The organism is Paenibacillus sp. GSMTC-2017 (assembly GCF_016019935.1).
Classification (GTDB): Bacteria; Bacillota; Bacilli; order Paenibacillales; family Paenibacillaceae; genus Pristimantibacillus.
Genome location: NZ_JAECMT010000001.1, coordinates 1 through 57,671, shown reverse-complemented (window position 1 = coordinate 57,671; position 57,671 = coordinate 1). Strand labels below are relative to the sequence as shown.

General features: G+C 38.5%; 56 protein-coding genes and 1 pseudogene (1 of these 57 running past the window's edge). 8 read left to right on the top strand and 49 right to left on the bottom strand.

The window, feature by feature from the left end; all coding sequences use genetic code 11:
- Positions 1-330: the final stretch of a copper resistance D family protein gene (locus I6N90_RS24565; RefSeq protein ID WP_197933532.1), read on the top strand. The gene continues 744 nt to the left of window position 1, outside the view; only the last 330 of its 1,074 coding nucleotides appear in the window; its start codon lies off the left edge, out of view; its stop codon occupies positions 328-330.
- A 153-nt stretch (positions 331-483) separates the two neighbouring features.
- Here the strand turns inward: I6N90_RS24565 and I6N90_RS00275 are convergent, their stop codons facing one another.
- The 10 genes from I6N90_RS00275 to I6N90_RS00230 all read right to left on the bottom strand — a co-directional run bounded on the left by I6N90_RS00275 (position 484) and on the right by I6N90_RS00230 (position 9,813).
- Positions 484-1,677 (bottom strand): hypothetical protein, encoded by a 1,194-nt coding sequence (locus I6N90_RS00275; RefSeq protein WP_197933531.1) that lies wholly within the window; start codon positions 1,675-1,677, stop codon positions 484-486.
- A gap of 187 nt (positions 1,678-1,864) precedes the next feature.
- On the bottom strand, positions 1,865-2,755 hold the full coding sequence (locus tag I6N90_RS00270) for an alpha/beta fold hydrolase (RefSeq protein ID WP_197933530.1): 891 nt from the start codon (positions 2,753-2,755) through the stop codon (positions 1,865-1,867).
- A gap of 192 nt (positions 2,756-2,947) precedes the next feature.
- Positions 2,948-3,832, bottom strand: a complete 885-nt coding sequence (sdaAA, locus tag I6N90_RS00265) for an L-serine ammonia-lyase, iron-sulfur-dependent, subunit alpha (protein ID WP_197933529.1) — start codon at positions 3,830-3,832, stop codon at positions 2,948-2,950.
- A 3-nt stretch (positions 3,833-3,835) separates the two neighbouring features.
- Positions 3,836-4,510 (bottom strand): L-serine ammonia-lyase, iron-sulfur-dependent subunit beta, encoded by a 675-nt coding sequence (gene sdaAB, locus I6N90_RS00260; protein WP_197933528.1) that lies wholly within the window; start codon positions 4,508-4,510, stop codon positions 3,836-3,838.
- Positions 4,511-4,820: 310 nt separating this feature from the next.
- Positions 4,821-5,270: a hypothetical protein gene (locus I6N90_RS00255; RefSeq protein ID WP_197933527.1), complete on the bottom strand. Its 450-nt coding sequence runs from the start codon at positions 5,268-5,270 to the stop codon at positions 4,821-4,823.
- A gap of 67 nt (positions 5,271-5,337) precedes the next feature.
- Complete coding sequence (locus tag I6N90_RS00250) at positions 5,338-5,760, bottom strand: hypothetical protein (protein WP_197933526.1); 423 nt, start codon at positions 5,758-5,760, stop codon at positions 5,338-5,340.
- 38 nt (positions 5,761-5,798) lie between these two features.
- Complete coding sequence (locus tag I6N90_RS00245; RefSeq protein WP_197933525.1) at positions 5,799-6,575, bottom strand: SDR family NAD(P)-dependent oxidoreductase; 777 nt, start codon at positions 6,573-6,575, stop codon at positions 5,799-5,801.
- A gap of 41 nt (positions 6,576-6,616) precedes the next feature.
- Positions 6,617-7,054 (bottom strand): MarR family winged helix-turn-helix transcriptional regulator, encoded by a 438-nt coding sequence (locus tag I6N90_RS00240; RefSeq protein WP_197933524.1) that lies wholly within the window; start codon positions 7,052-7,054, stop codon positions 6,617-6,619.
- 191 nt (positions 7,055-7,245) lie between these two features.
- A complete protein-coding gene (locus I6N90_RS00235) occupies positions 7,246-8,961 on the bottom strand; it encodes a proline--tRNA ligase (protein ID WP_197933523.1) in 1,716 nt (571 codons plus the stop codon).
- A 324-nt stretch (positions 8,962-9,285) separates the two neighbouring features.
- Complete coding sequence (locus I6N90_RS00230) at positions 9,286-9,813, bottom strand: adenylosuccinate synthetase (protein WP_197934734.1); 528 nt, start codon at positions 9,811-9,813, stop codon at positions 9,286-9,288.
- Positions 9,814-9,869: 56 nt separating this feature from the next.
- Here I6N90_RS00230 and I6N90_RS00225 point away from each other — a divergent pair, with 56 nt between their 5' ends.
- Complete coding sequence (locus I6N90_RS00225; RefSeq protein ID WP_197933522.1) at positions 9,870-10,499, top strand: LysR family transcriptional regulator substrate-binding protein; 630 nt, start codon at positions 9,870-9,872, stop codon at positions 10,497-10,499.
- 10 nt (positions 10,500-10,509) lie between these two features.
- Here the strand turns inward: I6N90_RS00225 and I6N90_RS00220 are convergent, their stop codons facing one another.
- From I6N90_RS00220 to I6N90_RS00185, 8 genes are all read right to left on the bottom strand, one after another.
- Positions 10,510-10,764 carry a hypothetical protein gene (locus tag I6N90_RS00220; protein WP_197933521.1) on the bottom strand — a complete coding sequence of 85 codons (255 nt, stop codon included), beginning with the start codon at positions 10,762-10,764 and terminating at the stop codon, positions 10,510-10,512.
- 174 nt (positions 10,765-10,938) lie between these two features.
- Positions 10,939-11,763: a GNAT family N-acetyltransferase gene (locus I6N90_RS00215; RefSeq protein WP_197933520.1), complete on the bottom strand. Its 825-nt coding sequence runs from the start codon at positions 11,761-11,763 to the stop codon at positions 10,939-10,941.
- 54 nt (positions 11,764-11,817) lie between these two features.
- The gene (locus I6N90_RS00210; protein WP_197933519.1) at positions 11,818-12,600 is read right to left on the bottom strand and encodes an alpha/beta fold hydrolase; all 783 of its coding nucleotides are present in this window, start codon (positions 12,598-12,600) and stop codon (positions 11,818-11,820) included.
- Positions 12,601-12,810: 210 nt separating this feature from the next.
- Positions 12,811-14,175, bottom strand: coding sequence for a lytic polysaccharide monooxygenase (locus I6N90_RS00205; protein ID WP_197933518.1), 1,365 nt, complete (start codon positions 14,173-14,175; stop codon positions 12,811-12,813).
- 647 nt (positions 14,176-14,822) lie between these two features.
- Positions 14,823-15,896: a sensor histidine kinase gene (locus I6N90_RS00200; protein WP_197933517.1), complete on the bottom strand. Its 1,074-nt coding sequence runs from the start codon at positions 15,894-15,896 to the stop codon at positions 14,823-14,825.
- The gene (locus I6N90_RS00195; RefSeq protein WP_197933516.1) at positions 15,889-16,572 is read right to left on the bottom strand and encodes a response regulator transcription factor; all 684 of its coding nucleotides are present in this window, start codon (positions 16,570-16,572) and stop codon (positions 15,889-15,891) included. The genes I6N90_RS00200 and I6N90_RS00195 overlap by 8 nt, the downstream gene beginning before the upstream one ends.
- A 52-nt stretch (positions 16,573-16,624) precedes the next feature.
- On the bottom strand, positions 16,625-18,376 hold the full coding sequence (locus I6N90_RS00190) for an ABC transporter ATP-binding protein (RefSeq protein WP_197933515.1): 1,752 nt from the start codon (positions 18,374-18,376) through the stop codon (positions 16,625-16,627).
- 154 nt (positions 18,377-18,530) lie between these two features.
- Positions 18,531-18,971, bottom strand: coding sequence for a CBS domain-containing protein (locus I6N90_RS00185; RefSeq protein WP_197933514.1), 441 nt, complete (start codon positions 18,969-18,971; stop codon positions 18,531-18,533).
- 199 nt (positions 18,972-19,170) lie between these two features.
- On the opposite strand from I6N90_RS00185, the gene I6N90_RS00180 reads away from it, so the two are divergent.
- Positions 19,171-19,416: a hypothetical protein gene (locus I6N90_RS00180; RefSeq protein ID WP_197933513.1), complete on the top strand. Its 246-nt coding sequence runs from the start codon at positions 19,171-19,173 to the stop codon at positions 19,414-19,416.
- A gap of 81 nt (positions 19,417-19,497) precedes the next feature.
- Here I6N90_RS00180 and I6N90_RS00175 read toward each other — a convergent pair whose 3' ends face one another.
- From I6N90_RS00175 to I6N90_RS00135, 10 genes are all read right to left on the bottom strand, one after another.
- A complete protein-coding gene (locus I6N90_RS00175; protein WP_197933512.1) occupies positions 19,498-20,388 on the bottom strand; it encodes an aminoglycoside phosphotransferase family protein in 891 nt (296 codons plus the stop codon).
- A 174-nt stretch (positions 20,389-20,562) separates the two neighbouring features.
- Complete coding sequence (locus I6N90_RS00170; RefSeq protein WP_197933511.1) at positions 20,563-20,931, bottom strand: glyoxalase superfamily protein; 369 nt, start codon at positions 20,929-20,931, stop codon at positions 20,563-20,565.
- An 18-nt stretch (positions 20,932-20,949) separates the two neighbouring features.
- Positions 20,950-21,129: a hypothetical protein gene (locus I6N90_RS00165; protein WP_197933510.1), complete on the bottom strand. Its 180-nt coding sequence runs from the start codon at positions 21,127-21,129 to the stop codon at positions 20,950-20,952.
- 12 nt (positions 21,130-21,141) lie between these two features.
- Complete coding sequence (locus I6N90_RS24990; protein ID WP_269669411.1) at positions 21,142-21,267, bottom strand: hypothetical protein; 126 nt, start codon at positions 21,265-21,267, stop codon at positions 21,142-21,144.
- A gap of 92 nt (positions 21,268-21,359) precedes the next feature.
- Complete coding sequence (locus I6N90_RS00160) at positions 21,360-22,712, bottom strand: lytic polysaccharide monooxygenase (RefSeq protein WP_197933509.1); 1,353 nt, start codon at positions 22,710-22,712, stop codon at positions 21,360-21,362.
- Between the two features lie 515 nt (positions 22,713-23,227).
- Positions 23,228-25,609 (bottom strand): polyprenyl synthetase family protein, encoded by a 2,382-nt coding sequence (locus I6N90_RS00155; protein WP_197933508.1) that lies wholly within the window; start codon positions 25,607-25,609, stop codon positions 23,228-23,230.
- A gap of 382 nt (positions 25,610-25,991) precedes the next feature.
- Positions 25,992-26,396: a hypothetical protein gene (locus I6N90_RS00150; RefSeq protein WP_232242447.1), complete on the bottom strand. Its 405-nt coding sequence runs from the start codon at positions 26,394-26,396 to the stop codon at positions 25,992-25,994.
- A gap of 103 nt (positions 26,397-26,499) precedes the next feature.
- Positions 26,500-27,156: a response regulator transcription factor gene (locus tag I6N90_RS00145; protein WP_197933506.1), complete on the bottom strand. Its 657-nt coding sequence runs from the start codon at positions 27,154-27,156 to the stop codon at positions 26,500-26,502.
- On the bottom strand, positions 27,149-28,321 hold the full coding sequence (locus I6N90_RS00140; protein ID WP_197933505.1) for a sensor histidine kinase: 1,173 nt from the start codon (positions 28,319-28,321) through the stop codon (positions 27,149-27,151). The genes I6N90_RS00145 and I6N90_RS00140 overlap by 8 nt, the downstream gene beginning before the upstream one ends.
- A 30-nt stretch (positions 28,322-28,351) precedes the next feature.
- The gene (locus tag I6N90_RS00135) at positions 28,352-29,128 is read right to left on the bottom strand and encodes a CPBP family intramembrane glutamic endopeptidase (RefSeq protein WP_197933504.1); all 777 of its coding nucleotides are present in this window, start codon (positions 29,126-29,128) and stop codon (positions 28,352-28,354) included.
- Positions 29,129-29,404: 276 nt separating this feature from the next.
- Between I6N90_RS00135 and I6N90_RS00130 the strand changes: the two genes are divergently transcribed.
- Entirely contained in the window at positions 29,405-31,003 is a 1,599-nt protein-coding gene (locus I6N90_RS00130; protein WP_197933503.1) for a basic secretory protein-like protein, read from the top strand.
- Between the two features lie 84 nt (positions 31,004-31,087).
- Here I6N90_RS00130 and I6N90_RS00125 read toward each other — a convergent pair whose 3' ends face one another.
- From I6N90_RS00125 to I6N90_RS00115, 3 genes are all read right to left on the bottom strand, one after another.
- Positions 31,088-31,720: a LysE family transporter gene (locus I6N90_RS00125; RefSeq protein WP_197933502.1), complete on the bottom strand. Its 633-nt coding sequence runs from the start codon at positions 31,718-31,720 to the stop codon at positions 31,088-31,090.
- Between the two features lie 47 nt (positions 31,721-31,767).
- A complete protein-coding gene (locus I6N90_RS00120) occupies positions 31,768-32,586 on the bottom strand; it encodes a helix-turn-helix domain-containing protein (protein ID WP_197933501.1) in 819 nt (272 codons plus the stop codon).
- A 202-nt stretch (positions 32,587-32,788) separates the two neighbouring features.
- Positions 32,789-34,021: an aminopeptidase gene (locus I6N90_RS00115; protein ID WP_197933500.1), complete on the bottom strand. Its 1,233-nt coding sequence runs from the start codon at positions 34,019-34,021 to the stop codon at positions 32,789-32,791.
- Between the two features lie 287 nt (positions 34,022-34,308).
- Between I6N90_RS00115 and trhO the strand changes: the two genes are divergently transcribed.
- Entirely contained in the window at positions 34,309-35,211 is a 903-nt protein-coding gene (trhO, locus tag I6N90_RS00110) for an oxygen-dependent tRNA uridine(34) hydroxylase TrhO (protein WP_197933499.1), read from the top strand.
- Positions 35,212-35,604: 393 nt separating this feature from the next.
- Entirely contained in the window at positions 35,605-36,399 is a 795-nt protein-coding gene (locus tag I6N90_RS00105) for a Cof-type HAD-IIB family hydrolase (protein WP_197933498.1), read from the top strand.
- 19 nt (positions 36,400-36,418) lie between these two features.
- On the opposite strand, the gene I6N90_RS00100 is transcribed toward I6N90_RS00105, so the two are convergent.
- The 7 genes from I6N90_RS00100 to I6N90_RS00070 form a co-directional block, all read right to left on the bottom strand.
- Complete coding sequence (locus I6N90_RS00100) at positions 36,419-37,351, bottom strand: serine hydrolase domain-containing protein (protein WP_232242446.1); 933 nt, start codon at positions 37,349-37,351, stop codon at positions 36,419-36,421.
- A gap of 42 nt (positions 37,352-37,393) precedes the next feature.
- On the bottom strand, positions 37,394-37,927 hold the full coding sequence (locus I6N90_RS00095) for a GNAT family N-acetyltransferase (protein WP_197933496.1): 534 nt from the start codon (positions 37,925-37,927) through the stop codon (positions 37,394-37,396).
- 99 nt (positions 37,928-38,026) lie between these two features.
- Positions 38,027-39,655 (bottom strand): helix-turn-helix domain-containing protein, encoded by a 1,629-nt coding sequence (locus I6N90_RS00090; RefSeq protein ID WP_232242445.1) that lies wholly within the window; start codon positions 39,653-39,655, stop codon positions 38,027-38,029.
- A 130-nt stretch (positions 39,656-39,785) separates the two neighbouring features.
- Positions 39,786-40,820 (bottom strand): ABC transporter substrate-binding protein, encoded by a 1,035-nt coding sequence (locus tag I6N90_RS24560; protein WP_332262370.1) that lies wholly within the window; start codon positions 40,818-40,820, stop codon positions 39,786-39,788.
- Between the two features lie 211 nt (positions 40,821-41,031).
- The gene (locus I6N90_RS00080; protein ID WP_197933495.1) at positions 41,032-41,955 is read right to left on the bottom strand and encodes an ABC transporter permease; all 924 of its coding nucleotides are present in this window, start codon (positions 41,953-41,955) and stop codon (positions 41,032-41,034) included.
- Positions 41,952-42,836 carry an ABC transporter permease subunit gene (locus I6N90_RS00075; protein ID WP_197933494.1) on the bottom strand — a complete coding sequence of 295 codons (885 nt, stop codon included), beginning with the start codon at positions 42,834-42,836 and terminating at the stop codon, positions 41,952-41,954. The genes I6N90_RS00080 and I6N90_RS00075 overlap by 4 nt, the downstream gene beginning before the upstream one ends.
- 147 nt (positions 42,837-42,983) lie before the next feature.
- On the bottom strand, positions 42,984-43,961 hold the full coding sequence (locus I6N90_RS00070) for an aldo/keto reductase (RefSeq protein WP_197933493.1): 978 nt from the start codon (positions 43,959-43,961) through the stop codon (positions 42,984-42,986).
- Positions 43,962-43,983: 22 nt separating this feature from the next.
- Here I6N90_RS00070 and pdxR point away from each other — a divergent pair, with 22 nt between their 5' ends.
- Complete coding sequence (pdxR, locus tag I6N90_RS00065; protein WP_232242444.1) at positions 43,984-45,495, top strand: MocR-like pyridoxine biosynthesis transcription factor PdxR; 1,512 nt, start codon at positions 43,984-43,986, stop codon at positions 45,493-45,495.
- A gap of 32 nt (positions 45,496-45,527) precedes the next feature.
- Here the strand turns inward: pdxR and I6N90_RS00060 are convergent, their stop codons facing one another.
- The 6 genes from I6N90_RS00060 to I6N90_RS00035 all read right to left on the bottom strand — a co-directional run bounded on the left by I6N90_RS00060 (position 45,528) and on the right by I6N90_RS00035 (position 51,346).
- Complete coding sequence (locus I6N90_RS00060; protein WP_197933492.1) at positions 45,528-46,931, bottom strand: ABC transporter substrate-binding protein; 1,404 nt, start codon at positions 46,929-46,931, stop codon at positions 45,528-45,530.
- 32 nt (positions 46,932-46,963) lie between these two features.
- Positions 46,964-48,124, bottom strand: a complete 1,161-nt coding sequence (locus I6N90_RS00055; RefSeq protein WP_197933491.1) for an efflux RND transporter periplasmic adaptor subunit — start codon at positions 48,122-48,124, stop codon at positions 46,964-46,966.
- Between the two features lie 35 nt (positions 48,125-48,159).
- Positions 48,160-49,038, bottom strand: a complete 879-nt coding sequence (locus I6N90_RS00050; protein WP_197934730.1) for a carbohydrate ABC transporter permease — start codon at positions 49,036-49,038, stop codon at positions 48,160-48,162.
- A 13-nt stretch (positions 49,039-49,051) separates the two neighbouring features.
- Positions 49,052-49,924 carry a carbohydrate ABC transporter permease gene (locus tag I6N90_RS00045; protein WP_197933490.1) on the bottom strand — a complete coding sequence of 291 codons (873 nt, stop codon included), beginning with the start codon at positions 49,922-49,924 and terminating at the stop codon, positions 49,052-49,054.
- 177 nt (positions 49,925-50,101) lie between these two features.
- Positions 50,102-50,758: a formylglycine-generating enzyme family protein gene (locus tag I6N90_RS00040; RefSeq protein WP_197933489.1), complete on the bottom strand. Its 657-nt coding sequence runs from the start codon at positions 50,756-50,758 to the stop codon at positions 50,102-50,104.
- 48 nt (positions 50,759-50,806) lie between these two features.
- Complete coding sequence (locus tag I6N90_RS00035; protein WP_232242443.1) at positions 50,807-51,346, bottom strand: GNAT family N-acetyltransferase; 540 nt, start codon at positions 51,344-51,346, stop codon at positions 50,807-50,809.
- 203 nt (positions 51,347-51,549) lie between these two features.
- On the opposite strand from I6N90_RS00035, the gene I6N90_RS00030 reads away from it, so the two are divergent.
- A complete protein-coding gene (locus I6N90_RS00030; protein WP_197933487.1) occupies positions 51,550-52,392 on the top strand; it encodes a chemotaxis protein in 843 nt (280 codons plus the stop codon).
- Positions 52,393-52,438: 46 nt separating this feature from the next.
- On the opposite strand, the gene I6N90_RS00025 is transcribed toward I6N90_RS00030, so the two are convergent.
- The 5 genes and pseudogenes from I6N90_RS00025 to I6N90_RS00005 form a co-directional block, all read right to left on the bottom strand.
- A complete protein-coding gene (locus tag I6N90_RS00025; RefSeq protein WP_197933486.1) occupies positions 52,439-53,026 on the bottom strand; it encodes a hypothetical protein in 588 nt (195 codons plus the stop codon).
- Positions 53,027-53,062: 36 nt separating this feature from the next.
- On the bottom strand, positions 53,063-53,902 hold the full coding sequence (locus I6N90_RS00020; protein WP_197933485.1) for a hypothetical protein: 840 nt from the start codon (positions 53,900-53,902) through the stop codon (positions 53,063-53,065).
- Positions 53,903-54,054: 152 nt separating this feature from the next.
- Positions 54,055-56,343, bottom strand: coding sequence for a 5-methyltetrahydropteroyltriglutamate--homocysteine S-methyltransferase (metE, locus tag I6N90_RS00015; RefSeq protein WP_197933484.1), 2,289 nt, complete (start codon positions 56,341-56,343; stop codon positions 54,055-54,057).
- A gap of 110 nt (positions 56,344-56,453) precedes the next feature.
- Entirely contained in the window at positions 56,454-57,356 is a 903-nt protein-coding gene (locus I6N90_RS00010; RefSeq protein WP_197933483.1) for a LysR family transcriptional regulator, read from the bottom strand.
- A gap of 95 nt (positions 57,357-57,451) precedes the next feature.
- Positions 57,452-57,671 (bottom strand): annotated as a pseudogene (locus tag I6N90_RS00005) (5'-deoxyadenosine deaminase); the annotation flags it as partial.

Genomic DNA, 57,671 nt, shown 5'->3' with positions numbered 1-57,671 from the left:
AAACTTCAATGGTGGCTTAGAGTGGAAACGGTTATCGCATTATTGATGCTGATGATTACAGCTTATTTGGGTGTTCAAGAGCCACCTCATGAAGGAGAATTTGAAGATCCTAAAGCAAGTAGCTTATTCAAATTATTGAATGGAAACATTACGGATATGTCACTACAGTGGCATTGGAATTTGCCTTCGCTAGCTTTGATTTTATTAGGATTAGTTTCATTAGCTATGTTAATGATGAGTTATAAACGCGAAAAAAGAGGGTTGTTTATTTTACTAACAAGTTTCGCTATTGTTTTTCCATTCCTCGGATTACTATTGGCTGTTCAATAATTAACAAGTAAATACATGAATTCATTTAACAGTCTTTCAGGATCAATTATCCTGATTGGCTGTTTTTATTATGTGAATGTTATAAAAAACAACGACCTTTCGGCAGTACAATACCGAAAGATCGTCGAATTTTTTTTTTGGAATATAGAAATGTTATCCGATTTTAAGCACAGAAACGTTAGTTCCGTTAAAAGTCACCGATTGACCACTAGTATTAACCAACTGTAACACACTTGGATTAGGAGCAGCTGGAGTGTTAAATATAGATTGCGAATTGATGGTTTGAGTTCCTGTTAATCCTTGAAACGATGTTTGCGTTCCTGGAACCAATGCCCCGTTCAAGTTAAATTGTACCGTTAACGTTGGAACAGTTTCAGAGTTCAAGATTTGGGTTTCATAAAGAGCTAGATAAGTTTGGTTTGGAGAAAGATTAATGTTTGTTGAACCAGGCGCATGTGTAATTGCGGTACCATTTAATGTTGCATTATTTGCTAAAGCGACTGGAGTAGTATCTCCAACAATTTGTGCTCCAGGGTTCACGAAGTTACCGTTGTTAGCGGTAATCGTTGGTGCAGTAGATCCCGTAACACCAGTGGCACCCGTAGCTCCAGTAACGCCAGGATCTCCCGTTGCCCCAGTCGCACCCGTAGCTCCGGTAACTCCATTAGCTCCAGTAGCGCCAGTTACACCCGTAGCACCCGTAGCTCCGGTTGCTCCGGTTGCGCCTGTTGCACCAGTAGCACCGGTTGCGCCTGTTGCACCAGTAGCACCGGTTGCGCCTGTTGCGCCTGTTGCGCCTGTTGCACCAGTAGCTCCGGTTGCGCCTGTTGCGCCTGTTGCACCAGTAGCACCAGTAGCGCCAGGATCTCCTGTTGCACCAGTCGCACCCGTAGCTCCAGTAGCACCAGTAGCACCGGTTGCGCCTGTTGCGCCTGTTACACCAGTAGCGCCAGGATCTCCTGTTGCACCAGTCGCACCCGTAGCTCCAGTAGGTCCTTCCGCAGGTCCAGTTGGACCAGTTACTCCTGTTGGTCCTGTAGGTCCAATAGCAATGGGTGTAGTTAGGATGTTATTGAGTTTGCTATCCAGCAAGTACTCCTTCTTAGTTAGAGCTTGAACCGTATTGAGCACACTTTCGTTAACAGTCAGTATGTCGCTTATCGTAGCCCCTGGTGAAGTTACTCCTGGGAGAGTCCCAAGAACATATTGAAGTTTTTCACCTTCAGCGTTTAAGATATGACTTATCCCAAGCTCTTCAAGTGCGATTGAAGAAAGTAACAAATTAATAGCATCGTCTCTAGTTAGTGTTATTTGCGGAGTAATATTAGGTATGTTTGATTGTGACATTATCTATCTCCTTTCTCACTTGTAATTAATTTATTATTCATTTCGTACATACTATGGAAAAAACGATAGTTTGAACTGGACGAAAGTGAGAATAATTTAAGAGCAAGCGATATTACTGAAGACCTATTTGGATAAGACAAAAAAGAACTGCTCCTGGCAGTCCTTTATTTTAAGATCGTCTTTAACTTCAAAGTTTTAACTTATCATTCTTTTTATTAATAAACACAAGCGCCACTTCACCAACTATAGTTGGAAGTTGCATCCACACATAAGCGTGAATAGAATTTTCAATTCGTTCAATTTCGTAGTCCTCTACTAAACTAGCAAATGAATGTAAACTTTTATTAATTATTTCGTCTTCCCACTCGTCGACGCTTGGAAGAAATAGTACCGGACAACGAACCTTTTTGTAATAATCCTCGAACTTCAAATCCCAATATTTTTGGATGTATTCTATTCTAACGCGGTTTAGATATCGATATGTATAGTTACTGTCAGGCAACTGAACTACATTATTTTCAAAAAAAGCTTGAAAATACTCATTCCATATCCCTTGCTCTGTTAAATATTTTTGTACTTCCTCAATGTACTCTTCTTTAGTTGTAAAAACACGTTCGATTCTTTCATTTAATTGAATCTGTTTCAGTTCTTTTTTTTGCTCTATCTCTTCTGTTGTTCCATTAAATAAACCAAATTCACCAAACTCATTAAATAAAGCACCTTCACAAATTAGTGAAAGGACAAGCTCAGGATGTGAAGCGGCCAAACTAAGACCAACCTCTGCTCCCATTGAGCTACCAACGATATGACATTGTTTTACGTCTAATTTTTGCAACAATAAATAGATATCATTAGCCATATCATCGATGTGATACCCTATTTCAGGTTTATCTGATTTGCCATGTCCTCGGATATCTGGAGCGATGATACTATAGTGCTCCTCAAATTGCGGTATAATTCCATCCCACATATTTAAATTGCCACCACTGAAGTGAATAAATAAAACGACTGCTGATTTATCTAATGAATACTTCACATTCATTTTTATGTTCTCTAACTGGATTATTTTTTCTATCATTTTACTTAACCCCCTCAAGCAATAATTTAATATAAAGTCGTAACCTACAACATATTAACACTAAATCTTTCACTAGGTTACTTATCAAAAGTTTATAAATAAAGTTTACCAAACAACAAAAGGATCTACCGCTCGGCATATGCCAACGACAGATCCTTTTTGATTAGTGGGTATCCAAAGTGGGATGAGTAACTATCTCTTTTTCCCTAAATTAAGTTCTTTCATAATTTGTTGACCTGTTGGCGTTTGAGCTAAGCCACCTCTAGCTGTTTCACGGTGTTTCTCCGGCATAGCCGTTCCCACCTCATACATGACTTGAACAACTTCATCAGAAGGAATGACCGATCTGACGCCGGCCAATGCCATATCTGCTGCTGCCATTGCATTGACCGCACCAAATCCGTTGCGAACGATACAAGGAATTTCGACCAATCCACCAACGGGGTCGCATATGAGTCCCAATGTGTTCTTTAATGCAAGCCCAACCGCATGCATCGCTTGTTCCGGAGTTCCGCCACGAAGCTCAACTAGTGCTCCAGCAGCCATCCCAATGGCAGAGCCGACTTCAGCTTGACAGCCTCCTTCTGCTCCAGATACGAATGAATTGTTTGCAATGACATAACCTATCGCACCGGCACTTAATAAACCTCTTACCATATGGTCGTCATCCCAGCCAAATCGTTGTTGGCTACTAATGAAAACGCCGGGAATAATTCCGCAGGAACCAGCAGTTGGTGTAGCGATGATCCGACCCATGGAAGCGTTTACTTCAGAAACAGCAAGCGCATAAGCCATTGCTTTACAAGCATCTTCTCCCAAAGATGCTTCGGTTGTAGCCATATAGCTTGCGACACGTTGAGCATCTTTGCCTGTCAGTCCACTTCGGGAGGTCGTATCGTCTGTCAACCCTTTGGAGACAGCCTCTTTCATGATTTGATAATACTCTCGCATCTTTTCAAATACATATTGAGGCGATTTTCCTGATTCTTGGCTCTGATCGGCGAGCATAATATCTGCAATCGTTGCACCCTCAGATGTACATACTTCAGTTAGCTGTTTTAATGTTCGGAATCGCATATATTAGCTCCTTTCTGCGAGGTCTACTCTTTTGATATCAAAAATCATGCTTAAGTTTTTCATTTCCTCAAAAAGTGAATCAGGAACAGCAACATCTGTTTCAATTACAGTCATCGCCTCTTGATCGCGACCTTTTCGATCCAAGTCCATAAAACCAATATTGATTTGGCTACGCCCTAATAAAGTGGTAATATCCGCAATCATACCCGGACGATCATGATGTGAAATAACGAGTGTTGGGTAAATTGCCGTAAATTTCACGTCGAATTGATTCACATTTATAATTTCTACATTGCCACCGCCAATGGAGGCTCCGGTCATAGTCACTTCTCGATTATCGGATGAAAGAATGATCCGAACAGTGTTCGGATGATCTGCTTTATCTTTACTTGTCAGGAATACGATTTTTAATCCAAGTGATTCCGCCACTTCTGCAGCATCCGGAATACGCGGATCATCAGTTTCAAAATCTAGTATTCCACCAATGAGTGCTAAATCAGTCCCATGTCCTTGATAAGTGTCTGCGAATGATCCATACAACGTTATTTCGGCCGTATTTGGCACTTCGTCAAGCAATTTTCTTGCGACCCGACCTAATCGAACAGCACCTGCTGTATGTGAACTTGAAGGACCGATCATAGAAGGTCCAATAATAGAAAAAACATCTTTAAAACGCATCTTGTAGCGCTCCGTTCTTTTTATGTTAATGCTTACAGTTCCATTGTATGAAGCGTTTACCGTAAAGACAAATTTTAAAGTAATTAGTCCATTCTCATACAAAAAAAACACCATTTTCACATATCGTAGAATACGCACATGAAAAAGGTGTTTCATAATACGAAGAATGTTATTTCTATTGAAATACGCTTACATACGTCTTTTGCTACTACCTTCAGTTTAGCTCAAAATAATAAGATTAGCTACTAGTATACTTATAATTTGGTGAAAATTCGACATATGCTTAATAATGAATTAACTTAATGGTATCTTAAGGCAAATTCCAAGGTGCACCTGAATGATAGCGGTCTATCTTCCATTCCCCACTCTTTTTCACAAGAATGAGGGTATCTTTATATTGTTTAACCTCATAGTTTCCCATGTCTATGTCTATGTCTATGTTTATTTTTATGGTTGCCTTTCTAACTTCAAAACCTTTCCAATTTGTTGTTGTATGCTTATATCCCGTAATTTTTCCATACCAATTCCGTTCATTTATTAATGATTGCGCTACAGAACCTTGCCTTGTAAGGATTTCTGCTGGATCAGTCGTTGGCTCAAAATTGTAAAGTTTATAGGTATTCGGATAATCTCGATTAATGAAATCACTATAAAATTGGTCAAGTAATGGCGTAAACTCTTTTGCGTCACTTTTCATTTTCCAAAAATATGCACCCAATAATAGTAGTGCAACAATCAATAATAGTAAGTACTTTCTCATTTCTACAAAAACCTCAATTCCATGTGCAAGAGTTTTCAGAGTTATATGATTACAGTTTCAGACGGTTCTACTTTGTATGGACGAAAAATTGCGAATCTGCTTCTTCCCAATTAATGGTCGGATCTTGTGCTTGTAGATGTCGGTATGCCGAATCAAGATTGTCTACATATTTCAATACCATATTACCATTCTTCTGTTCAGGGATATCTTCAGCTGTACCTTCTAGTGTAACGGGGAGAATAATCACTATCGTTAGAAGCAGTGGATGATTCAGAATAGGCATAACCTGCAATATATTGTCCAAAGATACAAGTGATGTGTCAGCAATGATTCGATCGTCGATCAGTAGGTGAAATGGTCCAGTTACTTCATTGACAAGGGTATTCGTAATTGTCGCGATTTCCATAAAAATCTGCGGGCTTACAACAGTTTCAAAATGGGTAAGTGCTAATACTTTCCCTTGAATAAGCCAGCCAGCATTATATTCCATAATCATGCCTCCCTTATTACACTTGAATATTTAACTCATTAATCATTGTTAGGGACAATGTTGTTTAGAGTATCTTTACTGTATGCCCATAGAGAGTCTACAGCTTCCTCTGAAAGTGGATTGTAAATGTTCATCGGTGTATCCAACTTCCAATGGACTTCTTGATGTTCCTCCGTTACAAGGCGAGTTATATAGGAGCTCCCCTTTTCCACTGGCTTGCTGAGTAGCCAAGTGACAAGTCGGATTGGTGCGGCAGCATCATGCATCAGATTAGTACGAACCATTCCTGGGTAACAAGTATGAACTCGTATTTCTTTATTTAGTTTCGCAAACCGGGCGGCAAAAGAATCGACAGCTAGCGCTGATTTAAACGCGGCTTTGAAGCTTGGATGAGGAGTGTTCCAATCGCTTGGAGCATTTGAATATTTGCCATTACCACCAACCATTACGATGCAGCCGTTTGGGTTTATTCGGGAATGCAACCATTCAGATAAGGCAAATTTGCTTAAATAATTACTGGCGAAAGTTGTTTCTAAACCTTCAGTAGTTAATATCGGTTTTGAATGAAAGGATACTCCTCCTGCACACAAAATAAGCGCATCTAATGGCTCTTCAACTAAAAGGGACAGTCTATTCACTTCTGACATCAATGAGAGATCTGCCCCAATAAACTTGCCTCCAATTGCATCCGCGATAGAGGTACCACGCTTCACATTTCGACCAACAAGAGTTACCTTCCATCCTTGTTCTGCTAGTTGATGCGCAACGCCATTTCCGATTCCGCTTGTGCCTCCTGTAACTAATGCATGTTTCATAAATGGCCTCCTTTCGCTAGGTAGCTAACGAAATGTTTAGACTATTCTGAACCGTAGATCCAATCATCTCCCATATTTTTGGCTATCCTTTGCAGCCAATCAGCAAGGAGTGCTCGTTCTGCTTTTGAAAATCCGTTTAACATGTCATTTTCAAATTGTTCCATAAGATCAATTAATCGAGCAAAAATCTGAAATCCATGTTCCGTTAACACGACAACCTTAATACGTCCATCGGAATGGCTGATCTCACGGGATATATACTGTCTTTTTTCCATTTTGTCTAAAATCCCAGTCAAAGTAGCTGAAGTTATTCCGCTATACTGCTGCAATTGAACCTGTTCTAGTCCGTGTGGTATCTTATAAAGATAACCGAGCACTTCTAATTGTGACGTCGTGAGATTGTATTCACTTAACCTCACATCTAATTGTTTGCGCATCATAATATAGGTTCGTTTTAGGAAAAACACGGATTGGGACATATATCCTCCTAACCATAAATTTAGTAGCATCCTAATGATATTATGAATTAACAATTGTTGTCAATATGAACAGAAAAAGAGTCGTGTCCGTTAAATAAACGATACAAGACTCTTTCTGTTTTAATCTTAATATAAATACTTCCAATAGGATACACATCGTGCAGACAGGACATGCGAAATCCTATGGATCTTTAATCGGATTTTTTAATAGAATCAATAATTCGATCAAAAGCTTCGTTAACAGTTATGATCTCTTTTTGGTTATTTCTTCGTTTGATGATTTCAACATTTCCATTCACAGCATCTTTACCAACAACAATTCGTATTGGTATGCCAATCAAATCTGAATCTTTAAATTTAACTCCAGGACGTTCATCTCTGTCGTCGATGAGCACGTCAACGCCATTTTCTAGAAGTCGATTATATAATTCACTAACTACTTCCATTTGTAAATGGTCTTTCACAGAGATAGGGATAAGGTGGACGTGGTAAGGTGCAATTGTCGAAGGCCAAATCATTCCATTCTCATCATGGTTTTGCTCAATGACTGCTGAAAGAATTCGAGAAACCCCAATACCATAGCAGCCCATAATCATAGTTTGACTTTTTCCATACGAATCTAAGAAAGTTGCACTTAGCTGCCCACTATATTTAGTTCCAAGTTTAAATACGTGTCCAATCTCAATTCCACGATGAAATGCTAATGTTCCTTCGTTACAACGAGAGCATAATTCACCTTCAATTACGTTTCGAAAATCACCAACATGATCAAGGGTAATATCGCGACCTGCATTAATATTTCGGTGATGATGATCCGTCTCATTGGCACCAGCAATCCCACTATACATCTGAACTACTGTTTGATCAACTAGAACAGGAATGCTTAAACCGATTGGACCGATAAAACCTGTTGGTACACCAGTCATCATCTCTACCGTTTCTGAGTCAGCGAGTGATAGTTGTTCAGCACCTAAATAGTTTTTAACTTTCAACTCATTAATTTCATGATCGCCCCTGACGACAACTGCAACTGCACGTTGATCAGCAATGAAAACGATTGTTTTCATAATATCAGTAGGGTCAATTTGCAGGTTTTCAACGAGTTGATCAATCGTTTTAATATGTGGTGTATAAAATTTTTCGTGTTGTGAAGTTGTAGAAGCTTCATCAACTCCCAATTGAGGATTTCTAGATTCAGCTCTCTCTATATTTGCCGCGTATTCGCAACACGTACATGCTGCAATCGTATCTTCACCAATATCGGCTAAAGCCATAAACTCATGCGTTTCTCCTTCGCCTCCTATAGTGCCAGAGTCGGCTTCTACTGCACGAAAGTTTAATCCAAATTGATTAAAAATCCGATGATAAGAATGAAACATATTCCAATAAGATTGATCTAGTCCGTTCCAATCGATATCAAATGAATATGCATCTTTCATTAGAAACTCTCTGCCTCGAAGTAGTCCAAATCTAGGTCGTCTTTCATCACGGAACTTCGTTTGAATTTGATAAAGTGTAACTGGTAACTTCTTATACGAGTTTATTTCATTACGCACGATTGAAGTAATGACTTCTTCATGTGTTGGTCCGAGTGCAAATTCGCGTTCATGTCTATCATGCAAACGTATTAATTCAGGTCCATACACATAATAGCGACCGGATTCTTTCCACAATTCCGTTGGTTGCATCGCAGGCATCAGCATTTCTTGGGCACCTGCTTTGTCCATCTCCTTGCGAACGATTTGTTCAATCTTTCTTAGTACTCGTAATCCTATTGGCATATGTGTGTATATTCCTGCTGCTAACTGTCGAATAAATCCTGCACGAAGCAATAATTGATGGCTAATTACCTCAGCGTCTGCTGGCGATTCTCGCATTGTTGTTAGTAATAACTTGCTTTGGTACATAAGAAGTAGCCTCCCTTTGTAAGTAGAAATAAATGCAAAAAGACACATTCGTCAGGGACGAATGTGTCGTGATACCACCCTAGTTTTGACCGAAGCAAATAAGCTAATGGTCCTTAAGTTAGATAACGGTTTTATACCGATTACGGAAGTTTTGTCCGTAACAGCTCACAAGGTAGGATGTAGTTCACACGTAATGAGAAACCTTTCAGCCTTTGGGTTTCTTCTCTGTACAACGATTTTTGAACGCTTTGGCCTCGGTCATAGCTTTTCCTATATAATACAATTTTGATAATCTTACATGAACAGTTTGCTTTAGTCAAATCATTAATTGTGTTGTCTTTTAATTCCTCTATCTACAATCTGCTCTCTCTTAGGGCCAATCGAAATGTAGCGAATAGGAACATCAATAAGTTTCTCCATATGTGTAACGTAGTTTTGTGCTTGTTTGGGTAATTCTTCAAATGAACGAATATGAGAAATATCCGTCTTCCATCCAGTAAGTTTTTTATAGACAGGTATTGCTCTTTCCAGTTCTGATGGATTCGGGAAATCAACTGTTTGATTACCATCGATTTGATAGGCAATGCAAAAGTGGATATCATCCAAATAACCTAATACGTCGAGATTCGTCAAAGCAACTTCGGTTGCTCCTTGAATTTTACATCCATACCTGGTTGCTACTGCATCAAACCACCCTACTCGCCTCGGTCGTCCAGTAGTCGCCCCATATTCAACAGCATCTCCTCCACGCTTTCGCAGTTTAGATGCTTCGTCATCGAAAATTTCAGAAACAAAAGCTCCTTCACCCACACAACTGGAATAAGCTTTCGTAACTGCTATAATTCTTTTAATAAAATGCGGTACAAATGATCAAGTAACACATTTTTGGATGCCAGTGAAGTGGTGAAATGCATCACCTTACTAGTGGGGAAGTTAAGCTTGGAGAAGGTGATACGTTATGCAAACACTTTTTGCTACCACATCTAAAAACCTATCATGAATCTTTTCCTAACATAAAAATACAAGTTTTTAATCGAACAACAACAGAAACAATAACTCTTCTTAAAGAAGGGAAAATCGATATAGGAATCGTTAATCTCCCTATTTCCGATTTGCAGATTGATATTCAAGAAAGCATAACGATTCAAGATCGTTTTATTGTTGGAGAAAAATATAAATACTTATCCGAGGAGGTTGTTTCATTCGAGAAACTACTTGATTTTCCAATTATTCTACTTGAAAAAGACGGCCAAACACGGACTTGTATTGATGAATTTGCATCTGAGAACGGATTCATTATAAAACCAGAGATCGAACTTGGAAGTTTAGATTTGTTAGTTGAATTTACACGTAATGGGTTTGGAATTGCTTGTGTTATTAGTGAGTTTATTAAAGCGGAATTATCATTAGGCAACTTGTTTGAAATTCAGCTTGAGAAACCTATTCCTTCAAGAAAAGTGGGAATTATTAAACGTAAAAGCACACCGCTTTCCGTTGCGGCAAATCATTTGCATAATATGCTAGTTGCTACTAATTAACATTCATTAGTTACGAGGATCGAACGATTAAAATTTCTAACGTTTCATCATCTGGAACAGTGATAACTTTATCTACTTTATAAAACGTTTGCTGATGCAGGCGAGGAAATTCGACAGTAACCTTTTCCTGAATGGACTCATCTAAGAGCAAACTATCACCAGACAACACTTTCCATTCTGTCTCAATGACTCCTAGCTCCATCCAATCTTTTTTGCGTCCGTAAGTTTCCTTACTTTCATTTAATAAAAAAACTTCATACTTCAAACTAATTTCCTCCCAAACAAACGTAGAGCACCCCTAAATAAGCGCACGTGCGCTCATCTAGAGGTGCTCCCTCTTTTATTTATTCTGTTATTGTTATTATATTCGTTTAAATTGAATTGCTCAAGCATTAATCTTATAAAATGAAGTGTTTAATTATAAACAAGTCGATAGTTGTTACTTGGAAATCTCTTTCCAAAGAGACTTCGTATAAGCAATTCGCATTCCGACACGCTCCATATTACTTTGACTAACTGATCCAAATCTTGATTGTGATACCACTAGCTCACAATCAAGTTCGGCTGCATCCTTTAATCTCTCTTCCAATAGAGCTGTTTGACATCCTCGTCCTCTAAAATCTGGCAGTGTCGTAGCGGCAGCAAATGAGCCGATTCCATCTTGAACATTTAATACTGCGATTGCAGCAGGACTGTTATTATATGTTGCAAGATAAAAGTGCCATCCCGGTACGTGATACAGCACTTGGTTGTTCTTAGCAATCGCGGATGAAAGAAAATCAGACATACCGAAACCTTTCGTATAGATTTCTCCAAATAATCCAAACTCATCTTCACGTAGTTTACGAATGACCAGAGACTCTTTATTATAAGTTTGTGGTAATGGAATATTTATCTTTCTATATAATGCAGTGTGAAATCCATATTGATAATAACCCCGTTCAGATAATCGTATTAACAATTCCGGCTCTACGTCAAAAGGAGCGATATCCATTCTACATTTAACATTATGATTACGATAAAATTCCAAGATTGGATCTAATAGTTCTATATCAGCAAATGTGAATCCTCGAACAGAATTAAAATAAGGATCAGGAATCCCTTTAGCGATAAAAGCAGTGGTATTACCAAAATGTTCGATGTGTACCTCGTTTGGATTTCCTTCCATATTTCGAATTGTATTTAACCGTGAAAACAGTGCGTTAGTTTCGGATTTCTCAACCTTTCTCGCTGTCTCAAGTACTAATGTAGTCAGTCGAATCATCTCCTCCAATATTCATTGCTTATTTATTCTACATGTTTCCAAATATTCCTCTACTTAGCGATTTAGAAAATCCGAAAGGATCTGAAGGACTGTATTTGGATTCGGCATATGATCTTGGCCAATCAATGTGTCGTATTTTGCGTTTGGAATTGCTTGATTCAATAGGTTTGCAACGATATGGATCGAGGTGGGACTATTCTCACCAACAATAATTTGAGTAGGCACTGTAAGTTTAGAGGCTCTTTCAATAGGTGGCAACTCACTAGCTATTGTCGTATCGTAAGCAAGCGTAGGTGCAAGTGCTACCATTGTTGGCCACTGCGATGATTGCTGCATTCCAGTAATCACTTCTATTGGAATGCCGATACCTTCTAAGAATGAACGTATGGCTTCATCATATTGACCATTATCGAGTAGTTGATAAAGCCATTGACTAAGCTCTTTGAATTCATGTTGATTTTCCTCGTCATGTGAATAAGCAGGGTCGAACATGACGAGCTTGCTTACTTTTTCCCCAAGATGCATTGCGGCTTCAAGTGCTAGAATAGCACCCGATGAATGCCCGTAAACGAAAGCAGTCCCCCCTGCCTCATTAATTAGCGCTTCAATGTCTTCCAGTTCACGTTCAATTGCGTAAGGTAATGTGTTTCCACTGTCACCACGTCCCCTTCTGTCATAATTGTAGACGGTAAAATGTTCCGCAAATACAGTGGCATCATACAAAACTGGTTCGAACGAGCGAAAACAGGTGGCTCCTGTGATGAATATGAGAGCAGGACCGTTTCCATAGACGTCATAAGCAATAGTTGTACCATCTTTTGATAGAGTTGTTTTCATCGTATCCACTACCTTTATTAATATTTTGTTTAAATCAACAATTATAGTGACACACCCGCATGAATATAAAACAGATTGATACATCTATTTTATCTAATTACGTAAAGTTACATTTCTTCTGGATTGCTCTCTTAAGCTGCATTATGTACTATGCTTCCTAATGAAAAACCCTCGATGCTCCTTAGGAGTATCGAGGGTTTAACTCAATTATTAAGGCTGAAGCTGCCATAGAGACGCTACATTACTTGGCTCCCAGCCAGCTTGCGATGTATGTGGCTGAAGACATTTGTAGGTTGCGCCATTGTAGGAAACTAGCGTGTTCGTAGCATAGGCTGTGTTTACAGCCCATGGTGTAGCGGTTGGACCTTGAGGGGTTGTGACTGTTATTGCATTACTATTGCCAGACACATTATTCGATGGATCAAGGGCTCGAACGGTAAAGGTGTAAGTCGTATTTGGAGTCAAACCAGTTATGAGCTTTTGAGTTGCAGGCCCAACTACTGTTGCAACGATGTTTGCTCCAGAGTAAATACGGTAGCCAGATATACCATTCGCATCAGTTGAAGCATTCCACATTAGTGTCAATGAGTTTGAACCAGCAGGACCCATCACATGCAAGCCTGTTGGGTTCGATGGTGGCGTTGTATCATTGACTTGAGGGAGGGTAGTAATTTGAACGCTGTTGCTTGCGGCAGATCGATTGCCTGCCGCGTCATAAGCCTTGACCGATAAATTATAGGTTGTTCCGGCGAGCAAGTTGGTCAGATTGACATTTGTTTGGTTGCCAGATACGGTTGCAATTGGTGTTGGGTTAGACCCGTTAAAGATTTCATAACCTGAGACACCATTGGCGTCTGTTGAAGCGTTCCAAGAAAGCGAAGCTGTCGTAGTGCCTACATTCGCCCCTGCTGCCAAACTAGTTGGAATTGTTGGAGCGGTAGTATCTGTTGGACCAGACGGACCGAATTGAGCATCGATCGCGATATACCAAGCATTTGGTGTATTGGAGATATCCCATACAGCGAGGATGATATGATAGCCAGTTCTAGCGGGTACGTTACAGCTATGTGAAAGCGTTGTTGGAGGAGCTTGGCCGTTTCCTTGAACCGTACAGAACGGAGTAAGATCTAATTGAGCGCGTGTTAGCGGCGCATTAGGATTCCAGCCTACCTTAGTAATAAAGTAGCGGTAACTTGTCGTTGCATGCGGGGCAGTAAATTTCCAAGTAAACGTATTTGTACCGCTGCTCATCGCAACTTTGTTCCACCGAGTTGCCGTTTGTGCATCAAGATTTGAGAATCCTGCAAGTCCAGCACTTGCAATCTTCCCATCCGCAGGCCCAGCAGTTGGGAAGTTTTTGAGGCCTTCAAGGCTTTGGGGCTCATTAACGATTGCCCCGCAATTCGTATTTAGACCGTTTTTACATTGAATTGCACGGCTTGCTGGAGAATCAACATAACCGTGAGCAGAAACGGGTTTTGCGAATATTAACATAATAGCTACTATGAGCAACAAACAACCACAAGCAATCAGAGCACGCATTTTTAGACTAGAATTCAAACGGATTTGATTCATCGTCACATAACCTCCTAGGTTTTAGTTGGGATTGGTAACAATCGATTCAAAAATAAGATGCTAAGTGTTGTTGTGAGTTACCCCCTCTCATCTAATGGATGATGCGCAATGATGGATTTTGTAGTACCAGCTCCTTCATAAACCTATTTATATAAACTCCAAAGAGCCTATACACGTAATGAACGTTGAACAGGGATAAATTGCTTAAGGTTAGTACACATACCTAGGATGAAATGGGATCTACTTTTGTGTAGAATCTAGTCGAAGGATTAAACGGATTATTGTTCGATGGTCGAGAAGCTAGTCTCATTAGTGGATATAAGCTGAGGTCTGTAGAATATCTCTATCATAATGCAAGCGCTATCATAATTGCACTGATATTTTAGAACTAAATTGAAAATGGTCGAAATGGCTCTCCTAATACGCCCTCTGTCCTATGTAACGACAGTATTCCGCTTAATAAGTCATTCATTTAACTTTCTAGTACTATAAAAAACAGTCAAGTTGTCTAGCGGTGAACTCGGATTCTATTAATTGAAACGATAAAATAATAAGAGGTCACTACTCTATCAGTGACCTCTTGATCGTTCAATCAAAACGTGTAACATAAAAATAATGTGATCCAAAGTGATTTAAATGCCGGGTGACTAATCTAAAGAACCAGAAAAATGTTCATGTCCACGAGGCAACAAAACCGACATGACGGTTCCATCACCAACAGAACTTTTTACTTCAATGCTACCATTGTGACGCTCGATTATTCTTTTGACAATGGAGAGGCCAAGCCCACTGCCCTCTTGTGTGCGATTACGTGAGCGATCCGCTTTATAAAATCGTTCGAAGATTCGTGGTAAATCATCTATCGGGATTCCGTTTCCAGTGTCTCGAATATGGACATGATATTCACCACTTTCCAAAGCAGCGTCAATTTTGATTTCTCCATCATTTGGAGTGAACTTAATGCTGTTGGTGAGTAAATTTATCCATACTTGACGCATTAAATCTTCGTCAGCAATTGTAGTCATTTCTGGTAACTCTACTTGTAAAGACAATTTCTTCTCTAACCATAGTGGTTCAAGGGTAAGAGCAATTTCTCGTAGTTGTCTATCAAGTCTGTATGGCATTGGGTTGAAAGGATGATGTTCTGAGTCGAGCGATGCAAGTTTTAATAAGTTGTCACTAAGGACAGATAAGCGTTTGCTTTCGGTTTCTATTATGGCTAAGTAGTGGTCACGGGTTTGATCAGTTACCGTACCCCCTCTTAGCACTTTTGCAAAACCACTTATTGATGTAAGTGGGGACTGAATCTCATGTGAAACGTCTGATACAAATTGTTGGCGTAGTTGCTCCATACGTTTGAGATCTTTAGCCATAACACGAACATTGTCTGCAAGCTCAGAAAATGGTTCTTGCTTCTCAAGATGTTCTAGATTTACATCAAAGTCCCCTTTGGAGATTTTTTGCATCGCACCAATCACTTCATCAATAATCGGAAAAGTACGAGGTCCGAACATATGGCTAATGATTGTTGCACTTATACAGAATAATACGAAACCAGCCAGCGCTACTGACATACTGAACCAGTAACCAGATATTACAGGTAGCCATCGGCTAAACATAAATGATACACCTGCATATGCGAGTGATAATGCTAGAATCAGAAAAACAAATAAAGAAAGTAGAATGATGATCCATCGAAGTTGGCTTGGCTTCTTATTCATGTATGAGAACCTCCTCCAACCTATAACCAAGTCCACGTACGGTCTGTATTCGAGCAGGTTGATTCCACTCAACTAGTTTGTCACGTAGTCGATTTACATGTACGTCGAGTGTGCGTTCGTTTCCGTCAAAATCAATGCCCCAAATGGATTGAATGAGATGTTCTCGAAGAATCGTCCTCCCGATATTCTCAGCCAGCTTAAACAATACTTCAAACTCTTTTGGAGGAAGTGTTACAGTTTGCGTGTTTGACACGATTTCGAGCGATTGCTTATGCAAAGTCAAACCTGCTACATGGATAGTAGGAGAAGTTAAAAGACGATAACGTTTGAGCAGTGCTTTAACCCGTGCAACTAGTTCTGCAGTATCGAACGGTTTTACGAGATAATCGTCTGCCCCGGCGTCAAATCCTTTAATCTTATGCACCGTCTCGGCTTTCGCAGTCAACATAAGAATAGGGATATCTCTATCTTGGCGAATTTCTTCACACAGACGTAAGCCATCCATCCCTGGTAGCATAATATCCAATATGGCTAAATCTATCGTCCACCGCTCCAACTGTTGAAGGGCTTCAGCTCCGTCAGAAGCCTCCTTGATTATGAAGCCAGCTTGTGTCAAGACGACGCTGACAAGTTCCCGTATATATGAATCGTCGTCCACTATTAATAAAGTTGGCATTCATATTCCTCCCACTAACTGTTTACGATATTCAAGGATCTGTTACCCTTCATTATGTTTCGATTATACCACTGCGTAGCTGCTGATCTGCGAATTTTCGATACATCAGATGGGTTTCATATAATTGTTCATGAGTACCAGTGCCTGTAATTCGGCCCTTCTCGATAAACACAATTTTGTGTGCGTCAACAACGGTTGCTAATCGATGTGCGATAATAATTGTTGTCCGACCTGCCATCAGATTATGGAGCGCTTGTTGTACAATTTCTTCTGAACTGCTGTCAAGGTTTGACGTTGCTTCGTCTAACATCAAAATATTGGGATTACGAAGAAGCGCTCTTGCAATAGCGATTCTTTGCCTTTGACCTCCTGACAATTTGATCCCTCTTTCACCTACTTCTGTGTCGTAAGCATCTGGCAATTCGCGGATAAATCCGTCCGCATAAGCCATTTCTGCAGCTTGTGCTAATTCCTCATCGGAAATTATTCGTTCCAGTCCGTATGTGATATTATCGCGAATCGACCCTGCAATAATGGGGCTTTCTTGCGATACATATCCGATTTGCTCTCTCCAAGCCCTTAATGTGAATTGCTCGATGTTTTCATTGCCGTAATGAATAGATCCACTAGACGGGAGGTAAAATCGTTCTAATAGTGAAAACAGCGTCGTTTTCCCTCCACCACTCGGCCCTACAATTGCAGTTGCTTTGCCAGATTCGATCGTTAACTCAAGATTCTCTAAAATAGGCTGATCCGCTTTGTAAGTGAATGATACATTTTTGAGCTGAATAGTTTTTCCAGATTGAATTGTAGAGGTACCATCTTCCGGTTCTTCTTCTGACTGCATAATAGCTGCAAGACTTTCTGTAGCACCTAACGCTTTCTGATACTGGGTAAAAAATTGTGATATCGACATTACTGGAAATATAATCTGGAATAAATATAAGATGAAAGCGACAAGCTCCCCAGCAGTCATTGCACCAGATGCAATCTGAGCTCCACCAAAGCCAATAATACCAACTAAAATTAGCAAAATAATGAGGGAAATAACTGGCGAAATAATAGCTTGAATTCTCGCTTCCTTAAGGCCAAATCGGAAAAGTTTATTAATGCCTATAGATCCGCGATTATACTCCTCAGCCTCTGCGCCAGAAGCTTTTACAAGCCTAACATCAGATACTACACGGCTTAGTATTGATGTGAATGATGCCGTTTCATCTTGCATGCCTTTGGAAATCGTATACATGGCTCGACCAAGCGGTACCATTAACAGGGCGGAAATCAGAAATACTCCGATGATGACTAAAGTCATTTGCCAATTCATATAAAACATAATGATAAGTGAACCAATTAACGATACAATACCTGTAATAAAATTTGAAAAGTGTTCAGCAACTAAACCTCGTACAACTGCAGTATCGTTAGTAATTCGACTAATAACATCACCAGAAGCGTTATTGTCAAAATAACTGATCCTCAGCTTTAAAATTTTGCGCCATAGCGAATCACGAATCGACGAAACAACTTTGTTACCACTGTAACTAAACATATAGACTGAAAGACTCTGCGTAATAGCCTGTATGAATACAGCTGACGCCATTAATACGATTTGGCTAGATTTTAACGAATCTGCTGAAAAACCATTCACCAATTCCTTTGTCATTATTGGCACCATTAGGTAGGCCACAGTCGATAATAAACTTAGTAGTAAAGCCGTTAATAACAGCAACTTTGGTGGCTTGGCGTTCATAATAAGAGTAAGTAATCTTCTCCAGCCTTTCCCTGTACTCGTTTGTTCACTCATTTAGATTTCCTTCTTTCTTGATCATATTGGTCGGAAGTTGTTTCTCTCCAACAATCCTCACTATATATGAGTAACTTAAACGGAATATAAACAACAAAAAACTCATGCGCATGACTTACACATGAGTTCATTGTACTTCTTCTGCCGTTGTTGATTAATGTAGTACTTGCCCATGATCCTCTGATATTTCGGTTAAGGCGAAACCTGCGTCATGTTTCGTTGTATTGCCGAGCGACAAGTCGCCAAGCGTTATTACTCCGACCAACTTACCATCTTCAACGACAGGAAGACGCCGAATTTGGTGGTTGGCCATAATATCGGCTGCTTCCTCAGCGTCCTGTTCAGGTGAGACAGTCACAAGTGCTTCACTCATCACATCTTTTACCGGACACGAACCAGGACGTTTAGCAGCGTACCCTCGGACGACAAGATCCCTATCTGTTACTGCTCCAATTAACTTATTACGATCATTTTCATCAACTACTAGAACAAATCCAATATCATTATCGGCCATTTGAACAGCAATTTCATAAACATTGTCTTGTAACGTCACAGTTTTACAATGGGTAGACATTAAATCCCGTACTTGCTTCATAAGTTACAACGCCTTTCATTTTAATTGAATTGAAAGTACTAAAATGTACATCTTAGATAGAATTCCCGCCAAGAGCAGGTTTATCCGAAATCCGGTAAGTACTTTCAAAAAACAATTTTGAATTGCGTGTATGATGTTTATTTATATTGGCCAATCGAGATATTAATTTTATAATTTCCATAGATCAAAGTACTTAAAGGTGAGAACAAATTTAAAATTAACCGACAATAATTATGGTGGTGCACCTGTTGCAGGTGAAGGTCATGTTCATTATTATTTGGATGGTAATATTACTGGACCTATAACGAGTAAGAAGTTGTTTAAACTGACGAATCTGCATGAGGGCACAAATGAAATTAAACTGGCTCGCGCGCAAAACAACCATGCTGAGGACTTTGGAGCTCGAGTTGATGAGAAGTTAACGATTATAATCGGCAAAAAGTAGAAGTAGCCCACTTTATCCTTAGATAGATAGGTGTCTGTAACAATACACAGATCTATCTTAGGTATATCAATAATTTTACATTCAGTTGTCCCTATTTAACTGTTCAAACTCGTCTAGTATAATGCCTAGAGTGCGCTCTGCATCCAATGCTGCTTTTGAATTTTTATCATTCTCATCCAATACGATAAGCGCTTTCCACAAAGCCCAGCCACGTGCTCGGTGCCATGTTTCTTCATTGCACCCTATCTCATTAAAGAACAGCTTTCTGCTTTCTTTATCAAAAAAGGTCCACGCCATCGCCAAATCGCAAGAAGGATCTCCGATACCAAGTATTCCAAAATCGATGACAGCACTGAGTTTTCCATCATTCACCAATAGGTTTCCAGGAGCGATATCACCATGAACCCAAACGGGATTATTGGTCCAGCTCGACTGCAGCGCAAGCATCCAAATGCTATAACATTTATTTGCATTTACATGAGATTGAAGATTCCTTAATGCAGTCTTAGTCTCTTCATCATAAACAGAAAGTGCTCCACCTCGATAGAAATTATGCAATCCAGCGATAGGTCCGCCAGTGCAATCAATTGATTGAAGTTCCTTGAGAAAATGTGCTAAGTCAATAGCAAGTTGGTTTATACTTTGAACATTTTCATAACGTACTGTTTCTCCCTCAATCCACTTATTAATTGACCATGGCCAAGGGTACCCCTCCGCTGGTTCTCCTTTAGCTATGGGCGCAGAGATTGGTAACGTAAGGTGTGGTTGTAATTTCGGAAGCCAAAACAATTCCTTCTCAACTTGAGGAACATAACAGTCCTTACTTGGCAATCTGACACTCATTTCATCACCTAGATGAAAGGTTCTATTGTCATTTCCTGATACCGCCACAGGTTTAATTGGTAAATCAGACCAATGTGGAAATTGGGCTTTTATAAGCTGACTTACTAAATGTTCAGTAATTTCACTCATTCGTGTCCTCCTAAAAGTAAATTTATTTCAACAAATTGAATTACTATTTATTATACAGGAGGCTGTCTTTTCCTAAGGTGACGGATTCAATTTAAACAAAAAAATACCATCAAACTTAGTTTGAAGGTATTCAAGGATTATTTTAAAAGAGTTATTCAACCTATACCATAAACGTTATTCATCATAGTGGAACAAAGTTATACGATTGCCAAAAGGGTCAATGAGTCGCATCTCATTGCTATTCCAAGGTGTACGTTCAATTGCTGGTCGCAGATAGTTATATTCTTTTTCAAGTAATTGTTTGTGGAATGATTTAATATCTGAAACCCCCATACGAAAAGCTGATCCGGGGCAACAATCACCGTGATGTTCAGTTAAATGTATGACGATAGTATCGCGAGAAATTTGTATGTATAGCGGTAAATTAGTTTCGAAGCGATGTTCCCAATCAATTTGAAAGCCAAGATAGTCAACATAAAATTCTTTCGCCTTTTTCTCATCAAAGATACGAACTATCGGAATAACTTGATTAAATGTAAACATTGTTACATCTCCTTTGACTTACTTTTTCACACGAATAAAATGTCGTTCTTTCCACTCGACCGTATCTCCCAGTTGAAAAGTTGATAGGTCAAGTACGAGTTCTCTCAAAGGTGTTTCTGAAAACTGTTCAAATCCTTCTGCCCAGCATGTTTCGTTCATATCGATAAGATCTTCGCCTTTTGGATCTTTGTCCAGCATTACTTGAATAGTTCATTGTTCTTTTGCCGAGGGATTATTTATCGTTACGAGATTCATAATCGTCTTAGTTGTCTTTTTCTGTCCGAATGCGCCTGTAGGAAGTTCATGGCTTGCAGCAATATAATGGAATAATGTCATGTTGTAATATCTCCTGTTTTCAGAATGAAAAGCCCCCGGAGCTCCATATGAGCATCGAGGGCTTCATACCTGATTTTACTAATTATAACTCGTTAAGGCTGTAGTTGCCATAGAGCAGGAACGTTACTTGGCTCCCACCCTGCTAGTGAAGTGTGTGGCTGAATACATTTGTATACTGCGCCATTGTAAGAAACAAGCGTGTTCACCGTATAGGAAGTATTAGCTGCCCATGGGGTAGCGCTTGGACCTTGAATAGTCGTAGCCGATATCGCATTACTGTTACCGGATTCGTTATTCGACGGATCAATGGCTCGGACTGTGAAGGTATAACTCGTAGTAGGAGTCAATCCTGTAATAAGCTTTTCGGTAGCTGTGCCAGTAACTGTAGCAATAACAGTTGCCCCTGAGTAAATACGATAACCTGCGATGCCATTGGCATCAGTTGACGCATTCCACATCAGTGTCAGCGAGTTCGAGCCAACGGGACCCATTACATGGAGTCCTGTAGGATTAGTTGGTGGGGTGTTATCTATCGGAAGTGCGACTGTTGTTATTTGAACGCTGTTGCTTGCAGATGAGCGATTGCCGTATGTGTCAAAGGCTTTGACGGTTAAGTTATAGGTCGTTCCAGCGAGCAGATTCGTCAAATTGGCGTTTAGCTGATTTGCTGCCACGGTAGCAATTGGAGAAGTATTCGATCCTGAATAAATTTCATACCCCGCAACTGCGTTGTTGTCAGTAGACCCACCCCAGGATAGTGCAGCTGTTGTTGTACCTACTGTACCTGCAGTCAGATTAGACGGAGTTGTCGGAGGAGTTGTATCGGATGGACCGAATTGAGCATCGATTACAACATACCAAGCATTTGGTGTATCTGCAATATCCCAAACTGCAAGAATGATGTGATAACCCGTTCTAGCTGGAATATTACAGCTGTGGGAAAGTGTTGCCGGAGGTTGTTGACCGTTGCCTTGTACTGTGCAGAACGGTGTTAGATCTAGCTGTGCACGAGAAAGTGGTGCATTAGGATTCCAATCCGCCTTTGTAATGAAATAACGATAACTCGTCGTCGCGTGACGAGCGGTGAATTTCCATGTGAGTGTATTTGTACCGCTGCTCATCGCAACTTTGTTCCAGCGAGTTGCCGTTTGTGCATCGAGATTTGCGAATGCAGCGAGTCCAGCGCTAGCGATTTTACCATCGGCAGGACCAGCAGCAGGGAAACCTTTAAGACCTTCGAGGCTTTGCGGTTCATAAATGATATTGCCGCAATTGGTATTAATTCCATTTTTACATTGGATTGCCCGGCTTGCAGGAGAATCCACATAACCGTGAGCACTTACTGACTTAGCAAATATCAACATACAGGTGAATATTAAAAGTAGACCACCACAGACAACCAGAGTACGCATCATCAGACTAGAATTCAAACGGGATTGAATCATAATCACATTACCTCCTAGGTTTTAGTTAGGTATCGGTCTCTATCCACTTTTCTATCACAATGCGGAGTAATTTAAGTCAGCTGCCCCCTCTCTTACAAGTGGTCAATCGTAGCTTTCATACGCGATTAGTATATCAACTCCTTTTTCAACCGATTTATATAAACTCTAAAAGAGCTCATACACACAGTGAATGATGCACGTTTTGGAATCGTTTGTTGTTTTAGATGGCGTGTGAATTAGTTACTGAGTTGAATGTAGAGAAATGAATGGACCAACTTCTGAGAAAGATGTTTGGCCATGAAGTGGATTATTGCTGAGGGTAATGGAGTAACTTAATCATAATGCAAACGCTCCCATAATTGCACTACTATTTTAGAACTAAAATAAATGTGGTCTGTTTAGGTCTTTGGACTAATTGGTTCGACCTAAATAGACAAAAAATCTTCCACAAGTGTTGCTTGAGGAAGATTTTATTAATGTTTTTATCATTTGCCCTGCTACTGAGCTACACATTTTTAAGAGTTTCTATTCACAAAATAATTCAGTAAATGTTTCAGAAAAGCAGAATGGTATTGCATCTCTTTTAGTTCTTCGATGGCAAGGCAATAATGTTCCCACATTTGTTTACTTGCGCCTTCTTTTCCGAGAACGGTTACGAAAGTAGAATTATTGTTTTCGGCATCCTTGCCAACTGGCTTACCGAGTGAAAGATAGTCACCTTCCAAATCAAGCAAATCATCTTTAATTTGAAACGCTATGCCTGCATGATAAGCAAATTTTTTCAAGGATGATATCTCTGAGTCACCAACCTGTGCAAGGATGGCTGGCATAACGAGAGAGGCTTCAAATGCAATTCCTGTTTTGTAGAAGCACATCATATTTAATTGTTCAAGCGTAAACGTTTTCCCTTTGGAATGAACATCCATCGCTTGCCCTTTACACATATCTGCTGCTTTTTGAGACGAATATTTCATTAACTTTAATACGACTTTTGGATCGAAAGCATCTAAAGAAGCTTGCTCTTCAGTTGCCTTTTGGATTAGAAATAATCCTGTTAATTCTGCTGTAGCGCTATTATGCACCTGATGCAAAGTTGGACGTCCTCTGCGTGTGGACGCATTATCTTGCGATGGCAAATCATCGAAAATTAACGATGCCGTATGCATATATTCCAACGATCTCAATAGTGGAATGATGGAATCAGCATTCAGCTTGTATTCGTGAACTGCCATAACCCAAGCAACAATTGGTCTTAGTCGTTTGCCGTCCCCTTCGAGACTGTAATTTGCAGCATCGATAAGGGAATCATCTATCTGCTCTATTCCAGACAGTTTCGGGAGTGGTAAAAAGTTGTTGATCTGGTCACGTACAGATTTGACGGTTTCGAAAAAGTCTTCTTTTTCCTTACGATCACTTCTCAAATACGTAATCATTTGGTCTCTTAGAAGTTTATCGAAGAAGTCAACATCGTCTGCTTTACGAACCATCTGTTGAATGAGGCGATTAAACTCTGGATTTCCAGATGCAAAGATGTCCATCAGTTCATTGTACTTCTCGTCACCAATACGCTTTTTACAGCGTTTCAAACCATTAATAGCTCGGTCCAATATGACCTCACGTGTTTTGTCATTGGAATGATAAACGTTATGGATTAAATTGGAGATGACCGCCCAATATAGTTCATATGGGTTGATGAGATCGGGACGCTGTTTATGATATTTTTGATAATAGGTATAAGGTGTTACGGCCCCTTCATTATTATCATCAAATATATCAGCGAAATCATCAGCCAACTGGTTGTAAATGCCATAATAGAAAGTACGAGTATCAAAGCCCTCATCCTCGGGTGCGCTAATGACCGAACGGACGATCAACCGGGAAGAAGAAGATTTTATTATGATTGGTAAATATAGTTCTTCGTTTGTGTAGTTGGAATTAGAAAGTGTTTTTATACGATCAATATCTTGGGAATGAAAAAATACATACGACTGCTCAAAAAAGATGTTTTTCGTGTCAACTGACTGATGATTTTTAATATACTCAAAAGCGTCTCGGAGCTCAGCATGTACGTATTGGAGAAGCTCCTTGTTGCTACCATTCCATTCTTCTATTTCTGGGACCGCCCCATTCAGAAGTGTTGTTCGTATCATTTCGGAATACTGTTCTTTTTCACTCGTATTTAAAACGCCTGAGTCGAGTAGATCGTCAATAAATGGATAAGTAAGACCATAAGAATAACCTAGCCTAATCGCTTCATCCAATCTTCGAGCACGTTCTTTAGGAGAAACATGTTCGTCCATCTCTTCAGTAACATGAAGAATAACACCAATAATAATTTTGATTAATTTGCGCTGTGCTTGTTCTGCATTCATTTCTTTCGGTATCTGAGAAGCTACTGTCTTTAATTTGTCTATGACCCATATAACTGCGCTCTCAACACTTTCTTTCTGAGCCCACCGATACAATCCAGCTAAGCTCATAAATTCAGGTTGGTCTCCACCATTTTTGGGATTGGTGTTAATCAAGCTATTCTTAATGTTGTTAACTACACGCTCAATCCTTTTCCCTGTATCAGGAGCGTCCATTGCTTTACCTAAATCTCTCATATACATATAAGATACGCTGCGATTCAAGTAATCATCTAACTTACCAGAATATTGCATCCATTTCATATATCTATAATAATCTTGAGAATCTGGTTGTTTCTTACTTCTGGAGAAAAACGATAGTAAGGAATGATTTACATGATTTTTTTTCCACTGATGAATATCTTCAGTTAGTGTGGAGACAAACGTTTTGTCCTTTACCTGTGCACAAAGTGATGAAAAATAGTTAGATGCCTTTTGCTCAGCCATCCGATACCATGTATCAGCTTGACCTGTATATTCCTCATTCATATGATGGATGACCTCAGCTTTAATTTTTTATTAACTTTATAATACGGGAAAGTAGCTCTTGGGTTACGAAATCGTTATAACTAGCGCAATTAGTGAGCTTCAGAGAAACCAACATGTGCCTGGATGTGACTTCTTACTTATATTATTCATGTGGAAATATGCTCCTATTAAAGTCATATTACACTATTCGACAATTCTCTCCGATAACCTCCTATTATAATGTTTCTATTTTTCTAAAATATGTTGCAAGATAAATATCAGATTGCTAAAAAAGATATAAAAGCAGCCCCTCAAGTGGCAGGTTAATCTGCTCAGCCTAGGGACTGCTTCTTCTTTTTTATTAATGTCATTAATTAAATTTCGCAAATCTTCAAAATTAGTTCTACCAAGGTTGGTTCGTAAGATTTACTCGAGTCTCTACATTTGATAATGATACCCCCGAAGTAGCTATTACTACGATTTTGTAATAACCTGATGGCAACGGAGGAGCCCAGCCGCCATGTGCGAAAGTAGTCCAAAAGTGTCCACTGTTATAGTAAGCATCTGATCCTTGAACCCCTCTCCAGGTGCCATCAGATTGTAACTTCCTAACTTCAAATACGAACTGTTGATTTACAGAGCCGGCTGCGAAAGTTGAAACACCTTTAATGCCAACTCTACCAGCTTCATGATACCCTAAATAGTATTCCTGTATTACTGAAGAACCATTGGCAAAAACTGCTGTACTAGATGAGAAAACAAGCATCAGTGAAGCAAGCAACATTAGAGTGAATTTTTTCATCATCAATCACCTTTTCCTCTTAGATTGGATAAGAACTCTCGTCGTTTCCGGACCACCGTAGCAACGGAAATAGTTATGCCTTTCGAAAGCAAAGTTTGGTAGATTGTGTTCATGAAGATAAGTGTTTTTTTAAAATTAAGACAGCTTTAGTACGATCATTAGTACCTATTTTGCTATAAATAACACTTAAATAGTTTTTAACTGTCCCTTGTGTTAGATATAATTTCTCTGCAATTTCCTTTGTGTTAAATCCATCTACAAGTAGCTTTGCCAGATCTATTTCTCTTTGTGTAAAGGTGAGTAGTTCGGCAATTTTATCTAATCGGTTGTTGTTATTTCGAATATTGAGTGCAAGCTTATGGGCAACCTTGCCGGTAAGTAATAAACTTCCGGATAGTGCTTCGTAGATAGATTGAACAAGTTTTTCTCCATCAATGTCTTTTAGCAAATAACCGGATGCGCCATTGCTTAAAGCTTCAATGATGTACTCATCATCATCAAATGTTGTTAAAATTAGGATAACGATTGATGGATACAATTTTTTTATTGCTTCAGTTGCCTTAACGCCTCCCATTCCCGGCATTCGAATGTCCATTAGTATAAGATTTGGCGTAATTAATCGAAGAGATTCAAGTGCTTCCTCCCCTGTTTGTGCTTTTCCCACAATCTGTATTTCTGCTCGAATTGACAATAATGTTTCGAGACCTTCGAGCATTAGTGTTTGATCATCTACTAACAAAATTTTGATCTTGCCTTCTCTACCCATCGACTAATCCCCTTGCTACAGGCATTTGCATATGAAGGAGGAAGCCTTTCATTAGATCACTTTGCACAGTTAATCTCCCTCCAATTGCTTCAACTCTTTCCTCCATCGTTTTTAGCCCAAATCCGAATTCCAAAAAGTCATTGCCGCAACCATCATCTCGAATTTTTAAATGAATGGTTTCTTGTTGTTCTAGGACCGTTATTTCTATGGAACGTGCTTTACCATGTTTTAAAGCGTTTGTAATTGATTCTTTAATGGCATTAATTATTACGTATTCCTGCAAGGAAATGAAAGGAGTAGTCACATTATAATAAAAATCAATTTGAGTGTCTGTTTGCTTAGTTGTGTCTGATATGATTTTATATATGCCATCTTTGAGGTTTAACCCACTCGTATTCCCTTCCTTTGCCTTCAACGTCTTGACTACTTGACGAATGTTTCCGAGTCCTTGTTTCATCTGTTCACGTGCAACGAAAATTTTTCGTAATGCTTCTTCAGGACTTTTTTCAAATAGCAGTTGAGCACCTTCTAGAGCTACAATAGCTGTCGTTAACGTATGACCAACCGTATCATGAACTTCTTCTGCAATCATCGTTCGCTCTCTCAATACAGCCATTTCTTCTCTCATTCCTGCTTCTCGGATCATAGCCTCATTCAATAGATAATTCATATCTCTTTGATTAAGTAGCTGCTTAGTACTCCAAATCAAAATGATTACACAGGAGTAGCTTAAAATCTCGAACACATTCCGCCATAACCCTTCCCCACCAGCCGGCCACAATAAGTTGTAAGTTATATATCCTCCATAGGCAATCGGAAATGCGAACCAAGGTTTATAATGAAGTAAAATATCTGCAATGATGATAACAAATACAATGTTCTCTATTCCTGTATCACTTTGTAAGAAATATAGAAAGAGCAGAATGATTTCGACAATAGGAAAAAGAGCTGCAAAGAGTTGATGTTTTGGGTCATGTAATACTAATTTTGTGTGCCTTAAATAATAGAGTCCAATTATGATCGGAACAAACAAAATACCTTTAAACTGAGATAATCCGATATAAACGATTAGCAACATGATATAAGCAGTAGCGAGCCCATAAAATATCAGTTTTGCTACTTTAATATTACTTATTGTTTGTACTGTTGTAATGGTAATGTACATGTTCCCACTCATCCCTCAGATAGAACTATTTCACAGAAATCCTAGAATAGCTGCCAAAACACCTAGAAGCAAAGATATAGCTTCGACACCATGAATAACGACAGTAGGCCAAAAACTGCGATATTTAACATTTAAGTAGCCGTAAAATAGAGAACCTACAATAAAAAGTGGGATTTCTGAGATTTTATGAAGATGATAAGCTGCGAACAAAATACCATTCGCAGCCCAATCCCATTTCCCGAAGGCACCTTTCATCTTCGGCAATAGCACTCCACGGAAAAACAACTCTTCTCCTAATAAATAATTAAATAAACAACTAACTAGCGCAATACCGAGTAAATACCAAGCGCCTTCAAATTCTGGGGTGGCTAGATTTTGTATCTGAGTGTAATCATGAGGTGCAATAAATGGAAACAAGCGGTTTATTGCTTCTGCAATAAATGTGAACAATCCGGAGCTTTCAATGAAAAATGCATACAAAATGATTGGAATAGTAAATGCATATGCAAGTTTATAGATTTTAAACGTTTTTGGATGTATGGGATGGTTTAACCACAATCGCTGCTTGAGTTTCTTCCACGTGAAATGCCCAAGTTCGCACTTCAAAATAATGATGGATAAAACAAACTGCCAGATCATACCGATGATCATGAGCAACCAATAAAGAATGCCCGGATGAAAGTTAACAATTGGAATAAGTAATGGCATTACGACAAAACGAAGAATGAACATGGGTAAAGCGACTACGGCCCACAACCCTACAATTTTGAAGACACTATATTGTTTAACATCCATTTCGTTATGCAACCGCTCCACTCCTTCATGGTGGATTTCATTTCCAAAATAAATATAAAAAAAAGAACGTCACATGATAAGTGACGATCGTCATAATTTTTAAAGATAATGGCTTTCAAAAAAATACAATATAATTATTAATAAAATATATACAACAATTTAACTATGAATAATCGGATTAATGTGATATGATTTTACAAATTAGGAAAGGAGAGCTAATTTATAGAGATTAGATAGGAGAAAAAAATTTAATTCATACTATTCATGAAAAGAGGTAGAAGAGAAATAATGAGGAAATTATGTGTATTCATTTTAGCTGTAGCAATTGGTCTAGGTGTCACTAGTACGACCAATCTTCAAACAGCGGTGGCTGCTGAATCAACAACGATCACTGTTCCACTGAACTTGGCTGTAGGCGGTACGGTAACTGCAAGTGGAGGATATGGATCTCACCAAGATTGGAACAAAGCGTTCGATAAACATATATTTTCTAAGTGGTTAACATTCGAAAATCCTGCTTGGATACAATATGAGCTTACTACTGCTAAAGTTATAACTTCGTATTCTATTACTTCTGGAGATGATGTACCCGAGCGTGATCCGAAAGGCTGGGTAGTAAAAGGATCAAATGATGGTACTACCTGGACTACTCTGGATACACAACAAAATCAGAGCTTCTCCACTCGTCTTCAAGAAAAAACTTATTCAATTGCTAATACAACAGCATTTAAATTTGTAGCATTTGAGAATATTACTAATCAAAACGCAGGTACTCCGATTTTACAAATATCTGAAATTAAATTATTCGGTAATGAAGTACAAACCTATAGAACGATAAAGCCTACAGTAACTGCAAGCGGAGAAAATGCTCCTACAGATGTTAAAGCCAATTTGGTAGATGGTTCAAGCACGTCCAAATGGTTAACGTACAATAATACAGCGTGGTTGCAATTTGATTATGGCGAACCGGTGACAATTGATGGTTACGCTCTTACATCGGCTAAGTCTTACAATAATACTGCAGATGCTGATCCAAAAAGCTGGCTGTTACAAGGCTCCAACGATAATACAAATTGGACGACTATTGATACTAGAAGCAATGAAAAGTTCAAGTTTCGTCATCAGAGGAAACACTACATATTGAACAATAATACGACTGCTTATCGATACTATAAACTTAGCAATATACAGAACAACAGTGGTTATGCAATTCAATTGAGTGAAGTTGAATTTTCACGGACAAACGATATGTGGCATGAAGAAAATCCGATCATCGAAATCCAAAATATTGCTGGTTTCACACCATTTGATCAAGCACTCCCTAATGCTGAGCAAGAGATCTTAGCAATCATACGTAAAGTTAATGAACTATTTTATAATAATCCGACAGAAATGGCAGTTAGAATGAAGAAAATAGCAGTTCAAATCGTAGACCAACCTGGAGGGGCTTGGATATCTGGAGATGCCGATCTTAAAACAATTGGTTTCAGTTCGCAGTATCTAGCAAGTTACGTATCAAATCCTAACAATTCATTACGTGAAGAAATTATCGGAATTCTTTACCACGAATTGGGTCATGCTTATCAGCTTAGTAACTTCGATACAGAAGCAGTCGCAGATAGTTTGCGTTTTGCAACAGGCTATCATAATCGTTATGGTATTTCTCAGGGTGGTGCTTGGCATAACACTCACACTGCAAACTTCATTCGTTGGATAGATGATACAAAACATCGTGGCTTCATCCGCGCAATAAATGGGATTAATCAAGTTCCACACGGCTTGGACGCTAATCAAACTCTTGCGTGGAAAGAGAGTCAAATTCAGTCCATAACTGGAATAAACGTGAATACGCTCTGGACGCAATATCAGCAGTCACTTGTTAATTAGTAATAAATAAGGGGTTGTCTCTACGGCAGATTTTATCTACTGCGTAGGGACAACCCCTCTTCTATTGCTTTCACCGCATAAAAGTTATAAGACAGTTTTAACACCAAATCCGACTAACATTACACCAGTTGATTTTTGAAAGATGTTCTGAAATTTAGGTTTTTTGAGCCATTTCTTCACATGACCTAACAAATAAACTAACGTTAAAAACCAGCTAACTGCAATGAATGTAAGAATTAAACCTAATATTATTAGTTGCTGATTTACATTCCCATTTAGATCAATAAATTGTGGCATAAACGTAATATAAATGAGAACAGTTTTAGGGTTTAGAATATTACTTACTACACCTTGCAAATAGGAATCTTTAAAGTGTTTTTTTGATGGTTTTGGAGTTGAAGTTGAGTTCTCTCCTTGAACTGCTTCTAGAGAAAAAGTGCTTTTTGTAAAAAATGATCTAATTCCTAAATAAAATAAGTATGCAGCGCCTGCATATTTAATGGTATTAAATAAAAAAACGGACTGAGAAATAACTACTGACAAGCCGAGAACGGCAACTAATGTCCAAAACGTAAGACCCGTGGCCATTCCGAGTATCGTAAATCGCCCTGCTTTTGCACCGTGAGCAATCGTATTTTTCATAATAAGTACTGTATCTGTTCCGGGCAATATCGACATCATTAATGCCATTAATATATAGGCTGCTAAGTTATCCATCTTACTTCTCCTCATCAAATCGTTCACATTAGTTACGACATCGTTGTTTATGTGTTTAGGTAAATCCTCATGTATTGTTTTGGTGTTAATCCAATTTGTCTTTTGAAAAATTTAGTTAAATGACTTTGATCGCTAAATCCCGTTAAGAAGGCTACTTCGATAGGTTTTAATCCTTGTTCTAACAACTTTTTGGCATGATTTATTCGAATTGTTTCTAAGTAACTGTAAGGTGAAATTCCCATTTCTTTTGTAAAAGATCGCAGTAAATGAAACTTGCTCCATCCGGTTAATTGGCTTAAATCATTAAGCGTAATCTGCTTTGTGTAATTTTCATCTAAATATGTACACATTGTTTTAATTTCAAAGGAAGTTTCGGCTAATTGTAGCTGATTCGTTTGGTCCGAATAGGTTTCGATGAGCTCTTCCATAAAATACAGAAATAACTCTTCTTTTTTTAGCTGGGTTTCATCTTGTGAAATTTTTAAATGAAGCTCTTTTAAATTGAATACGAGTTCACTTTGGTATACAACACTTTGTTTGAAAAATGGCAGATTCTCATTCCCAGTAATCTCAATTGCAATTTTTTTCATAACGTCAGGTTTCACATTAATGCTTCGATAATCAAGTGTTTTACCGTCTAGTTGCTCACAACTGTGGGTGTCATAAGGGTTAAACAATACTAAGTCCCCAGAGTTAACAATGTATTGTTGACTTTTGCAAACCAACGCAAGTTGACCGGCTTCAATAAATCCGATTACATAATAGTCATGAAAGTGTGCAGGAAACTTATGCATAATGCCTTTAAAACGGTATGCTTCTACGTCTAAATCTGAATCAAGATAAATCGTTCGGATTTCGTCTATCATCCGTCTATCCTCCTACGTCGTAATGACCTTTTATAAAATATCATAGATGTAGTAGCTTTTCTTGTATGATATTGCGCTTTAGTTACTTTACTATTTAAATGGAGGAATGACACAATCGCATTAATAAACAAAAAGTTACTATCTCAGCAATCGATTCGCTGAAATAATAACTTTTCATTAGGTATCCTTATTTAATCTACAACTAGATCGCCCAGTTTCCGTTACGGAAAATTGGTTCAAGCTTTCCATCCTGAGTGACACCATCGATATTCATATGCTCCGAACCAATCATGAAATCCTCATGTGTTAGACTTCTGTTTGCTCCATTAGACAATAACTCTTCAGGTGACATCTTAGTACCACCCTTTAAGTTAACTGGATACGCCTGGCCTAATGCTAAATGACAAGAAGCGTTCTCATCATACAATGTATTAAAGAAAACAACGTTGGAGTTAGAAATTGGTGAATCATGTGGAACTAAAGCAATTTCGCCTAAGTGTCTTGCGCCGTCATCTGTATTAAGCAAGTTGCTTAATGCATCATAGCCCTTCTCAGCGGAAAACTCTACTACTTTACCTTCTTTAAAAGTTAATGTAAAACCATCTATGACTTGACCGTTATAATTTAATGGTTTTGTACTACTAACGACACCATTTACTCCATCTTTATGAGGCATTGTAAATACCTCTTCGGTAGGCATATTAGGATTGAAGTAAATGCCTTTACTATTCGCCTTAGAGCCACCTAGCCAAATATGTCCTTCAGGTAAATCAACTGTCAGTTTTGTACCAGGAGCTTCGTATTGCAATTGTTTATATCGTTTATCATTAAGTACATTAACCATTTCAAGTAACTTAGCATTATGATCATTCCATGCTTGAACGGGATTGTCTAAACCGATACGAGTTGCATCAATAATACGTTCCCATAATTTCTGGACTGCTTCTTCTTGTGTTGCATCCGGAAATACTTTGCTTGCCCATTCATTTGTAGGATATGAAACTAGTGTCCAAGCGTTGGTATGGTTCATAAGGGCACCACGGTAGTTTTTCATTGCTGTAGAAGCTGTTTTAGATGCTGTAGCTACGCGTGCTGGATCAACATCGTTAAGAAGATCTGGATTTGGAGAATATATCGATATAAATGCTGCGCCTTCCTCAACAAAATCTTCCCATCCTTTTGCACGGAACATTGGATATTGTGAAAAAGCCTCTTCGGGTGCCTGTTTGAATTTAATACGGGACAATTCTTCGTCGTTGTATTCAACATGTACATTCTTAGCTCCAACTTCATAAGCTTTCGAGGCAATGAGACGTACTAATGGAGCTGATGTAATTGGTGCCATAACGACAACGGTCTGATTCGGTTGAACATTTGCACCAACTTTAACAGCTATTTCTGCATAGTTTTCTAATTGTTTCTGTGTGGGATACATGGGGTAGTTCCTCCTTTAGTATGTAAAAAGTTTTAATAATTATTGATTGCCATCTACTATTATAATACTGTCTGCCGAAATGCTCAAAATATTACGTAAGAAATGAAATTACTCGAATTTTTGACAAATGAAAGTTTAGAAAAAACTCGTCACAAGTGTTATAATGTATGTTATGTGTATGAGCGCTTAGAGGATATGATTTCAATTTTGTGTGCATACGAGAGCTAAATGAACAACCTATCATACACGATATTTCATGTAGTTAACTATATATTGGAGTGAGCAGAATGGAAAGCTTAAAGCCTTATCGTATTTTGTTATATTATAAGTATGTAACGATTCCTGATTACGAAATCTTTGCTGCGCAACATCTTGATTATTGCAAGCAGCTTGGTATAAAAGGAAGAATTTTAATCGCTGAACAAGGTATCAACGGTACTTTATCTGGTACGATTGAACAAACAGATGCTTATATCGCACATATGCAAAGCAACCCACTATTTGCGGATATGGTTTACAAAATTGACGAGTCTGAAGGACATGCGTTCAAGAAGCTGTTCGTTCGTCCGAAAAAAGAACTTGTTACATTGCGTTACGATACGAAATTAGATCCGAATGTTATTAGCGGTAAACGTTTAACACCTGAGCAATTTCATGAGCAGTTGCAGCGTGATGATGTCATCATTATCGATGGAAGAAATGACTATGAATACGATCTAGGTCATTTCCGTAATGCCATTCGTCCGACGGTTGAATCATTCCGTGAGTTTCCTGAGTGGATTCGGGAAAACTTGAGTGATGCAAAGGACAAAACAATTTTGACCTATTGTACAGGTGGAATACGCTGTGAGACGCTTACAGGAGTTTTGCTTAACGAAGGTTATACCGATGTTGCACAATTAGAAGGCGGGATCACTACTTATGGTAAGGACCCTGTCGTTCAAGGCCGTTTGTTCGATGGCAAAATGTATGTATTCGACGAACGAATTTCGGTTCGGATTAATCAGACAGACGAAGATATCATTGTAGGTAAATGCTATCACTGTGAGAACCCTACTGATGTCTATATAAACTGCGCAGACGATCTATGCCACCTTCAGCATCTTGTATGCGACGATTGTATGGACGAGCATGATAATTATTGCTCCGATGATTGCAGAACGAATGATCTCGAACGTAAACAAGCTTAATAAAGATAAACGGCGAGCCCTGTTAATGGAGTTCGCCGTTTTTATTATTTTAGACTGTCTAAGGATTATTATAATTAGAACTTTTCGAGTATCTCTAACGTTCTTCATTTACCTGAACCAATTGCCTTGTTGGTGGACAACCATTCAGTCATTTTTTGAAATATCTCCAAAGAAAAGGGGGTTTTTTTAGAAGGTTTAAAGTCAGATGTTGCCCGGATAATACTCGAAACATTATCCTTCCAGACAGATTACAGGCATCAAGACTTATCTCCTTCAAAAAATCATTTGCTTTCCAATACTAACATTAATTCAATAATGTAGCTATCACCTACTCTATTTATTAGGTTATAATTGGTAAAATAGGAATTAGAATTTATTTGCGAGGGGATGCAGATGTTGGACATTCAGGCAATTGTATTGGACTTGGACGGAACCTTGCTCAGCAGCGACAAATTAATATCTTCTCGGAATTATCGGACTGTTAAAAGATGTTTTGATACTGGAATTCATATTATTGTTGCAACGGCAAGGCCACCTAGAGCGGCTAATCAATTTGTAGAGAATTTTCCTTTTGTAGACTACTTGGTTTATTACAATGGAGCTTTATTAACATGCAAGTCTAAGCAATCTCAGCGGCACATTAGTATCCCAATGGAGATTAGTCAACAGATAAACAATTTCATCGAATCACACGCACCTCAATCATTAATTACATACGAGGTCAATGATTCATGGTATACGTGTACATCAGTCCCCGACTCACAATATCGTCATTTCGGTATCCGTACAAATGATCCAAAACCCCAAGTTGTTGATAAAGATTTTATTCGCTCACTATCCCCTACCAAAATTTTGTTTCTAAATGATAGCATTTGTAAGGATGTTATCGAGCGATTCGGTGACTATGTGAACGTAATCGCAACCGATGGAGGTGTTTTGGTTCAAATCATGGACAAATCAGCCTCAAAGGAAGATGCCGTTCAATATGTGCTCAGTGATATCGGCGTGAATCTAGAAAATGTAATGGTATTTGGGGATGACTTTAACGATTTAGGACTATTCTATAAATGTGGATTTCCGATCGCTATGGGCAACGCGATAATTGAGCTGAAAAATTGTGCCAAACACATTACCGAATCTAATGATAACGATGGTGTTGCTGTTGCTCTTGAGAAATTTGTGCTGTAAATTACAAGCTGATAATGATTTAGCTCACTTCGTACTGTGAAAGAAGACTTTTTACTATGCGTAAAGGGGTTAGCGTTCTTCCATGCGTATCGCACGTAGTTGCAATTACGATCCCTCTCGTTGGTACTACACAAATATACTGTCCACCCATTCCCATTGCGAAATAAAACTTATCTGAAGTAGTATCTTCATGCACCCACCAATGCCGAGCATAGTGACCAAAGTGAGGATAAGTCATGTATTTAGCGACTGTTGTGGAAGCAATCCACTCTTCACTGATAAGTTGCTGTTTTCCTTTTTTTCCCTGTCGGAGATACAATTCACCGAATTTAAGCATGTCATGAACAGTAAGATGAATGCCAAACCCACCGATATTGATACCTTGAGGGTCCGAATGCCATATGTAATCATTAAACGTGAGATGTGAGAATAAATGTTCATTGGCAAATTGCTCTGCACTTTTACTTGTCGCTTTTTGAAGAATGGCTAGCAATAGATGGCTGCAACCCGAATTATAATTCATAGATTCACCAGGACTATTAAGTAAGGGCTTATCAAGACAATATTTCACCCAGTTCCCACTGTGAATCATTTGCGGCCAGCCTCTCCAATCGGTCATTTCCGGCCAATCAAATCCAGCACTCATCGTAAGCAGGTGGTCTATCGTAATGAGTTGTTTTCTTTCATCAAGATCATTACGGAGGGAAGGGAAAAACTCCTTAATTGGTGTAGAAATATCAGGAATTAGTCCTTGATTAGTCGCTATTCCAATTAAGCTAGACGTAATGCTTTTAGTTACGGAGTTGATTTTGTTCATCTTATTTTCTAGCTTATTATTTTTAAAATACTGAAAAAGTCGTTCCCCATCCTTGTTAACCAGAAAGCTATGTATTTTTTCCTTCTTTAATACGTCTGATAGATCTGCCATCTTCTCGTTCCAAACAATTTTCAATAGATCACCCTAGTCATTTATTTAGTTTCAACATAGATCGTATTAATTATTGCTAAATCTGAAAATCAGTTTGTCTCCATCAAATGTTGCCCCGGATGATTCGTGAAAATTATTTTTTGTATAAATGGATATCGTTCTACGCCAAAACTTTTGTCCTGCAATATTTTTTTCAGAGGGATTTGTGAAAAGCTCCCACTTCCCTTTGAATTTTTCGAATACTTGAATCGCAGCGTTCTCTGCGACACCCTTCCCCCTGAATGGCTGCAACAGAAAGAAATCATTGACAAAGTAATCGGTCTCATTAGAACAATGTGGATGGGTTGCAATAAGGTCAAATCCTGCTGGTATACCGTCCACTAAGATTAGAAATGGATATAGACATCCCGGTTTTTCCCACCATACGTTTTGTATATCATATTGATCAGTTAACGTTGTGAATGAGTTACTATCTTCAAATATTCCATGTGTATTGGGAAAAGTTCCGTGATGTCCCGATAAATCATGTAAATAAAGTGGGTATAAATTTTTTATTATGTACGCCTCATCTTTGTCCGTCAAACGTACTTCGATATTCATACGTACCTCCTATTCTATAACCGATAAATGATGAATTATAGTAGTTATAACCAGCTTAATTTCATTTGGAGATGCAAACAAGATACTGTTTAACTATAATCAACAATACTGTTCGAAAGTACGTAGAACATCATCTATTTTCTTGTTGTGAGAGAGAATCCCATAGTTCATCCAACTGAAGAAATCTACCTCAGAAACACGTTTATTACTAACTGCTGGAATAGATCTCCATGCTGAAGATGCATAGAGTTTGCTTTTGTCATAATAAGGATTATCGAATGTAACGAACAAGTTATCAGCGTCAACCTTGGCAAGCATTTCGTCTGTAAGCTCTGCATGCCTCGTATTGCGCGTTAATTCGAGCACAATTGATGGAGGTGTTAGTTCTAGATCCCGATATAGAATTGGACCTGTGCAGCCCATGTCTGGCCCTCCATATAGAAAAATACCATTATCTCGGACTCGGATAAAAGCAGTAGTTTGATTACGTATTGTACGAAGCTTCTTTCTAGCAGACTCAGCTTTACGTTCATAATCTGAAATGATAGCTGTAATTAAAGCACTTTTGCCTCTTCCTATTAAATCCGCTATAATCCGCAATGACTCTTGCCAATCTTCACCCTGAGTAGGTATTTGATAAAGTGGAGCCCATTCATTAAATCGATGATTATCCTGTTGTACAGAAAAGCCATAATCAACTAAGATGAGATCGGGTTTCACAGGTAATGGTACAGGTGACTTTTCCGATAGATCCACCGAGGGAATATGATCGATCCCCAAATAAGTCTGCGTCCCCCTCTTCATGTATGAGCTTTGGAGTATAGGTGTAACACCAAGTGTGACAAGGAAGTCCTCCAGAAAGGGTGCGAATACTTGAATTTCTTCACGATAATGACGACGATATTGTCCTGGTGATAAGCCCACCGATTGTTTGAAGCGACGATTAAAATAAAATTCATTGTCAAAACCTACATTTATCGCGATATCAAATAAACGATCATTTGTAACCTGTAATAAATGTTTAGCTTGATCTATTCGAATACTGCTTAAATACTGGAGAGGAACTTGACCCGTTATTTGTTTGAATAACCGAGAATACTGCCATCGTCCGACATTTGCATGTTCGGCTAATTTGCTTACAGACCAATCTTCGTTGTAATGCAGGGAAAGTTGTTTAATTGTTGATTCTACTGCTTGTCGGCTGCTCTTCATAGGTGTATCAAGTACATTTTGCTTAAGGATATGATAAATAAGTTGTTGGAATAAGATTTGTTGATTCAACAAGAATAGCTCTGCACATAAACTTGTTTCGGATTCATTGTCACTAAATAAGGCCTCTACCCATTTCAAACATTGTGAAAAAGGGCTACAATCAACTTCTCCTACATATGGGAATAACGTTTGATATTCTGTCTTTGAATGTTGGATGTCATTATGATCTAAGTGGATGACTTCAAAGGTTATTTCATAACAAACAAGACCGTCTTTGGAAGCTTCCCTTGAAACAGTCATACCTGGTTTGGAGATGTAGCATTTGGAACGCTCGAGCTGATAGCCACTTTCGTCCATATACATACGTCCTCCACCTTCCACAACAATTATCATACAAAAGTCTTCACTACATTCTGCTTTCCATTGTACATGCGGATTCAGTTCAAAGTATGATAAACCAGTTAAGTAATACTGTTTATTGTTGGATGTAGAAACGTTCAGGAAATTCTTTCGCATAGTTGCACCAACCACTTCTTTTATGAGAATCATTATCACTTTACTACTATAAAGGATAAAGAAGAGCACTTCAACAACGTGTTGAAATGCTCTTCTCCCATTTTAAATGTAGTCATTATCTGGATTTCATTTATTTCAAAAAAATCTTTTCCAAATCAGCAATTTTGAGCTGATTAGCTGTGAAAGCACCTGTTTGCCAGTAGGTTCTTTCTACTTGATAAACGTTTCCATTTTTTACTGCAGGAACCGTTTTCCAAATCGGATCATTCATCAAATTATTGATTGCATCTTGATTCTCAGGTGATTCCCAAGTTCCATTGGATGTTAAAATGATAATATGATCAGCATTTAGGTCAGGTAATACTTCCATAGAGATTGTGTCTATGAATGCCTCCATATCAGCGACCATCTTTGGTGCAGTTAATTCTAATTCTTTATAAAGAATTGATCCGACAAACTTATTTTTTATACCAAGTATGTTTAGCGTTTTTTCCCCGATGTTCAATCGTATTACAGCCACAGATTCATTACCAATCTCAGTTTTTAATTTCGTTTTTGTATCATTAACTTTTTGCTCGTATTCTTTAATTAATTCCTCAGCCTTCTCTGTTTTACCAACCAAATCAGCAACGGTACGAAGAATCGCAGTGGAACCACCTGTTATTATTTCGTCAGATAGTCGATACGTTGGAGCGACTTTTGAATATTTTTCATAAACGGCTTCATCTGCGAAACCGTCTAAGATTATGAGGTCTGGTGCCTCACTCAAAAGTATTTCGATATCTCCTGTGATATCATAAAGAGGTGAGTTCAAGTTCAAATACTCTTGTTTACCCCAAGAAGGATGATACCATTGCACAACTGGTTCTACGCCAAGAGCCACTAGATAATCCTCTAAATAAATAGCAGCAACTCGCTGCGGATTAACAGGAATGGTGACTTCACCGAAATAATCTTTTACAACTCGTATTTCACTTGCACTTGCCTTTTCTTCTGTACTATTTGTTGCTGTTGTCTCTTGTTTCAATGTAGTAGCAGTAGTTGTAGAACCGGAAGATTGATCTTCACCTTTAGAATTAGCACATCCAGTTAGTACAAGTATAACGATGAATAAAATAATGATAGCCTTTAATTTCTTGTTTCTAGTACCTGCAAGTCTAACCACGTTTAGCTCACTCCTATAAATATGTTAAAGTAACGAAATGCCATTAATGATTATCATTCTCATTCCGTTCATCAGCAATTATAACATCGAGATATGATAATACAATGTCCTTTCTCAAAAGCTACTTTATACAAACGCGTGATTGTTCCATTCGTGCAAAAAAAGTCTGCAAGCTAAGCTTGCAGACTTTACAAAAGCGATTACCATAGTTTTATAAGTGCGAGAATTTAGAAAACAGCTTATTATACCTTTTCTCCAATCCTTTCGAGAGAAGATGAAAACTGATGATAAGCGTTACATAAGTAGCTAGTGGCACATAAAAAATGTATTGGTCGACATAAAAATTCATTCTGGATTGCCCGATTAGGCCACCCCATTCATTTGTTCGGCTGTGATATTCGACTGGATTAGGATACATTGTCGTTCCACCAACAAAGATTTGGAAAATGGCTAGTTGTCCGAATAAAGTCAAAATAAGGAGTATTTCTTGTACGATTAGAATGAGAAAACTTTCTTTCATATGAGGAAACAGATGAGATCGTATAATCTTCCATCCACCTGCACCAAGCGATCTTGCAGCTGTTACGAACTCTTTCTCACGAATGATTAATGTTCTAGCTTTTATTGTAGATGCGACTGATGGAATTCCGATGATCAATAGTACAATTGCTAATATTATAGACATCGTAAAGGGTGTTGCTTTCGGATTGATCGATATTCCTATCATAATTATCCAAACAATCAGAAATACCGGGATCCCATTCAGCATGCTCCAAATAGGTGAACTCCCCTTCTTCTTTGCACCTTCCTTGCTATAAAATCCTAACAACATCCCAATTATGCCACCGATAATAACCCTAGCTATAGCAATACCGATTGATAATAATATCGTATATTTTGCACCATATAGAAGCTTTGTCAAAATATCATATCCGTTTTGGTCTGTGCCAAGTAAATAATTAGGACCAGGGGGTTCAGGCGGTGAAACGACATACCCATCTCCATCTTTCCCAACAATATATTCAATTTTAATCTGATGTTTAGGATCATAGGGAGCAAATAGTGGTCCGAATATTGCGACAATCAACATTGTAATCGTCATTATTAAGCCTATAAGCAATGTTTTATTTTTCATCTTTGGAACACCTTTCCGAGTGCAAATAAAAACATTCTGAGCACGATATAACCGATGCCATATATTAAGAGGAACAACAACATTCCATTTACAACTACGTCATATTGATAAGAGTAATAGGTGAAAGCATTATTGAATATTAGCATGGCAATACCTTTGTTGTTAAAAAGATATTCAACAATAAACAAGTTACCCATAATAATTCCAATAAGTTTATGTAAATCGCTTTTTATGAAGGGTAATACATTAGGGAGAGCATGGTAGAAAATAATATACGTTTTACTTAATCCTCGTGCTTTTGCAGTTCCGATATAATCCTCTTTTAGTGTAAGTTGCATCTGCACTACTACGTTGCGAATCATATAAATTGCAGGTATTATAACCATTGCAATTAAAGGCAGCATAACTGCGATTTTGTCTGTGTTTAATGTAGCCACTTCAAATAATAAAATTCCGGTCTTTTTAAATATAAGAACAACAATGAATTGAAGCAGCAAAACAATAATAAAATCTGGAAGGGAACCGATAAAATCCACGATACTTCTAACCAATCTAATTTTTGTTACTGCGAAATAAATACCAACAAATATACCTATTGTCGTCCCTATTAAACTAGCTGCAACTACATAGAAGAGTGAAGTGAAAAAGTTTTTTTCTGCCCAATCCCAAAACGAATATTCATTTCTACCAGAGTCGAACAGGAATGACTCCCCATTTCCGATACCAATGAGATAATCTTTTAAGTATTGAATACCTTGTCCCAAAGAAAATTGGAGTGAACCGTCTGAATCTAACTGTATAACTACTGGCATCATAGCAAACACAAATACGAATAAAAGCATTCCAGGAACCATTAAGGCTAACTGAGTGGACTTCGACATGTTGAACTTCCTTTCCCTACTATTCTACAAATTGGTTAAATGTATTATAGCGTTAACCTATCTCTATTAAATAGTCCAAAATTTTACAGGGAAAAAGAACTGTCTAAGATTTTAGGTCTTAAGACAGTTCTCCATATTTCTAACGTATCATCTTTTTAATAACCCTTCAATCTCAACCATTTGCTCTTTCGTTAGTGAACCTAATTCTACTGCACCAGCGAGCTCCTCCACTTGCTTTTTCGTTTTGAATCCTGGGATTGGAATTGCAGCATCGCTTCTTCCCCAAATCCAAGCTAGAGCACCTTGAACAAGTGTACGATTATTGCTGGTCAAAATCTCTTTAATAGCCTCAAGTTTAGCAAGATAAGTAGCTACTGGTTTACCATCTTTGAAGTAAGCTACCCATTCATGACCACTACCTCGAACATCCGTTTTTGCTAACTTTGATTCCGGATTAAACTTTCCGCTTAAAAGCCCCATTGCGAGTGGAGAATTGTTAATACTAGTTAATCCGTTTTGATCACAGAGGGATATCATTTCAGCGTCACCACGCAACACATTTAAAGTGTGTTGAATAGCAGCAGCATCCGACTTGCGAGCAAATGCTTCCGCTAATGCTACATCATAGGTGCTCCAGCCATAACTGCGAATAAGTCCCTCCTGTCGCAACCGATTTAACGTATCAATAGTTGATTCCATTTCTTCATGGTTTATAACGCCAACATGGATCTGATACAAATCGATATAATCTGTACCAAGACGTTTCAGTGATTGCTGGCATGCACTGCGGATATAGCTAGGTGAAACATCGTACTTGCCAAAAACTTCTTTAGTAGATTCATCATTCGTATAACCGAATTTGGTAGCAATGACGATCTCGTTTCGCCGTCCCTTCACTGCTAGTCCTAATATCTGTTCACTATGACCTGCTCCATATGCATCTGCGGTATCAAAGAAGTTTACTCCCATATCAATTGCAGTTTGAATAGCTTCAATGGAGTCAGTATCGTTGACTTCTCCCCATCCATCTGGAATTCCGTCTAACGTAAAGTGTCCTCCGATTGCCCAGCATCCTAATCCGAGCGAGCTTACCTCTATTTCTGTATTTCCTAGCTTTTTATACATTGTTATATCCTCCCTATTCGAATTGTCTCGAATTCATTATAATGAGAGAAATGGTCTATCAATAGATCCAATCTATATGGAAATTGAAGAACCAATGTCTGAGGGGGGAATTGGTATGTACGGTATTCTTATCGAGAAGAGTTCATCACTGTCTGTAACAAGACAAATATGTCAACAATTACGTGACTTAATCGAAAGTGGACAACTTACAGCAGGTACACGACTTCTACCTACACGGGAATTGGCCAAAGATTGGGGAATTGCTCGTAATGTCGTGATCGAAGTGTATGAACAGTTAACAGCCGAAGGTTACCTAGATTGCCGTGTAGGCTCGGGTACATATGTGGCGGAAGGTATCGTGTCTACTGCTAGTTTGAAGATAAATCCGACTGTTTTAGATTTCAAAGACGAGCAAGATACAACGATCACACAACAGGATATCATCGACTTTGCAACGGGTATTCCAGATATCGATTTATTTCCAAAAAACAGTTGGGCAAAATATTTGAAAGATGCGGCAGAAACGGATTATAACGTGGACTATGGTTATGGAGACATTCAAGGTGACAAGAAGTTACGGGTTGCGATTAGAGATTACTTATACCGGGCTAAAGGGATAATATGTTCATCGAACCAAGTGATGATCGTTTCTGGCGCTTCAGAAGGAATCTCTCTTATTGCCCAGACATTGTCCAACAAGTTTCACTCCGTTTACTTAGAAGATCCTACAATCCATTTTACCCGAGATATTTTCCAAATGATGAACTATGACATTAAGCCAGTAGACGTTGATCAAAATGGAATGATCGTTGATTCTTTGCCAAAGCTCGAAGATGGACATTTACTTTTGCTAACACCTTCGCATCAATTTCCTACAGGGAGTTTACTTTCCATTCAACGCAGACAACTAGCTATTCATTTGGCTGATCAATATGATTCGTATGTTATTGAGGATGACTATGATAGTGAATTTAGATTAAAAGGTATACCCGTCCCTCCGCTTCAGACATTATCACCTAATCGTGTTATCTATGTTGGTACGTTTAGTAAGACATTATCACCGAGTTTGCGAATCGGCTTTATAATTATCCCATCACATTTAATCGATGCTTTTGCTACTATGAAATGTAAACTTAATATGTATACTTCTCTAAACATTCAAAGAGCGCTAAGTCAGTTTATATTGGATGGTCAGTACGAGCGCCATATTCATTCGATGAAAAAAGTGTATAAAAAACGGAGAAATCTACTTATAGATAGATTAACTCACACTTTCGGTAATCATATTTCTATATCTGGCGATGATGCTGGCATGCACCTCCAGGTTCAATTCCAGACCAAGCAATATAGTAATCTACCCTGGAATGATACCGGTTCTTATGGCTTTCGTGTTGAACATTCAGATGATTACAAAAAGTCAGAACGACCTTATCAGGCAGGTATTATACTCGGTTATGGAAATTTGCACACAGATAAGATCGAGGAAGGCGTTCGAAGAGTTCATCGTTTTATAATGGAGAAAACCAACCATTAAACAAGTAGGGTTGGTTTTCGTTATTCTACTTTTTACTCATTAATATAAGTGGAAACCTTGTTCTGAATAAGTTTGGACACTGCTTCAGCAGATTTTTGTCCAGTGAAGTAAGCTTTAGCTTCTTCAGCAACAATTGACTGAACTTTGTTCATAAATGTGATTGGAAGACTTGCTTCCGTTAACATTGCTTTTAGCTTGATGTTATCTTCTTCCGATACTTTTAGTGTCCCACCTTTTCCAGCTGTCGCAGTTCCATTTTTCACTTCATTTGCAAGCTTTTCTATCATCTCATCATTTACTGATTTAATGATTGAGAAGCCTTGTTGCTCGGGTATGGATTGCATCTCTTCAGACATTAGAAACTTCATGAAATCCCATGCAGTTCCTTTGACCTTTGAGTTAGCATTCATTGCAATTTCTTGTAGTCCACCAAAAGCGATCCCTGATTTTTGTTCTGCTGTGTGTGGTTTTTGATAGATCGTTCCGTCTTTATAGAAGATTGCAAGGCGTTCCAAGTAATCTCTTGGGGAGTAGATTTCTGATAGGTTGAAGAAGCTGTCTTCCGTATGAACGGATTCTTTAGTAATAATTTTATCCTCGTACAAATTTTTCACACGCTCAAGTAGGTCGGTAAATATAATAGAGTCAAAGTTTGCTTTCTGTTTAGCTCCGTCTACTAATTGTGCATAATTGTCCGAAACTAACAAGTTTAGCATAGACTCTGGCTCCGTATTGCCACCTAGCGTGTAGTCGTGAATACCTTTTGCAGCCAATTTTTTACCTACTTCTTCAAATTCACTCCATGTCCACTTCGAATCATCGAAAGTAACACCGCTTTTATCAATATTCACTTTATCTCCGAATAAAACTTGTAAATAAAATTTTGTTGGTAAAATGTATAACCCGCCGCTCTTTTGTGAATGTTCTAAAATGTTCATATGGTATTTGCTTGTATCAAATGTTGAGTCCTGTTGAATGAGCTCGTTTAGGTTTACAAATGCTTTTTTGCTAATGTATTTTTCTATTGGTAATTCTATTGAAGTTATCGCGAATAAATCGGCACCTTCACCGGATAATATCTCTGTTGTCGTTTGTTTAATATACTTTTCGACTTGAGCTGGATTTAGTACTCCACTACTATCTTCTCCACCAAACTCTTTATATTCTATCGTCACATTCGGATTTGCAGCTTCGTATTTTTGTTTAGCCTTTTCGTAAAAATCATTTACGCCAAGAATAGAAATAACAAGTTTCTTTTTGTCATCTTTGTTTTCATCTTCAATTTTACCTTTAATTTCAGCAGGTGTTGGTTTAACTGGAGGTGATGAGGGATCATTAATCTCCACTTTATTGCTGTTCGTTGATGTGCCACTACTACATGCTGTCATACTTAAAACAAATACTAGACTCAATAAAAAGCTAACCCATCTATTCATTGTTTCATTCACTCCCTTTTTTCGTTTAACTACTATCGTTTTCTTACTCTGTCGCCATCTTGAATCGGTTCACTGCTTTCCGTAATAATGGACTGACCAGGAAATGCTCCTTCAAGCACAATAACATCCGCTTCATTTGACTCGCCTAAAGTAACGTTTACCTTGTTAGCGTGATACGTATTGCCAAGAGGCCCCTGCTTTTCTTCTAGAACAAAAATGTATTTGTTATCGCCGTGGCCATGTATCGCTTTAAGCGGCAGAAGCATTCCTTCGTCATTTTCTGATGACTTACTAAGAGATACATTCGCCTGCTCTCCGCCTTTTAGTTCTGGGCTTTGTACTGCAATTACTACTTGTTTTAGAGTAAGTTGTGAGGATGTCCTATTTTCCAACTCCCCAGTTGGCAACGTTTGACTATCCGATACTACAGTTTCAATACCGACAATTTTACCTTCAACGCTGCGTGTGACTTTATTCTTTTTTATATCAACCTCTAGTGTACTTCCAAGCTCCATTTGCTCTGCAATTGAATATGGAATATGCAAGTTGAATTGAAAGCCAAGACTCGAATTCGTAACAATAACATCGCTTCCTTCACTCCCTGAAGGTAAACCTGTCATAGCAGATACTTTTGAGATATACCCATCAAAAGGCGCAACAATTGTTTTAAAGCTTTCCAAGTCAGCTTGTAAATTTGATATTTTTTGTTCTTGTACGCTCAAATCTAGCCTAGCGGCCTGAATAGCTCGCTTTGCACTGCGAATGCTAAGTTCATCTTCGCTTTGAGTGGCTGCAATAAATTGCTCCTGTAAGCCTTCTATCATTAATTTTTGTTTTGATAGATTAGCTTGTTCACTTTGAATGGTACTCTCAGTATCGCGACTATCGTACACCACAAGAGTTTGGCCCTTCTTGACACGATCACCTTCTTTTATAAGCACCTCCTTTACGATCCAACCAGATCTATTTGTCAATTTGACTTCACTGATCGGTTTCAGTAAGCCACTGCCGTTATATTGTTGTAATAGCGGATCGGATCTCCCTTCTTCAGTCCAAACACGTGGTAGATTCATGGTGAGTATCGTGTTGCTATAAAGAGTAAGGATGAGCAATGCTGCAATAAATACGACTATGACTAATTTGATTCCTCGCTTTTGCCTAGATCCAGGATGTTTTTCTGAAAACAACTCCATGCACATCATTCCCTCCAATCACTACGATATTTTCGCTATCCTTTAATGCCGGATAACTGGACGCCTTCGATAAAATAAGACTCAGCATACAGAAATAAAAGCAACATCGGAGACATATAGAAGACGGAAGCGGCAAAACCAATTCCGCGTGCTTCTTCTTGGATTCGTGACAAAAATAATGACAGCGGCATTTTAAAGTCATCTTCCAAAAAGATAAGCGGCTGCTCGACCATATTCCAATAATCTACGAAAAGTAGAATAACGAGAGCTGCTAGACCCGGTTTTATTAATGGTAAAATGATTCGGTAAAAGATAACGAGATGTCCCGCTCCATCCATTATTGCTGCCTCAACTAAAGCATAAGGAATGGATAACATAAACTGCCGAAGCATAAATACGCCGAATACTGCGAATATGCCTGGTAAAATGATGGCATTAGCCGTATTTAATAGCCCTAGCTTATCCGCAATTATATAGTTAGGGACTAGCGTAACTTGAAATGGCATAAGCATGACCACGACGTAAACGTAGAACATAGTGTCTCGTCCTCGGAATTGTAGTTTTGCAAATGCATAAGCAGCAAGCGAACCAATGATGATCTGCCCAAGGATGATCGGAACTACCATGAATACAGAATTCCAAAACATATTTAAATAGTTTGGCGTTTCAAGCAGTACTTTCCTATATTGCTCAAAGGTTACCCAGTCTGGAATTAGCTTTAACGTAACAAAAGACTCCTTACCTCCTTCTGAGTTTTCGATCATTTGTCCAATTAAATCGTAATTGGCTCCAATCTCTTGCTCAGACATTAGTGAGTTTGTAATCGTAAAAACGATAGGGAAAATCATAAATGCAGCGAGTAATAATAAAAAAGCTGATAGGAACCATTTGTATATAAGTGCTGATTTTTTCATTACCATCGTTCATTCACTCCATGTATTGTCTGAATTGGCGTTCCAATGCGAACATACCAAGAACAATAATTAGTATGCAGAGTACCATTAACGTTGCAGCGGCCGTCAATTTTTGAACATCTAATGAAAAGAACATATTGTTCATGTAGTGCTGCATCATGTAAATACTGTCATGTGGGTAATCTCCTGCGATAAGGTATGTTTCTCGAAATATTTTGAAAGAATTAATAATCGACATAAGGACGACAAAACACATCGTTGGAGTTAAATAAACGAGTGTAATGGACGTTAGTTTGTGGAAGCGTCCCGCTCCTTCTAAATCAGCTGTTTCATAATAGTCTTTAGGAATGCTTTGAAGACCTGCTAGAAACAAAATGATATTGTAACCGACGTTTTTCCAAAGATAGGCTACTGAAAGCACACCTCTTGCCCATTCTGACTTCATCCAATCCATTCGATCGACTCCTAAACCATGAAGTAAATTGTTAACTGACCCATTCCAATCAAATAGAATTTGCCATATCATAACGATTGAAGCGACAGGCACAACAAGTGGTAGTACATAAGCCGTTCTAATCCATTTGCGCATAAAAATATTTTGGTTTAAGAGCATCGCAATCATTAAAGAAATAATTAGGATTAGTGGCACGCTGACCCCTGTAAATAACAACGTATTGGCTGAAGCTTTACGGAAAGATTCACTAGTAAGCAATTCTTTATAGTTGTCGAAGCCAACAAATGAACCATCCGTCGTACTATTCATAAAGGAATAAATAACGCCTTGGATAAACGGGATTAAATAAAAGACGGAAAAACCAACTATGCTTGGTAAAAGAAAGCCTAATGCGATGACGTTTTGTTTCCGTAATAAAGGTTTGAACTTCATAAAGGCCCTCTCTTTACTCAATACGATTCATTACAGTTAGTTTATAAGCTGGAAATTAAGAGAAAGTGGAGATAATGTAAAGATAAGATGAAGATTGAAAAACAAAAAAACCACTTTCCAAGACGTATAAGAGCGTCAAGTTAAGTGATTTTATGAAGTAACTATCATTCAAGTGCATTAATCGAACGTTCGAATGGACCGAGCTAAGCGGAATCCAAGATCATCAATACAAAAGGATGGATGACTTCGACGACGGCAAGTAGAGCCGCAACCCCTCTCCGCTTCAGCCCAGCTTCCACCACGGAATATCCGATACGTGCCATATACTCTTTCATCGTATAAGTCCCAGCACCATTCCCATACATTGCCTAACATATCGTAAAGGCCCCAAGCATTAGCCTCTTTAGTTCCTACTTGCTGAGTTTGTCCGTCTGAATTATCTCTATACCATGCTATTTGATCTAGCTCTCCATATGTATATCCTATTGATCCCGCTTTACATGCATATTGCCACTCTGCTTCAGAAGGTAATCTGTAGCCGTCAGCTTCCCAGTTACAAATAACTTTTTCTCTCTCGGTATTGAATGTATAACATTCCTGCAAACCATCCCTCTGTGAAAGTAGATTACATATCAGTATTACCTCGTTCCAAGATACATTGACGACAGGCTTTTGATTGTTATCAGTGGAAATTGGAGCTTTATTCGTAATGGCGAAGTATTGTTCCAACGTTACAGGAAATGGGGAAAGTAGAAATGGTTTAATATCGGCTGTCCAGTTACTCTTTTTACGATCGTCACGCATTTCAACTATGCCACCCGGAATCTGTTTCATTGGAATAAGATTATAAATTGGCTGTTCCTTTGTTATTGTTATCTCCTCCTATTCTTTATCTTCCGCAGTAATCGCATATAAGAAGTGATCTTCCCAGGCACCATTGATTTTTAAATAAGCTTTAGCTAATCCTTCTTGTCTAAACGCTGCTTTTTCTAACACTCGAATTGAGGGAAGATTTTTTGGCATGACGCCTGCTTGAATACGATGTAATCCGAATTCGGTAAATGCCTTTTTCACACATAATGAAACGGCCGTCGTTGCATACCCATTACCGTTATGTTTCTGATCAATAAAATAGCCTAAATTTGCGTTTTGGAATGGCCCTCTGGCTACGCCAGTTAATGCAATCCGTCCGATTAATTCATCATTTTCAGATAAATGAATGCCAAATGTATAAGCTTGATCATTTTGCAAACTTACCATACAATTCGTTAGGTCCTTTTGTTGACCTTCAAGCGTATAATGGGACTCATCTCTAATGGGTTCAAACGGTTGAAAAAAATCGCGGTTCCTTAGCTTAATATCCAGAAGTGCTGCTGCATCATTCATTTCAACATATTTTAAGTAAATATTTGCGGTTGTCAATTATTATCAAACCTTTCAGAAGTTATGATTCATAGCGTAACGGCTTTTGTATATGTGGTCAATAGTCATAATATTTTAGAAAGGTAGTTAATTTGGAACTTTTCAAATGTAAGCGTTCATATAATACTTATAATAAGGCCTCCTTCATTCTTCTTTATTATCGCATATGCAATCACCTATTCTCACGAAAGGATGGTGTAGCAATGGAAACAAAAATAGCGGTAATTATTATTCATGGATTAGGCAGGCAAAAAAGAGATTTTGCGAGATCGTTTGTAGAACGTTTAAAGTCGACATATACGAAAGTTTCAGGTAATCCATCTACTCAGTTATCGATTGAACCTGTATATTGGGCAGATATATTCGAGGAACGTGAAGATCAGTTATATCAAACACTTGTATCAGCCAAAAATCTCCACTACAAACAACTACGAAGATTTGTTATTCATTATTTAGCGGATGCGGTAGCTTATCAACCCGTAGAGTATCCTTCACAAAATTATGAAGCCGTTCATAAAACAATTAGCCAAGCATTAAACCGCTTATCGGATCAAGCTGGTCCTAAAGCTCCATTATGTGTCATTGCGCACAGCTTAGGTGGGGTCATTGCCAGCAACTATTTCTACGATCTGCAAATGACTTCACGCAAAGAGTCGATGATTATTGATCCGCTGTCTGCACTTGAGCGTGGAGAAACGTTAACGCACTTTTTTACATTAGGAACTACGTTACCTTTATGGAGTTTAAGATACCGAAACTTTAATCAACCTGTAAGTGTACCCTCCCCTCTGCTTCGTGCGCATTATGCTAAAGTATCAGGTGGATGGACCAACTTTTATGATAAAAATGATATACTTGGTTATCCTCTACGGAATATAGATCCGATGTATGAACTTGCAGTGAAAGAAGATGTTGAAGTAAAGGTGGGAGATTGGAAGACTAGCTGGAATCCGCTCTGTCATAGTGGTTATTTTATGAGTAAAAGCATTACAGAAAGGATCGTAAGATCACTTGCTTTGACCGTGGATAGTATAGATCGGAAATGAAATGTGTGAATGAGATCGAATAGCACCTTAACGAACTGTTATGAGTTCACTGCCAATTAATATATCTAGCGTCCATTCCGAACAATTTGTCGGCTATTAGCTTTCCATCTTTATCAAAAGCTCTAATGGTCCAGAAGTCTTCTGTAAACATACCTAATTTTACAAACAAAACATGGTTGTTAATCACTTCTTGTAACATATATTTTTCACTGTTAGATTTAACATCATTAAGTGATAATTCATATTTATCAAAGGGAGTTACTTCCTCCATATAGTTTCCAACTGCAATATATTTGATAGTAGAATTATTGGGAGTAATAACTGCAACTATAGAATCTTTGTCGGTTCCACTTCCCATAGCTTGAAAGGGTTTACCTTCTTCAATAAAGTAACCATACGCCCCTCCACCATCCTGATACAAAAGTCCAAACTTTTTATTTAGTTTAGAAACGCCATATGTCCCATCCATATTGTCTTTGTAAATTACTGCGATTCTGTCTTTATCAATATGTATAGATTGAAGTAGTTTCACATCGCCAGGAATGGCATTCTCTTTTGTAAGATGGAATCCACTCAGAGAGGTTATTGCAAATACGCCTACTAATACACCTATAACAATTAATATTTTTTTCAAAGGTATGCTCCTTATCTAATGTTGATTATGCACTGTTTATTCATAGCCACCTACGGCTTCTGGAAGTTTATTATATGCTTCATAATCTTTAACGATATTTTCAATGAATGTTCTTAGCTCCAACAGTTGCTTTGCATCTTCTGTTAGATGACAACTTTTACTTGTCCAGGCATGCTGGATCGTTTTTCCTAAAATAATAACTTCAAAGATATCTTCGCTATATGGTATTAAGGCACAACTTTGATTGCTAGATAGCTGTTTAGTCTCCATGATGTTAATCTCTTTCATCTTCTCATAAATTCGTTGCATATCTGCAGGGTATAAAGTAATGTTCGCAGACACTGTACCATTTGCGATCAAATCTTTCGTAACCGTATTTTTTATAGTGTTAATTTCATTTTTCATACCAATACCGTACTTGACGACAAAATCGAAATCTTTTGGCATTTCTGTAGGCAATTTTGAAAGAAGTTTTACGTTAATATGATAATTTTCAATAATTTCGTTAACTTGCTTCACCAATTTTTCAGAGACTTTATAGACCACGTCATTGTCTGTATACATCAAAACTATAGAGTCCTCAGCTACCCAAAGAAAATAACTATTTGCGTCGAGCTCCACCTTATATTCGGGGTCTGCCCTGTCGAAGATTCCTTCGATCATAGTAGCACTGTCGCTAGCTTCTTTTAAGATTGCAATTTCTTTTTCATCCGTTATAGTTAGTAAAGTGTTTTCCTTCGTTGTGGAGAAACTTGCCATTTCAGCAATGGTGACGTTTACGAAAGGTGTTCCTTTTGCATTGTTTGATGAAGAGCAACCTATAGTTGCTAACATCAATAAGCCAATTATCAAAATTAAAATCATTTGTTTTCTCATCTCAAGCACCTCCATTAAGATAGACGTTAGGAAATGGTAAATGGTTACAGGTTTAATATAGAAGTAAAAAAAGCTACGCATAAAAAAGAGCAGACGCGGGAGCGTCTGCTTTTCTTTAATATTAATCAGCTTTTACTTATAGACAATTCGTTCTACACACTCAACGTATGCTTCTCACGAGCAATCTTAGTAGCTTCAACCATATTGCGGAGCGAATCGATTGTTTCTTCTATACCACGCGTTTTAAGTCCGCAGTCTGGATTAATCCAGAACAGTTTCGGATCAAGTACACGTAATGCACGATCAATCATATTCGTCATTTCTTCCACGCGAGGAACACGCGGGCTATGAATATCATATACCCCTAAGCCTATGCCAAGCTTATACGTATTCAATTCAAAGCTATGAATCAGTTCACCGTGACTACGTGACGTTTCGATAGAAATGACGTCGGCATCCATATCTTCAATGGAACCAATCATGTCATGGAATTCGCAATAACACATATGCGTATGAATTTGCGTCGTATCTTGAACAGTGCAAGTTGTTAAGCGGAACGCTTTGACTGCCCAAGCCAAGTAATTGGCTTGATCCTCTTCTTTAAGTGGCAAACCTTCACGAACGGCTGGCTCGTCAACTTGAATTAAGCCAATACCTGCTTGCTCAAGTGCTTCTACTTCTTGTCTAAGTGCATATGCCAATTGGTAAGCAATTTGCTCACGAGAGATGTCTTCACGGACGAATGACCAGTTCATGATCGTAATTGGACCAGTCAACATACCTTTTACAGGACGTTGCGTTTTCGACTGAGCATACTTCGTTTCTTCTACTGTCATCGCTTCTTCAAACGCTACATCGCCAAAAATGATTGGTGGTTTTACGCAGCGTGAGCCATATGACTGTACCCAACCGAACTGGGTGAATGCGAAGCCAGCAAGCTTCTCACCGAAAAACTCAACCATATCGGTACGTTCGAACTCACCGTGTACAAGAACATCGATGCCGATTTCTTCTTGTAGCTTAATCCAAATGTTAATTTGCTCTCTTATAAAAGTAGCATATTGCTCGTTATCCCACTCGCCCTTACGCCATAACTGACGCGCTTTACGGACTTCTGCAGATTGAGGGAAACTGCCGATCGTTGTAGTAGGGAAAATCGGTAACTGATATTTATTCTGTTGAACGACATTTCGTTCAGCGAATGGTAGATTACGGACAGGCTGCTTTGCGCTAATCGCAGCAACCGCTGCAAGTACTTCATTACGATTACGCTCATCAGATTGTTTAAGAGCTAACAAATCTTTTTCAATAGCTGCCGATTCAGCAGAGATTGCAGGTCCGCCAAGATGTAGACCTTTTGTTAATAAAACAAGCTCATCGAGCTTCTCTTCCGCAAATGCTAATGCACCTTTTAGCTCAGGCAATAGCTTTGTTTCATTTCTAACTGTGACCGGAACATGGAGTAAGCTGCATGACGACTGAACAAATAGTTGTTCATCTGTTACATACCCTAGCAATTGTTCTAGTAATGTGAATTTTTCACTAATGGAAGCTTTCCAAATTCCGCGTCCATCGATAATTCCTGCTCCTAATACTTTTCCAGCTGGGAATCCATATTGTTTAAGGGAAGCTAAATTGCCAGAAAGTCCATGAACGAAATCTAGTCCGACGCCAGCAACTGGTAACTGAACAATTTCATTGTAGTTTTCTACAGATTCAAAGTATGTTTGGAGCAGGATGTTTAACTTAGGAGCAGCTGTAGCAAACGTTTCATAGATTGTTTTCAAACGCTCTAGATCTTGCGAATTTAGTTTAGTTACTAGAATTGGTTCGTCAATTTGTACCCATTCTACGCCTTCACTTTGTAGCTCTTGTAAAATTTGTACATAAAGCGGAAGCAAACGAGTAAGCCAAGCATCGAACTCCGATGCCGTATATCCTTTTGAAAGCTTTAGGAATGTTAACGGTCCAACAATTACTGGCTTACCGTTAATTCCTAGCGTTTCCTTAGCTTCTTTATAGGCAAGTAGCGGCTTATTTTCGGTTACGACAGGTGTTGCGCCATCAAGCTCAGGAACGATGTAGTGATAGTTTGTGTTAAACCACTTCGTCATTTCACTTGCTGTTGCTTCCTTCGTTCCACGAGCAATGCCATAATAAAGCGATAAAGGAACTGCTCCGCCATCATAAGAGAAACGTTTGGGAATGATGCCGAACATCGTAGCTGTATCTAGTACATGGTCATAATAACTGAAATCGTTGACAGCGATTAGGTCGATCCCTTTTTCCTTTTGCGTACGCAAATGATTTAAACGGATTTCTTGTAGTTTAGTTTGAAACTCGGATTCCTCTATTTTTCCTGCCCAAAATGCCTCAAGCGCTTTTTTCCATTCGCGATCTGCACCAATACGTGGATAGCCAAGCACACTACTTCTAATCATTCCTGTAACACCCCTATACAAATTGTTACAAGAAAGATAACATGCTTTCGGCGATATAGTGTAACTGTATTAAACTATATCCAGTTATATCCTTTGGCTATACCACATTATTACTTGCCAATCGCTCGATTAAGCGCATCAATATAGGCTATTCCGAGTTTGGACAACGCAGCATTTTTATGCGATATCCAGCCTACATTGATCGTTTCCTCACAGTCTAGAGGGACGGGAATGATTTCATTCCCGTTCAAATCAGAGCTAAGTACCCCTGTCGATATCGTATATCCGTTTAGTCCAATTAATAAATTGAATAACGTAGCTCGATCATTGACACGGATGCTTTTTTTGTGAGACATCGTACTAAGTATTTCTTCAGAAAAGTGAAACGAGTTATATTCACCTTGGTCAAACGACAAATACGGGTAATCCTGCAACTGATCAATCGTTACAATCGATTGGTTAGCTAGTGGATTTTTTATACTGATGAATATATGAGGTTTTGCTGTGAATAAGCTATTAAATTGCAGGTTGGCACTTTTAAGTAGCTTGTTGATCACTTTTCCATTGAACTCATTTAAATATAAGATGCCGATTTCGCTCCGCAACGTTTTTACATCTTCGATAATTTCATATGTTTTGGTCTCGCGCAGTGCCAGTTCATATTCTTCTTGACCGTACTCTTGAACGAGACTAACAAACGCATTGACTGCAAAAGCATAGTGTTGTGTAGACACCGAAAAGTGTTGCGGAGAAGGTTTAGCATTCAGATAGCGGCTCTCGAGTAATTCTGCTTGTTCAACGACTTGCCGAGCATAACTCAAAAACTCAATGCCTTCTCTTGAAATAGATATTCCTTTGTTTGATCGTTCAAATATCTCGAACTGCATCTCTTCCTCTAAATCTTTAATCGCATTCGAAAGACTAGGCTGAGAGATAAACAGTCGTTTGGCAGCTTCATTGATTGATCCTCGGTTAGCGACTTCAATGACATATTTTAATTGTTGTAGAGTCAATGTAATACTCCCCTCTAACCTATTGTTAGATTTAATAGAAGCTTTGAATGTATGAAGTTCTGACTTCATTATACATTGAAATCTATATTTGGACTTTAATGAATAGGAGATTTAGATAGCAATCGCTTGATAGAACGATCCGCTTCGCGCAAAATGATACCTCTGTCTATCGTTTTCATAATACCGTTCTCCATGACGATTCGACCGTCAACGATTGTTGTTTCTACATCTGCTCTTGTTGCAGAGTATACGATGCGGGAGATCGGATCAACATCGTAAGAAGGATACGTATGGRAGAAACTTGCCATTTCAGCA

What these genes read in the sequence shown, in the direction of transcription:
- I6N90_RS00270 (WP_197933530.1), bottom strand. Translation starts at nt 2,755, where the DNA reads ATGATAGAAAAAATAATCCAGTTAGAGAACATAAAAATGAATGTGAAG.
- I6N90_RS00225 (WP_197933522.1), top strand. Translation starts at nt 9,870, where the DNA reads ATGCATCACCTTACTAGTGGGGAAGTTAAGCTTGGAGAAGGTGATACG.
- I6N90_RS00050 (WP_197934730.1), bottom strand. Translation starts at nt 49,038, where the DNA reads ATGAAAAAATCAGCACTTATATACAAATGGTTCCTATCAGCTTTTTTA.
- I6N90_RS00245 (WP_197933525.1), bottom strand. Translation starts at nt 6,575, where the DNA reads ATGAAACATGCATTAGTTACAGGAGGCACAAGCGGAATCGGAAATGGC.
- I6N90_RS00175 (WP_197933512.1), bottom strand. Translation starts at nt 20,388, where the DNA reads ATGAGTGAAATTACTGAACATTTAGTAAGTCAGCTTATAAAAGCCCAA.
- I6N90_RS00215 (WP_197933520.1), bottom strand. Translation starts at nt 11,763, where the DNA reads ATGATTCGACTGACTACATTAGTACTTGAGACAGCGAGAAAGGTTGAG.
- I6N90_RS00210 (WP_197933519.1), bottom strand. Translation starts at nt 12,600, where the DNA reads ATGAAAACAACTCTATCAAAAGATGGTACAACTATTGCTTATGACGTC.
- I6N90_RS00185 (WP_197933514.1), bottom strand. Translation starts at nt 18,971, where the DNA reads ATGAAGCAAGTACGGGATTTAATGTCTACCCATTGTAAAACTGTGACG.
- I6N90_RS00255 (WP_197933527.1), bottom strand. Translation starts at nt 5,270, where the DNA reads ATGAGAAAGTACTTACTATTATTGATTGTTGCACTACTATTATTGGGT.
- I6N90_RS00125 (WP_197933502.1), bottom strand. Translation starts at nt 31,720, where the DNA reads ATGGATAACTTAGCAGCCTATATATTAATGGCATTAATGATGTCGATA.
- I6N90_RS00040 (WP_197933489.1), bottom strand. Translation starts at nt 50,758, where the DNA reads ATGAAACAGATTCCGGGTGGCATAGTTGAAATGCGTGACGATCGTAAA.
- I6N90_RS00095 (WP_197933496.1), bottom strand. Translation starts at nt 37,927, where the DNA reads ATGAATATCGAAGTACGTTTGACGGACAAAGATGAGGCGTACATAATA.
- I6N90_RS00160 (WP_197933509.1), bottom strand. Translation starts at nt 22,712, where the DNA reads ATGATTCAATCCCGTTTGAATTCTAGTCTGATGATGCGTACTCTGGTT.
- I6N90_RS00275 (WP_197933531.1), bottom strand. Translation starts at nt 1,677, where the DNA reads ATGTCACAATCAAACATACCTAATATTACTCCGCAAATAACACTAACT.
- I6N90_RS00140 (WP_197933505.1), bottom strand. Translation starts at nt 28,321, where the DNA reads ATGTACATTACCATTACAACAGTACAAACAATAAGTAATATTAAAGTA.
- I6N90_RS00090 (WP_232242445.1), bottom strand. Translation starts at nt 39,655, where the DNA reads ATGCGAAAGAATTTCCTGAACGTTTCTACATCCAACAATAAACAGTAT.
- I6N90_RS00060 (WP_197933492.1), bottom strand. Translation starts at nt 46,931, where the DNA reads ATGAATAGATGGGTTAGCTTTTTATTGAGTCTAGTATTTGTTTTAAGT.
- I6N90_RS00190 (WP_197933515.1), bottom strand. Translation starts at nt 18,376, where the DNA reads ATGAGTGAACAAACGAGTACAGGGAAAGGCTGGAGAAGATTACTTACT.
- sdaAB (WP_197933528.1), bottom strand. Translation starts at nt 4,510, where the DNA reads ATGCGTTTTAAAGATGTTTTTTCTATTATTGGACCTTCTATGATCGGT.
- I6N90_RS00030 (WP_197933487.1), top strand. Translation starts at nt 51,550, where the DNA reads ATGGAAACAAAAATAGCGGTAATTATTATTCATGGATTAGGCAGGCAA.
- I6N90_RS00130 (WP_197933503.1), top strand. Translation starts at nt 29,405, where the DNA reads ATGAGGAAATTATGTGTATTCATTTTAGCTGTAGCAATTGGTCTAGGT.
- trhO (WP_197933499.1), top strand. Translation starts at nt 34,309, where the DNA reads ATGGAAAGCTTAAAGCCTTATCGTATTTTGTTATATTATAAGTATGTA.
- I6N90_RS00020 (WP_197933485.1), bottom strand. Translation starts at nt 53,902, where the DNA reads ATGAGAAAACAAATGATTTTAATTTTGATAATTGGCTTATTGATGTTA.
- I6N90_RS00105 (WP_197933498.1), top strand. Translation starts at nt 35,605, where the DNA reads ATGTTGGACATTCAGGCAATTGTATTGGACTTGGACGGAACCTTGCTC.
- I6N90_RS24990 (WP_269669411.1), bottom strand. Translation starts at nt 21,267, where the DNA reads ATGACATTATTCCATTATATTGCTGCAAGCCATGAACTTCCTACAGGC.
- I6N90_RS00055 (WP_197933491.1), bottom strand. Translation starts at nt 48,124, where the DNA reads ATGGAGTTGTTTTCAGAAAAACATCCTGGATCTAGGCAAAAGCGAGGA.
- sdaAA (WP_197933529.1), bottom strand. Translation starts at nt 3,832, where the DNA reads ATGCGATTCCGAACATTAAAACAGCTAACTGAAGTATGTACATCTGAG.
- I6N90_RS00145 (WP_197933506.1), bottom strand. Translation starts at nt 27,156, where the DNA reads ATGGGTAGAGAAGGCAAGATCAAAATTTTGTTAGTAGATGATCAAACA.
- I6N90_RS00165 (WP_197933510.1), bottom strand. Translation starts at nt 21,129, where the DNA reads ATGCTGGACAAAGATCCAAAAGGCGAAGATCTTATCGATATGAACGAA.
- I6N90_RS00080 (WP_197933495.1), bottom strand. Translation starts at nt 41,955, where the DNA reads ATGAAAAATAAAACATTGCTTATAGGCTTAATAATGACGATTACAATG.
- I6N90_RS00170 (WP_197933511.1), bottom strand. Translation starts at nt 20,931, where the DNA reads ATGTTTACATTTAATCAAGTTATTCCGATAGTTCGTATCTTTGATGAG.
- I6N90_RS00240 (WP_197933524.1), bottom strand. Translation starts at nt 7,054, where the DNA reads ATGTCCCAATCCGTGTTTTTCCTAAAACGAACCTATATTATGATGCGC.
- I6N90_RS00235 (WP_197933523.1), bottom strand. Translation starts at nt 8,961, where the DNA reads ATGTACCAAAGCAAGTTATTACTAACAACAATGCGAGAATCGCCAGCA.
- I6N90_RS00120 (WP_197933501.1), bottom strand. Translation starts at nt 32,586, where the DNA reads ATGATAGACGAAATCCGAACGATTTATCTTGATTCAGATTTAGACGTA.
- I6N90_RS00205 (WP_197933518.1), bottom strand. Translation starts at nt 14,175, where the DNA reads ATGAATCAAATCCGTTTGAATTCTAGTCTAAAAATGCGTGCTCTGATT.
- I6N90_RS00045 (WP_197933490.1), bottom strand. Translation starts at nt 49,924, where the DNA reads ATGAAGTTCAAACCTTTATTACGGAAACAAAACGTCATCGCATTAGGC.
- I6N90_RS00200 (WP_197933517.1), bottom strand. Translation starts at nt 15,896, where the DNA reads ATGAATAAGAAGCCAAGCCAACTTCGATGGATCATCATTCTACTTTCT.
- I6N90_RS00070 (WP_197933493.1), bottom strand. Translation starts at nt 43,961, where the DNA reads ATGTATAAAAAGCTAGGAAATACAGAAATAGAGGTAAGCTCGCTCGGA.
- I6N90_RS00115 (WP_197933500.1), bottom strand. Translation starts at nt 34,021, where the DNA reads ATGTATCCCACACAGAAACAATTAGAAAACTATGCAGAAATAGCTGTT.
- I6N90_RS00250 (WP_197933526.1), bottom strand. Translation starts at nt 5,760, where the DNA reads ATGGAATATAATGCTGGCTGGCTTATTCAAGGGAAAGTATTAGCACTT.
- metE (WP_197933484.1), bottom strand. Translation starts at nt 56,343, where the DNA reads ATGATTAGAAGTAGTGTGCTTGGCTATCCACGTATTGGTGCAGATCGC.
- I6N90_RS00155 (WP_197933508.1), bottom strand. Translation starts at nt 25,609, where the DNA reads ATGAATGAGGAATATACAGGTCAAGCTGATACATGGTATCGGATGGCT.
- I6N90_RS00195 (WP_197933516.1), bottom strand. Translation starts at nt 16,572, where the DNA reads ATGCCAACTTTATTAATAGTGGACGACGATTCATATATACGGGAACTT.
- I6N90_RS00075 (WP_197933494.1), bottom strand. Translation starts at nt 42,836, where the DNA reads ATGTCGAAGTCCACTCAGTTAGCCTTAATGGTTCCTGGAATGCTTTTA.